This is a genomic window from Sphingomonas sp. PEI4, from assembly GCF_056679955.1.
The window spans coordinates 3157739-3213193 of the sequence record NZ_CM155258.1; the positions used below are offsets into that span (position 1 = coordinate 3157739).

General features: G+C 66.6%; 56 protein-coding genes (2 of these 56 only partly in view). 39 read left to right on the plus strand and 17 right to left on the minus strand.

Annotation, left to right across the window (positions count from 1 at the left end; translation table 11 throughout):
- Positions 1-1159: the 5' portion of an apolipoprotein N-acyltransferase gene (lnt, locus tag AC1MLZ_RS14585; protein ID WP_480959103.1), read on the minus strand. Its footprint begins 374 nt before the window's first position; only the first 1159 of its 1533 coding nucleotides appear in the window; the start codon lies at positions 1157-1159; the stop codon falls past the left edge of the window.
- 339 nt (positions 1160-1498) lie between these two features.
- On the opposite strand from lnt, the gene AC1MLZ_RS14590 reads away from it, so the two are divergent.
- Together AC1MLZ_RS14590 and AC1MLZ_RS14595 are read left to right on the plus strand one after the other, a co-directional pair.
- Positions 1499-1918 carry a VOC family protein gene (locus tag AC1MLZ_RS14590; protein WP_480959104.1) on the plus strand — a complete coding sequence of 140 codons (420 nt, stop codon included), beginning with the start codon at positions 1499-1501 and terminating at the stop codon, positions 1916-1918.
- A 9-nt stretch (positions 1919-1927) separates the two neighbouring features.
- The gene (locus AC1MLZ_RS14595) at positions 1928-2230 is read left to right on the plus strand and encodes a polyhydroxyalkanoic acid system family protein (protein WP_056051730.1); all 303 of its coding nucleotides are present in this window, start codon (positions 1928-1930) and stop codon (positions 2228-2230) included.
- Between the two features lie 15 nt (positions 2231-2245).
- Here the strand turns inward: AC1MLZ_RS14595 and AC1MLZ_RS14600 are convergent, their stop codons facing one another.
- From AC1MLZ_RS14600 to pyk, 4 genes are all read right to left on the minus strand, one after another.
- Positions 2246-2764: a biliverdin-producing heme oxygenase gene (locus tag AC1MLZ_RS14600; RefSeq protein ID WP_480959105.1), complete on the minus strand. Its 519-nt coding sequence runs from the start codon at positions 2762-2764 to the stop codon at positions 2246-2248.
- Entirely contained in the window at positions 2761-2949 is a 189-nt protein-coding gene (locus tag AC1MLZ_RS14605) for a YbdD/YjiX family protein (protein WP_332742081.1), read from the minus strand. The genes AC1MLZ_RS14600 and AC1MLZ_RS14605 overlap by 4 nt, the downstream gene beginning before the upstream one ends.
- Positions 2946-5000, minus strand: coding sequence for a carbon starvation CstA family protein (locus AC1MLZ_RS14610; RefSeq protein WP_480959106.1), 2055 nt, complete (start codon positions 4998-5000; stop codon positions 2946-2948). Before AC1MLZ_RS14610 ends, AC1MLZ_RS14605 begins: the two co-directional genes overlap by 4 nt.
- 699 nt (positions 5001-5699) lie before the next feature.
- Positions 5700-7163 carry a pyruvate kinase gene (gene pyk, locus AC1MLZ_RS14615; RefSeq protein ID WP_480959107.1) on the minus strand — a complete coding sequence of 488 codons (1464 nt, stop codon included), beginning with the start codon at positions 7161-7163 and terminating at the stop codon, positions 5700-5702.
- Positions 7164-7242: 79 nt separating this feature from the next.
- Between pyk and AC1MLZ_RS14620 the strand changes: the two genes are divergently transcribed.
- The 4 genes from AC1MLZ_RS14620 (at position 7243) to AC1MLZ_RS14635 (ending at position 8883) form a co-directional block, all read left to right on the plus strand.
- Complete coding sequence (locus AC1MLZ_RS14620; RefSeq protein WP_480959108.1) at positions 7243-7563, plus strand: DUF1244 domain-containing protein; 321 nt, start codon at positions 7243-7245, stop codon at positions 7561-7563.
- 177 nt (positions 7564-7740) lie between these two features.
- Positions 7741-7983 carry a DUF2312 domain-containing protein gene (locus AC1MLZ_RS14625; RefSeq protein ID WP_197942503.1) on the plus strand — a complete coding sequence of 81 codons (243 nt, stop codon included), beginning with the start codon at positions 7741-7743 and terminating at the stop codon, positions 7981-7983.
- A 92-nt stretch (positions 7984-8075) separates the two neighbouring features.
- Positions 8076-8360 (plus strand): DUF1294 domain-containing protein, encoded by a 285-nt coding sequence (locus tag AC1MLZ_RS14630; RefSeq protein WP_480959109.1) that lies wholly within the window; start codon positions 8076-8078, stop codon positions 8358-8360.
- A 79-nt stretch (positions 8361-8439) separates the two neighbouring features.
- Positions 8440-8883 (plus strand): nuclear transport factor 2 family protein, encoded by a 444-nt coding sequence (locus AC1MLZ_RS14635; protein WP_480959110.1) that lies wholly within the window; start codon positions 8440-8442, stop codon positions 8881-8883.
- Between the two features lie 4 nt (positions 8884-8887).
- Here the strand turns inward: AC1MLZ_RS14635 and AC1MLZ_RS14640 are convergent, their stop codons facing one another.
- Positions 8888-10351, minus strand: a complete 1464-nt coding sequence (locus AC1MLZ_RS14640; protein WP_480959111.1) for a helicase HerA domain-containing protein — start codon at positions 10349-10351, stop codon at positions 8888-8890.
- A 110-nt stretch (positions 10352-10461) separates the two neighbouring features.
- Here AC1MLZ_RS14640 and AC1MLZ_RS14645 point away from each other — a divergent pair, with 110 nt between their 5' ends.
- The 5 genes from AC1MLZ_RS14645 to ruvA all read left to right on the plus strand — a co-directional run bounded on the left by AC1MLZ_RS14645 (position 10462) and on the right by ruvA (position 14486).
- Positions 10462-11004: a DUF1003 domain-containing protein gene (locus AC1MLZ_RS14645; RefSeq protein WP_480959112.1), complete on the plus strand. Its 543-nt coding sequence runs from the start codon at positions 10462-10464 to the stop codon at positions 11002-11004.
- Positions 11005-11033: 29 nt separating this feature from the next.
- The gene (locus AC1MLZ_RS14650) at positions 11034-11777 is read left to right on the plus strand and encodes a YebC/PmpR family DNA-binding transcriptional regulator (RefSeq protein WP_093399717.1); all 744 of its coding nucleotides are present in this window, start codon (positions 11034-11036) and stop codon (positions 11775-11777) included.
- A 195-nt stretch (positions 11778-11972) separates the two neighbouring features.
- Positions 11973-12479: a crossover junction endodeoxyribonuclease RuvC gene (ruvC, locus tag AC1MLZ_RS14655; RefSeq protein ID WP_056061275.1), complete on the plus strand. Its 507-nt coding sequence runs from the start codon at positions 11973-11975 to the stop codon at positions 12477-12479.
- Between the two features lie 346 nt (positions 12480-12825).
- Positions 12826-13815 (plus strand): hypothetical protein, encoded by a 990-nt coding sequence (locus AC1MLZ_RS14660; RefSeq protein WP_480959113.1) that lies wholly within the window; start codon positions 12826-12828, stop codon positions 13813-13815.
- Positions 13816-13886: 71 nt separating this feature from the next.
- Positions 13887-14486 carry a Holliday junction branch migration protein RuvA gene (ruvA, locus tag AC1MLZ_RS14665; RefSeq protein WP_093399715.1) on the plus strand — a complete coding sequence of 200 codons (600 nt, stop codon included), beginning with the start codon at positions 13887-13889 and terminating at the stop codon, positions 14484-14486.
- A 179-nt stretch (positions 14487-14665) separates the two neighbouring features.
- Here the strand turns inward: ruvA and AC1MLZ_RS14670 are convergent, their stop codons facing one another.
- Positions 14666-15574 carry a 2-hydroxyacid dehydrogenase gene (locus tag AC1MLZ_RS14670; protein ID WP_480959114.1) on the minus strand — a complete coding sequence of 303 codons (909 nt, stop codon included), beginning with the start codon at positions 15572-15574 and terminating at the stop codon, positions 14666-14668.
- 54 nt (positions 15575-15628) lie between these two features.
- Between AC1MLZ_RS14670 and ruvB the strand changes: the two genes are divergently transcribed.
- The 7 genes from ruvB to AC1MLZ_RS14705 all read left to right on the plus strand — a co-directional run bounded on the left by ruvB (position 15629) and on the right by AC1MLZ_RS14705 (position 24861).
- The gene (ruvB, locus tag AC1MLZ_RS14675; protein ID WP_480959115.1) at positions 15629-16654 is read left to right on the plus strand and encodes a Holliday junction branch migration DNA helicase RuvB; all 1026 of its coding nucleotides are present in this window, start codon (positions 15629-15631) and stop codon (positions 16652-16654) included.
- Between the two features lie 216 nt (positions 16655-16870).
- Positions 16871-19144, plus strand: a complete 2274-nt coding sequence (ptsP, locus tag AC1MLZ_RS14680) for a phosphoenolpyruvate--protein phosphotransferase (RefSeq protein ID WP_480959116.1) — start codon at positions 16871-16873, stop codon at positions 19142-19144.
- 108 nt (positions 19145-19252) lie between these two features.
- On the plus strand, positions 19253-20218 hold the full coding sequence (locus tag AC1MLZ_RS14685; RefSeq protein WP_480959117.1) for a helix-turn-helix domain-containing protein: 966 nt from the start codon (positions 19253-19255) through the stop codon (positions 20216-20218).
- Between the two features lie 96 nt (positions 20219-20314).
- A complete protein-coding gene (locus AC1MLZ_RS14690; RefSeq protein WP_480959118.1) occupies positions 20315-21226 on the plus strand; it encodes a tetratricopeptide repeat protein in 912 nt (303 codons plus the stop codon).
- A 129-nt stretch (positions 21227-21355) separates the two neighbouring features.
- Positions 21356-22321 carry a tRNA lysidine(34) synthetase TilS gene (tilS, locus tag AC1MLZ_RS14695; protein ID WP_480959119.1) on the plus strand — a complete coding sequence of 322 codons (966 nt, stop codon included), beginning with the start codon at positions 21356-21358 and terminating at the stop codon, positions 22319-22321.
- 191 nt (positions 22322-22512) lie between these two features.
- The gene (gene ftsH / locus AC1MLZ_RS14700; RefSeq protein WP_480961570.1) at positions 22513-24420 is read left to right on the plus strand and encodes an ATP-dependent zinc metalloprotease FtsH; all 1908 of its coding nucleotides are present in this window, start codon (positions 22513-22515) and stop codon (positions 24418-24420) included.
- Positions 24421-24483: 63 nt separating this feature from the next.
- The gene (locus AC1MLZ_RS14705; protein ID WP_480959120.1) at positions 24484-24861 is read left to right on the plus strand and encodes a hypothetical protein; all 378 of its coding nucleotides are present in this window, start codon (positions 24484-24486) and stop codon (positions 24859-24861) included.
- A 471-nt stretch (positions 24862-25332) separates the two neighbouring features.
- On the opposite strand, the gene AC1MLZ_RS14710 is transcribed toward AC1MLZ_RS14705, so the two are convergent.
- Positions 25333-26439: a DUF3667 domain-containing protein gene (locus AC1MLZ_RS14710; protein WP_480959121.1), complete on the minus strand. Its 1107-nt coding sequence runs from the start codon at positions 26437-26439 to the stop codon at positions 25333-25335.
- 78 nt (positions 26440-26517) lie between these two features.
- Here AC1MLZ_RS14710 and AC1MLZ_RS14715 point away from each other — a divergent pair, with 78 nt between their 5' ends.
- The 12 genes from AC1MLZ_RS14715 to AC1MLZ_RS14770 all read left to right on the plus strand — a co-directional run bounded on the left by AC1MLZ_RS14715 (position 26518) and on the right by AC1MLZ_RS14770 (position 35536).
- Positions 26518-27780: a glutamate-5-semialdehyde dehydrogenase gene (locus AC1MLZ_RS14715; protein WP_480959122.1), complete on the plus strand. Its 1263-nt coding sequence runs from the start codon at positions 26518-26520 to the stop codon at positions 27778-27780.
- 31 nt (positions 27781-27811) lie between these two features.
- A complete protein-coding gene (locus AC1MLZ_RS14720; RefSeq protein ID WP_480959123.1) occupies positions 27812-28066 on the plus strand; it encodes a hypothetical protein in 255 nt (84 codons plus the stop codon).
- Positions 28063-28347 (plus strand): type II toxin-antitoxin system RelE/ParE family toxin, encoded by a 285-nt coding sequence (locus AC1MLZ_RS14725; protein WP_480959124.1) that lies wholly within the window; start codon positions 28063-28065, stop codon positions 28345-28347. Before AC1MLZ_RS14720 ends, AC1MLZ_RS14725 begins: the two co-directional genes overlap by 4 nt.
- Positions 28344-28967: a nicotinate-nucleotide adenylyltransferase gene (locus tag AC1MLZ_RS14730; RefSeq protein ID WP_480959125.1), complete on the plus strand. Its 624-nt coding sequence runs from the start codon at positions 28344-28346 to the stop codon at positions 28965-28967. Before AC1MLZ_RS14725 ends, AC1MLZ_RS14730 begins: the two co-directional genes overlap by 4 nt.
- Positions 28968-28988: 21 nt before the next feature.
- Positions 28989-29396, plus strand: a complete 408-nt coding sequence (rsfS, locus tag AC1MLZ_RS14735; protein WP_332799233.1) for a ribosome silencing factor — start codon at positions 28989-28991, stop codon at positions 29394-29396.
- A gap of 18 nt (positions 29397-29414) precedes the next feature.
- A complete protein-coding gene (locus AC1MLZ_RS14740) occupies positions 29415-29837 on the plus strand; it encodes a 23S rRNA (pseudouridine(1915)-N(3))-methyltransferase RlmH (RefSeq protein ID WP_480959126.1) in 423 nt (140 codons plus the stop codon).
- A gap of 3 nt (positions 29838-29840) precedes the next feature.
- On the plus strand, positions 29841-31013 hold the full coding sequence (locus AC1MLZ_RS14745) for a murein hydrolase activator EnvC family protein (protein ID WP_480959127.1): 1173 nt from the start codon (positions 29841-29843) through the stop codon (positions 31011-31013).
- A 328-nt stretch (positions 31014-31341) separates the two neighbouring features.
- A complete protein-coding gene (locus AC1MLZ_RS14750; protein WP_480959128.1) occupies positions 31342-32712 on the plus strand; it encodes a S41 family peptidase in 1371 nt (456 codons plus the stop codon).
- Positions 32713-32732: 20 nt separating this feature from the next.
- Positions 32733-33215: a disulfide bond formation protein B gene (locus AC1MLZ_RS14755; protein WP_120299750.1), complete on the plus strand. Its 483-nt coding sequence runs from the start codon at positions 32733-32735 to the stop codon at positions 33213-33215.
- Positions 33212-33748, plus strand: a complete 537-nt coding sequence (locus tag AC1MLZ_RS14760) for a demethoxyubiquinone hydroxylase family protein (RefSeq protein ID WP_480959129.1) — start codon at positions 33212-33214, stop codon at positions 33746-33748. The genes AC1MLZ_RS14755 and AC1MLZ_RS14760 overlap by 4 nt, the downstream gene beginning before the upstream one ends.
- A 43-nt stretch (positions 33749-33791) precedes the next feature.
- The gene (locus AC1MLZ_RS14765; RefSeq protein ID WP_480959130.1) at positions 33792-34307 is read left to right on the plus strand and encodes a hypothetical protein; all 516 of its coding nucleotides are present in this window, start codon (positions 33792-33794) and stop codon (positions 34305-34307) included.
- Positions 34308-34834: 527 nt separating this feature from the next.
- The gene (locus AC1MLZ_RS14770) at positions 34835-35536 is read left to right on the plus strand and encodes a DJ-1/PfpI family protein (RefSeq protein WP_480959131.1); all 702 of its coding nucleotides are present in this window, start codon (positions 34835-34837) and stop codon (positions 35534-35536) included.
- On the opposite strand, the gene AC1MLZ_RS14775 is transcribed toward AC1MLZ_RS14770, so the two are convergent.
- Positions 35533-36165 carry a DedA family protein gene (locus tag AC1MLZ_RS14775; RefSeq protein WP_480959132.1) on the minus strand — a complete coding sequence of 211 codons (633 nt, stop codon included), beginning with the start codon at positions 36163-36165 and terminating at the stop codon, positions 35533-35535. The two genes, AC1MLZ_RS14770 and AC1MLZ_RS14775, sit on opposite strands and share 4 nt — an antisense overlap.
- Positions 36166-36245: 80 nt before the next feature.
- Here AC1MLZ_RS14775 and AC1MLZ_RS14780 point away from each other — a divergent pair, with 80 nt between their 5' ends.
- Positions 36246-37043, plus strand: a complete 798-nt coding sequence (locus AC1MLZ_RS14780) for an aldo/keto reductase (RefSeq protein WP_480959133.1) — start codon at positions 36246-36248, stop codon at positions 37041-37043.
- A gap of 144 nt (positions 37044-37187) precedes the next feature.
- On the opposite strand, the gene AC1MLZ_RS14785 is transcribed toward AC1MLZ_RS14780, so the two are convergent.
- From AC1MLZ_RS14785 to AC1MLZ_RS14815, 7 genes are all read right to left on the minus strand, one after another.
- A complete protein-coding gene (locus AC1MLZ_RS14785) occupies positions 37188-38573 on the minus strand; it encodes a UdgX family uracil-DNA binding protein (protein WP_480959134.1) in 1386 nt (461 codons plus the stop codon).
- Positions 38574-38690: 117 nt separating this feature from the next.
- Positions 38691-39935: a putative DNA modification/repair radical SAM protein gene (locus tag AC1MLZ_RS14790; RefSeq protein WP_480959135.1), complete on the minus strand. Its 1245-nt coding sequence runs from the start codon at positions 39933-39935 to the stop codon at positions 38691-38693.
- Positions 39936-39987: 52 nt separating this feature from the next.
- A complete protein-coding gene (locus AC1MLZ_RS14795) occupies positions 39988-40164 on the minus strand; it encodes a hypothetical protein (RefSeq protein ID WP_480959136.1) in 177 nt (58 codons plus the stop codon).
- Positions 40165-40197: 33 nt separating this feature from the next.
- Positions 40198-43584 (minus strand): chromosome segregation SMC family protein, encoded by a 3387-nt coding sequence (locus tag AC1MLZ_RS14800; protein ID WP_480959137.1) that lies wholly within the window; start codon positions 43582-43584, stop codon positions 40198-40200.
- Between the two features lie 260 nt (positions 43585-43844).
- Complete coding sequence (locus tag AC1MLZ_RS14805) at positions 43845-44585, minus strand: thioredoxin domain-containing protein (protein ID WP_480959138.1); 741 nt, start codon at positions 44583-44585, stop codon at positions 43845-43847.
- Positions 44586-44602: 17 nt separating this feature from the next.
- Positions 44603-45268, minus strand: a complete 666-nt coding sequence (locus tag AC1MLZ_RS14810; RefSeq protein WP_480959139.1) for a thioredoxin domain-containing protein — start codon at positions 45266-45268, stop codon at positions 44603-44605.
- Complete coding sequence (locus tag AC1MLZ_RS14815) at positions 45268-45819, minus strand: DUF721 domain-containing protein (protein ID WP_480959140.1); 552 nt, start codon at positions 45817-45819, stop codon at positions 45268-45270. The genes AC1MLZ_RS14810 and AC1MLZ_RS14815 overlap by 1 nt, the downstream gene beginning before the upstream one ends.
- A 26-nt stretch (positions 45820-45845) precedes the next feature.
- Between AC1MLZ_RS14815 and AC1MLZ_RS14820 the strand changes: the two genes are divergently transcribed.
- The 3 genes from AC1MLZ_RS14820 to nudC are packed head-to-tail and all read left to right on the plus strand — an operon-like array spanning position 45846 to position 49152.
- Positions 45846-46910: an A/G-specific adenine glycosylase gene (locus AC1MLZ_RS14820; RefSeq protein ID WP_480959141.1), complete on the plus strand. Its 1065-nt coding sequence runs from the start codon at positions 45846-45848 to the stop codon at positions 46908-46910.
- Positions 46907-48268, plus strand: a complete 1362-nt coding sequence (locus AC1MLZ_RS14825; RefSeq protein ID WP_480959142.1) for a serine hydrolase domain-containing protein — start codon at positions 46907-46909, stop codon at positions 48266-48268. The genes AC1MLZ_RS14820 and AC1MLZ_RS14825 overlap by 4 nt, the downstream gene beginning before the upstream one ends.
- Before the next feature lie 5 nt (positions 48269-48273).
- Positions 48274-49152, plus strand: coding sequence for an NAD(+) diphosphatase (nudC, locus tag AC1MLZ_RS14830; protein ID WP_480961571.1), 879 nt, complete (start codon positions 48274-48276; stop codon positions 49150-49152).
- 151 nt (positions 49153-49303) lie between these two features.
- Here nudC and AC1MLZ_RS14835 read toward each other — a convergent pair whose 3' ends face one another.
- Positions 49304-50302, minus strand: coding sequence for an LLM class flavin-dependent oxidoreductase (locus tag AC1MLZ_RS14835; RefSeq protein WP_480959143.1), 999 nt, complete (start codon positions 50300-50302; stop codon positions 49304-49306).
- 125 nt (positions 50303-50427) lie between these two features.
- Between AC1MLZ_RS14835 and AC1MLZ_RS14840 the strand changes: the two genes are divergently transcribed.
- The 5 genes from AC1MLZ_RS14840 to AC1MLZ_RS14860 form a co-directional block, all read left to right on the plus strand.
- A complete protein-coding gene (locus AC1MLZ_RS14840) occupies positions 50428-51105 on the plus strand; it encodes a pyrimidine 5'-nucleotidase (RefSeq protein ID WP_480959144.1) in 678 nt (225 codons plus the stop codon).
- Entirely contained in the window at positions 51102-51920 is an 819-nt protein-coding gene (gene dapD / locus AC1MLZ_RS14845) for a 2,3,4,5-tetrahydropyridine-2,6-dicarboxylate N-succinyltransferase (protein ID WP_480959145.1), read from the plus strand. Before AC1MLZ_RS14840 ends, dapD begins: the two co-directional genes overlap by 4 nt.
- Before the next feature lie 61 nt (positions 51921-51981).
- Positions 51982-52953: a class II fructose-bisphosphatase gene (gene glpX / locus AC1MLZ_RS14850; RefSeq protein WP_107963207.1), complete on the plus strand. Its 972-nt coding sequence runs from the start codon at positions 51982-51984 to the stop codon at positions 52951-52953.
- Between the two features lie 263 nt (positions 52954-53216).
- Complete coding sequence (locus tag AC1MLZ_RS14855) at positions 53217-53948, plus strand: CPBP family intramembrane glutamic endopeptidase (RefSeq protein WP_480959146.1); 732 nt, start codon at positions 53217-53219, stop codon at positions 53946-53948.
- A gap of 53 nt (positions 53949-54001) precedes the next feature.
- Positions 54002-55455: the 5' portion of a CocE/NonD family hydrolase gene (locus AC1MLZ_RS14860; RefSeq protein WP_480959147.1), read on the plus strand. 397 nt of this gene lie beyond the right edge of the window; 1454 of the gene's 1851 nt are visible here — the first part of the coding sequence; it begins with the start codon at positions 54002-54004; its stop codon lies off the right edge, out of view.

Here is a 55455-nt window from a genome sequence, read left to right on the forward strand (position 1 = left end):
GCATGCCGATCGAACCAAAGCCGGGGAAGGTCAGGTTGGCCGGCCCCTTGCCCGAGGTAAAGTCGATGTCGCCGGGCACCAGGCGCGCGAAGCCGAGGGGTTTGAGCAGCCACGGCAACGGCAGATATTCACCGAACGGCACCAGATGCGCCTTGTCGTAACGGCCGCGCAACCGGGCCTGCGAATCCAGCGCGAACACGGAATTCGCGGCGCCCGATATGCGGTCCTGGCCGTCGAATTCGAGCGCGGTACCGCCGGTCAGAAGCATGTCGTCCGGGCCGAGCAGGCGTGCGATGCGGCGGCGAAGATAGAGCGGGCTCGACCAGCCATAGGCGTAGAACGGATAGCCATCCTCGACGTAATCGCGGACGACGCCCTCGGGCCAGACGACAAGGCGGGGGGTGGCGCCGGCTTGGCCGGAGAGCTTTTCGAGCGCGGAGAGCACGCGTTCGCCGTCGGTTTCGCTACGGTCTTCCTGGCCGATGTCGGGCTGGACCACGCGGACCAGCGGTGTGCCGGGCGCGGGCGGCGGCGCGTCGGTCCAGAGCGCGGAGACGGCGGCCAGCGCGAGCGCCGGGATCGCGATCGCTGGCAGGGTCCAGCGGCGCACGGCCAGCATGAGGAGCGCGCCGGCGGCGAGGATCGTGACGCCCGACAGCGCGTAGGTGCCGATCCAGGCGGACAGCCGTGCGACGCCGATCGCGGGCAGCCAGACGACGCTCAGCGGATCCCAGGCATAGCCGGTGAACAGCGTCGCGCGCAGCCACTCGGTCGCGATCCAGGCGGCGGCGAACACCAGCACGAACGTCGCGTCGGGCGTGCCGGGGCGCCGTGCCATCCGCCAGGCCAGCCCTGCGGCCAGCATCGGGAACAGCGCGAGATACAGCGCCAGGCCGACCGCGGCGAAATAGCCGAGCACCGGCGGCATCGCATCCTGGAAGTCGAACGCGTGCTTGAACCAGTTGTTGTTGACGGTGAAATGGCCGAGCCCGAACAGCCAGCCGCGCCAGACCGCGCCGCGCAAGGTCGGTGCGTCGTGGACGAGCTTCATCCACACCGCGAACGCGATCAGCGTCAGCGGCCAGAGGTCGAGCGGGGCGAAGCCGGTGGCGGCGAGTGCGCCGAGGACGAGGCAGGCGAGGGCGGGGAAGCGGGTCACGGTCGCGATATGGCGTGGCGGCGGAGGTGGGGCAATGTCTTAGCCGGGATCGCACCATTGCACTTTCTGCCTCCACCCCGGCGAAGGCCGGGGCCCAATTGGAAAGGTCGCAGTAAAGAAGCGCCGCCCTCTGTCAGCAAGGTCCCCCCAATTGGGCCCCGGCCTTCGCCGGGGTGGGGGAGTTGCACCCGCGGTAAAGATTGTTCTCCCGCGAAGGCGGGAGCCCAGTCTGGACTCCCGCCTTCGCGGGAGAACAAGGAGAGGACGGGCTGACGGCGTTGCGGTGGTGGAATGGCGCCGGGTCGACGAACCCGCCACTACGACCTATTCTTCCCGCGCATGACCCTACGCCCGTTCCACCTCGCCTTCCCGGTCCACGACCTCGCCGCCGCCCGCGCCTTCTACGGCAGCACGCTTGGCTGTCCCGAAGGGCGCTCCAGCGACCATTGGATCGATTTCGACCTGTTCGGCCACCAAATCGTCGCGCATCTCGACCCTGCCGCCAAACCCGTCGCGGTCGAGAATGCGGTCGATGGCCATGCCGTCCCCGTGCCGCATTTCGGGGTCGTCCTGACGATGGACGACTGGACCACGCTGTCCGAACGCGTCACCGCCGCCGGCATCAAGTTCGGGATCGCGCCTTATGTGCGCTTCAAGGGCGAGCCCGGCGAGCAGGCGACGATGTTCTTTCTCGATCCCAGCGGCAACGCACTCGAGTTCAAGGCGTTCGCCAACGACGACATGATTTTCGCGACTTAAGGAATTGACATGGGCACTCCCATCACCGTCGACGTCCCCCATCAGCTCGGCAAGGCGGCGGTCCGCGCGCGGCTCGATGGCAGCATCGACAAGATCGGCGCGAACATCCCCGGCGGCTCGGTGACCGATCATCGCTGGGACGGCGATACGCTGCACTTCACCGTCAAGGCGATGGGCCAGACGATCGCCAGCGCCGTCACGGTGTTCGAGACCAACGTCCACGCAGTCGTCGACCTCCCCGGCATCCTCGGCCTGTTCGCGAGCAAGGTGCAGGACATGATCCGCAAGGAAGCGCCGAAACTCCTGCGCTGAGATCAGGCCGGGAGATCAGGACGGCGCGCGCCGATACAGGTCGAACGCCGCCTTCGCGCCGACGATGGCCTGCTCGACCCAGGCCTCGTCGGCGGTCTCACCGTCGATCGCGGCGAGCAACGCGCGCCACTCGCCCGACAGGTGTTTCGCGCCGAGATACGCCGACGGCATCCCTTCGGGCACCAACCTCGACAGCATGATGCCGCCAAGCCGCGAACCCTCGATCACATACATCGCGCCCCACCCTGCGGCAGTGCTCGGCGGGACGTCGAATATCATCGGCGCGGGCATGGGTTCACCCAGTGCAGCAAGATCAGCGGCAAGCGCGTCGCGCCTGGACCGGAACGCAGCTAGTCCGGGAATTGCGGCCAGCCAAGCCTCGACCGCCGGCAGCGCCTTGGCGTGCGCGATCAGGAACGCGCGATAATCGTCCGCATTGCTCAGATCATAGCGTCCGAACCCGGCATCGACCGCGTCGTGATCGCTCGCCGTCGCCGCACGAAGGCGAGCGACGGTCGAAAGCTCCTCCGTCAACAGCAACGTCCTCCGCCCTTGCTGCCGTACCGGGCCTCCTGCCGATCGCGGAAGAATGCACGTTCGTCCATCGGCACGTGGTCGGGATGCCGCTCGGCCATGTGCTGGCGGTAGGCGGCGTAGGAAGGCACGCCGACCATCAGCAGCGCGGTTTCGCGCGCCTTCGCATAGAGCGCGCGGATCATTCTGCGGCCACCAGTTGCGGGGGGACTTCGGTCACCGTCGGCCGGTCGATCTTCAACGCGGCGAAGCACGTGCGGATGCCGAAGAACACGATCGACAGCACCACTGCGAGGAACAGCGCGCACAGCCCGGCGTCGATCCGGTCGTTGAGCACGATCCGCTGCATCTCCGCCATCGTCTTGGCGGGCGCGAGCAGCTCACCACGCGCGGCCGAGTCGGCGAACTTCGAGGCATGCGCGAGGAAGCCGACCTTGGGGTCGCTCGCAAACAGCTTCATCAGCCCGGCGGTGATCGTGCACAGGCACAGCCACGCGGCGGGCAGGATCGTCACCCACGCATAACGCTGGCGTTTCATCCGGAACAGCACGACGGTGGCCAGCACCAGCGCGACCGCGGCGAGCATCTGGTTTGAGATGCCGAACAGCGGCCACAGCGTGTTTACCCCGCCGAGCGGATCGGTGACGCCTTGGTACAGGAAGAAGCCCCAGGCGGTCACGCAGAGCGCGGTCGCAATCAGGCCGGGCACGATGGCGGACGCGTTGCGGAACGACGGTACCGCGAGCCCGATCAGGTCCTGCAGCATGAACCGCCCGGCGCGGGTGCCTGCGTCGACCGCCGTGAGGATGAACAGCGCCTCGAACAGGATGGCGAAATGGTACCAGAAGGCCTTCATCGCCTGCCCGCCGACGAGGTGGCTGAAGATCTCCGACATCGCGACCGCCAGTGTCGGCGCGCCGCCTGTCCGCGAGACGATCGTGGTCTCGCCGACGTCCTTTGCCGTCTGCGCGAGCAGTTCGGGCGTGATCGGGAAGCCCATCGCCGTCACCGCGGTCGCGGCGGACGCGAAGTCGGTGCCGACCACTGCCGCCGGGCTGTTCATCGCGAAATATACGCCGGGATCGAGGATCGACGCGCCGACCAGCGCCATGATCGCGACGAAGCTCTCCATCAGCATGGCGCCATAGCCGATGAACTGCGCGTCGCCTTCGCTGGCGATCAGCTTCGGCGTGGTGCCGCTCGCGATCAGCGCGTGGAAGCCCGAGACCGCGCCGCACGCGATCGTGATGAACAGGAACGGGAAGAGCCCGCCCGACCACACCGGACCGCTACCGTCGATGAACGGGGTGAGCGCAGGCATCCGCAGCGGCGGCGCGACGACGGCGATACCGATTGCGAGCGCTATGATCGCGCCGATCTTGAGGAAGGTGGAGAGGTAGTCGCGCGGCGCGAGCAGCAGCCACACCGGCAGGACGGAGGCGACTGCGCCATAGCCGACCATGAGCACGCAGAGCTGCACCGGGGTCAGCGTGAACAGCGGCGCGAGTGTCGGCGAGGCGGCGACGGTGCCGCCATAGACGATCGCCGCCAGCAGCCCGATGACGCCGAGAACGGAGACTTCGCCGACTTTTCCGGGGCGAATCCAGCGGGTGTAGATGCCCATCAGGAACGCGAGCGGGATCGTCGCGGCGACGGTGAAGAGGCCCCAGGGGCTGCCGGCGAGCGCGCGGACGACGATCAGCGCGAGGACGGCGAGGATGATGACCATGATCGCGAACGCGCCGATCAGCGCGATCACGCCGGGGATCGCGCCCATCTCCATGCGGATCAGTTCGCCGAGCGACCGCCCGTCGCGGCGCATCGAGATGAACAGGATCATGAAGTCCTGCACCGCACCCGCAAGCACGACGCCGGCAAGGATCCAGAGCGTGCCGGGGAGGTAGCCCATCTGCGCGGCGAGCACCGGGCCGACGAGCGGGCCGGCACCGGCGATGGCGGCGAAATGGTGGCCGAACAGGACGTTACGGTCGGTCGCGACGTAGTCGAGGCCGTCGGCTCTGCGGAGCGCCGGGGTTGGTCTCGATGGGTCGAGCTGCATTACGTGCCGCGCGATGTAGCGGGCGTAGAAGCGGTACGCGATCAGTTGGACGGAGACGGCGGCGGTGACGATCCACAGCGCGTTGACATGCTCGCCGCGCTCGAACGCGACGACTGCCAGCGCGCAGGCTGCGAGCAGGGCAAGCGCGCCCCAACCGATCTTCTCGCGTAATGTCATGTGCGCGCCCTCCCGTACGGTCCGTACCGGCGACATCGCGTATTCGGGAGGCGAGCGCTAGTCCCAGTAGGCACCTAGTTGGAGGCTCCACCCCGGCGAAGGCCGGGCCGCCAATTGGAAAGGTCTGTGAAACGTAGCGGAAAGCGCCGCCACTGCCGTCCCCCAGTTGGGCCCCGGCCTTCGCCGGGGTGGAGTCAATGGTGGGGAACGATACGATCCCGCCGACGTGGCTGGACAGCGTGTTCGGTTGGCATGCTGCGACTTCGGGGGCACCCCGCCCCAACCAGGCACTAACCCCTCTTCCGTCACCCCGGCGGAGGCCGGGGCCCACCGTCCCGCATGACCCACGGACGGCGAATGTGCGGCACGGTGGATGACGGAACAAGCCCGGCATGACGGGGAAGGGGGCACGCTTGTTGGTGACCCAATTTCGATGCTCGGTCTTGGAGGTCGTAGAGATGCGGACCGCTCCGGAGCCGTTCCCCCGCGGACGCGGGGGCCCAGCTAAATACCGTTGCGCATCGGTACCCTGGACCCCCGCGTTCGCGAGGGAACAGGTTTTGTGGGCTCGGCTTGTCCCCACTGCTCGGAAGGTTTTGGAGGGGAGCTCGAGCGACCACGGTTTGAACCTCGTGGAAGCCGACCCACCCCAGCACCTTCCGGCAAGGAGAGCGCTAATCGGGCGGCGGTCTCTGAAACTTAAACCTGCGAGTGATGGCCCTTGAGCTCATCCCCGACGATCCGCACCACGTGCAGCACGTTCGTCGACCCAGGCGTCCGGAACGGCACGCCCGCCAGCACGATCACCCGGTCGCCAGCCTTGGCGATGCCGTGCCGCAACGCCATCCGCTTCGACTTCGCCACCATGTCCTCGAACGACTCGACGTCGCGCGTGTGCACCGCATGCGTGCCCCACAACAGCCCGAGCCGCCGCGCAGTCTCCTGGCTCGGGGTCAGCACCAGCAACGGCACCGACGGCCGCTCGCGCGCGATCCGGCGGGCGGTCGAGCCCGAGGTCGTGAAGCAGATGATCGCCACCGCCGACACGGTCGCGGCGATGTTCTTTGCCGCCTCGGCCAGCGCATCGGCGGTCGTCGGGTCGGGCTTCATCACGGTGAAGTGCATGCGGTCGCCGTGTTCCGGGTCCGCCTCGACCGACACGCCGATCGCATCCATCATCGCCACCGATTCGACCGGCCACGCACCCGCTGCGCTCTCTGCCGACAGCATGATCGCATCCGCGCCGTCATACACCGCGGTCGCGACGTCCGACACTTCCGCTCGCGTAGGGGAGGGCGACGTGATCATCGATTCGAGCATCTGCGTCGCGACTACCACCGGGCGACCCATCCGGCGCGAAACCTCGACGATGCGCTTCTGAAGCGGCGGCACCTGCTGCGGCGGCAGTTCGACGCCGAGATCGCCGCGCGCGACCATCACGCCGTCGCAGGCCTCGACGATCTCCTCCAGCCGCTCGATCGCCGCGGGCTTCTCGATCTTGGCCATCAGTGCCGCCTTGCCGCCGATGAGCTTACGCGCTTCCCAGAGATCTTCCGGCCGCTGGACGAACGACAGCGCGATCCAGTCGACGCCCTGGTCGACCGCGAAGTCGAGATCGCTGCGATCCTTGGCCGTCAATGCTGCCATCGGCAGCACGACGTCGGGGACGTTCAGCCCCTTGCTGTTCGACAGCGCGCCGCCGACCTCGACCCGAGTCGTGATTTCGCGTGGGCTGTGCGACACCACGCGCAGCACGAGCTTGCCGTCGTCGAGCAGCAGGCGCGCGCCCGGCTCGATCGCCGCGAAAATCTCGTCGTGCGGCAGTTCGACGCGCGTCGCATCGCCTGGTGTCGGGTCGCGGTCGAGCACGAAGTTCGACCCGGTTTCGAGCACGGTGCGGCCGCCTTCGAACTTGCCGACGCGCAGCTTAGGCCCCTGGAGATCGGCGAGGATCGTCGAGGGACGCCCGAACTCCTTCTCCAGCGCGCGAATCGCCTGGATCACCGCAATCTTCGACTGCTGGTCGCCGTGACTCATGTTAATGCGGAACGCGTCTGCGCCGGTACGGAATAGAGTTGCGATCATCTCGGGGGTGCTGCTGGCAGGGCCTAGCGTCGCGAGGATGCGGACTTTGCGCGAACGGGGTGCGATGGCCATGGTCATGCGTGCGTTTCCTGGGGGAGGTCTTTGCCGCGACGGGCCTTAAACCCTATCTCGGCGGGATCAACCACGGAGCATATGAATGAATCCCGAAATCGACGCGCTCGATACACTCGACGATGCCGTAGCGGCGACGGCCTTTCGCCGCCTGATCCGCCACCTCCGCCACCGCGAGGATGCGCAGAACGTCGATTTAATGGGCTTGGCTGGTTTTTGTCGCAACTGCCTGTCCGACTGGGTCGAGGAAGCGGGTGGCCTGTCGAAGGATGCCGCGCGGGAGACGGTGTACGGGATGCCGTATGCGCAGTGGAAGGCGCATCACCAGGGCGACGCGACGCCGGAGCAACTCGCGCGGATGAAGGAAAGCGTCGCGAAGAACGCGCCCAAAAACGGGGCTGTTTGATTCAGGCGATTGAGCCGAACACGGTAAACGCCTAGACGCGGCTCCGCACCCGCAGCCGCATGATTCACGACGTCTCCTGACGGCGATTGTCGGCGTGGGTATTTCGATTGGCTTTGGGCCGGCGCCTGGACGTCGGTGAGTGGGGAATTTTCGATGTCTGACGAACGGCAACACGGCATGGGCGGCGGCGCGGTCGCAGCGGACGAACTGCGCCTGCTGATCGAGCGCGCCGAGCGCCTCGAAGAAGAGAAGAAGGGTATCTCGGACGACATCAAGGACGTGATGGCCGAAGCCAAGGGCCGCGGTTACGACCCCAAGGCGATCCGCAAGATCCTGTCGATCCGGAAGAAGAAGAAGGAAGAGTATCAGGAGGAGGAGGCGATCCTCGAAGTGTATCTCCAGGCGTTGGGGATGATCTGAGGATCTGCTGATTTCGCGCGGTGCTTCCTCCCCGATATGACGTCGGGTAGCGATGAGGCACCGCGTTAACCTCCCCGATGTACCGGTAGAGAATGCTTCTCCCGATCCTCGCGGCGTTCGTCCTGCTCCTGATCATCAACGCGATCACCGTCGCCGCGTTCGCGATCGACAAGCGGCGATCATCGACCGGCGCATGGCGCATTCCCGAATCCCGCTTGCTATGGTTCGCAGCGCTCGGCGGTAGCCCCGGTGCGTTCTGGGCGCGCGGTCGCTTCCGTCACAAGACCCGCAAGCAGCCGTTCGTCGGGCGGCTTCATCTCATAGCGATGGTTCAAGTCGGCTTGATCGCAGGGCTCGCCATCGCTTTGGTGATCTAACCCCCGCAGCCTGCAACGACATTGCCGCTTCTACAGCTTAGGTGTATTGCTGTTATGCAACATCGCATCGGGGGCAAGCATGCGGGTATTCTTGGGAATTGCGGCGGCATTGTTGGTCAGTGCTCCCGTCGCGGCGCAATCGGTTGAGATCGACACCCGAAAACTCGGTCAGCGTGCAGAGGCGTTCGTCCGGGTCCGCAACCAGTTCAATCAGGCGGCGATGATCGCGATGATGGCTCCCGAATACCAGGAAGTGTCACCGGTCGGTGAGGTCGATTCCCGCGAGCGTGTGATCGGATTTTACGCGGCCGACAAGAAATCGGCCGCGCCGCCGATGACGATTACCGAGACCGTCGCGCGGCCTGCTGGCACGATCGGTGTCGTCACGATGCGGATCGCCTACACCATGCCCGGCAAGGACGGCCAGATGCAGACGCGCGCGCTCCGGGCCGGCTTCGTCGCGCGACGGATCAAGAGCGACTGGCAGTTCGTGTCGTTGCAGTTCACCCCGATCCGCGGATGACGACCTAAGCCGCTTCCGCCGGAAGCGTCGTCCACCCCAGCCCCGGTATCGTGATCGAGCGTTTGCCGGCGAGATCGGTGCGGCAGACGATCAGTTCCCGGCTCTCGATATAGCCGATCAGTCGCTTCACCCGGCCGATCGAACTCGTTCCGTACGTCGCCGCAATGCGCGCGTCCGAGGGACACGGCTCGCCTTCGCGGGCGGCGCGCGCAACCAGCAGAAACGCCCCCAGCATGTCGTCGGGGAGGCCGCTCGCCACGTCCAGCGCTGCAGTCCACGCCTCGTCGGTCATGTCGAAGATGCCGGCGCGGGCGCAACTCAGCCGGCGGACGAAGCCGGGCAGGTCCAGCGGTGGCTTGGCCAACCCGCCCATGCGGCAACGCACCTGGAAATCCTGGAACAGCACCGACGGTGGGCGCAGCGTCGACTCCGGATCCTCGACGATCGCACGGAAGACGTCGGCGTAGACCGCTTCGACTTCGTCGTCGGTCTTCTCGGGCGGCGGCGGCGCGGCGGTACGTGGCTCGGGCGGGCGGGCGATACCGTCGAGGAGTTCGTCCGCCGGCACGCGACGCGGGCGCGAATCGAACATCAGGCCGAGTTCGGGGGCGTCGACCACCGGCTCGGACAGTAGGTCTTGCAGATCCATCGGCGCAGCGCTCGGCAGGGGAGTGAGCTTGGGGCTGCCACTGCGCGCGGAGGTCGCGACGTCGCCGATCTTCACAGTGATCGGCCTGCGCGACACTGCCGGGCCGAGCGCCATGAACGTGCCGCGCTGGAGATCGCGAATAGCCTCGGCCTGGCGCCGCTCCATGCCGAGCAGGTCGGCCGCGCGCGCCATGTCGATATCGAGGAAGGTGCGGCCCATCAGGAAGTTCGATGCTTCCGCCGCGACGTTCTTCGCCAGTTTGGCCAGACGCTGCGTCGCGATCACGCCAGCAAGGCCGCGTTTACGGCCGCGGCACATCAGGTTGGTCATCGCGGCCAGCGACGCGCGGCGGACCTCTTCCGACACTTCGCCACCTGTCACCGGCGCGAACATCTGCGCTTCGTCGACCACCACCAGCACCGGATACCAATGTTCGCGCGGCGCATCGAACAGCGCGGACAGGAACGACGCGGCACAGCGCATCTGGCCCTCGACCTCCAGCCCTTCGAGGCTGAGCACGGCCGACGTCCGGTGTTCGCGCAGGCGGCTGGCGATGCGCGCGATCTCGCGTTCGCTATAGTCGCCCGCCTCGATCACGACGTGGCCGTGCGGCCCGGCGAGCGTCACGAAATCGCCCTCGGGATCGATCACGATCTGCTGGACATGCCCCGCCGATCGCTCGAGCAGGCGGCGCAGCAGATGCGATTTTCCCGAGCCCGAATTGCCCTGCACCAACAGGCGGGTGGCGAGCAGTTCCTCCAGGTCGACGCCGACGGCAGTACCATTGCCGTCGGTGCCCATATTCACGCTAACCGTCATGCCGCGCGTTTGGCAGGTGCGGGCGTGTGGGAGCAAGGAGTCTTTGTCGCTTCCGTCGCAAGTGGGACTTTGCGCGCTGGAATATCGGCAATCCGCGCTAGGCTTCGAAGATGGCCACACACTCCCCGCTCGCCGACCTCTCGCACCGCCTGCTCGGCAAGGCGCCGGGGGACCTCGACGACGAGGAGCGTCGCGTCCTCGCGGGGATCGAGGCGGGAACCACCGTCAGTCGCGATGCGGCCGACGTGTCGGACGAGCGCTCCAGCTACGGCGACCGGCTTGCCGACAAAGTCGCCGCGGTCGGCGGGTCCTGGGGCTTCATCATCGCCTTTGCGGTGATCCTGTTCGGCTGGATGATCCTCAATTCGGACATCCTCGGCCATTTCGGGCGGGCGTTCGATCCCTATCCGTACATCTTCCTCAACCTGTTGCTGTCGACGCTGGCAGCGATCCAGGCGCCAGTGATCATGATGAGCCAGAACCGGCAATCGGCGAAGGACCGCCTCGCCGCGAGCCTCGACTACGAGACCAACCTGCGTGCCGAACTCGACATCCTGCGCGTCCACCACAAGATCGATCATTTGGTGCTAGACCGGCTCGACGCGATCGAGCGGAAAATCGACGGTCTGGCGAAATCCGCGCCTGACGCCTAAGAGCGGGCGCATCAGCTAAAGAGGCACCGATGGCAGGCCATTCCAAATACAAGAATATCATGTACCGCAAGGGTGCGCAGGACAAGAAGCGCTCGTCGGCGTTCAGCAAGCTCAGCCGAGAGATCACGGTCGCGGCCAAGATGGGCCTGCCTGACGTCGACATGAACCCGCGCCTGCGCGCGGCGGTGAACGCGGCCAAGGCGGCGTCGCTGCCCAAGGAGAACATCCAGCGCTCGATCGACAAGGCTAGCCGCGGCGATGCCGAGAATTACGAAGAGATCCGCTACGAGGGCTTCGGGCCCGGTGGCGTGTCGCTGATCATCGAGGCGCTGACCGACAACCGCAACCGCACCGCGACCAACGTGCGCGTCGCGGTCGGCAAGAACGGCGGCAACCTCGGCGCGGGCGGTTCGGTCAGCCACGCGTTCGACCGCGTCGGGCTGATCTCGTATCCGGCGAGCGCGGGCGATGCCGATACGGTATTCGAAGCGGCACTCGAAGCGGGTGCCGAAGACGTCACGTCGAGCGAGGACGGGCATGAGGTCTGGACCGCGCAGGGCGACCTGCACGAAGTGGCCAAGGCTTTGGAAGCCAAGCTCGGCGAGGCCGAGGGCGCAAAGCTCGCCTGGCGCCCGCAGGTCATGGTCGCGGTCGACGCGGACGATGCGGCGACGCTGTTCAAACTGATCGACGCGCTCGACGAGGACGACGACGTGCAGACGGTGTGGGGCAATTACGAAATCTCCGACGAGATCATGGAGAGCTTAGGTTGAGATGAAGAAGGTTGGTTCGCGCGGAGACGCGGAGACGCGGAGAGCTGTGCCGCATGGCTACGTCCTCCGCGTCAGCGGCCTCATATCTGTCGGCCGGCCCGGAGAACCGAAAGTCCTGCTGACGCGAGACAATAGTCAAAAGCGCACCCCCTCCGCGCCTCCGCGCCTCCGCGCGAACCGACCTTCTCTCTTCTCGTGATCATCCTAGGACTAGACCCCGGCCTTGGCACCACAGGCTGGGGCGTCATCCGCGCGGACGGCAATCGCCTGAGCCACATCGCCAACGGCCAGATCAAGACCGACCCGTCGATGGCGCTCCCCCGCCGCCTCACCGCGCTATATAATGCGCTGATCGACGTCATCCGCACCGAACGTCCGGATGGCGCGGCGGTCGAGGAAGTGCTCGGCAACACCAACGCGCAATCTACGCTGAAGCTGGGGCAAGCGCGCGGAGTCGTGCTGCTCGCCGCCGCCGGCGCGGGGCTCCACATCGGCGAATATCACCCCTCGACCGTCAAGAAAGGTGTCGTCGGCACCGGCGGCGCGGACAAGAAGCAGATCCAGGCGATGATGGCGGTGCTGCTGCCCGGCGCGAAACTTGCCGGGCCGGATGCGGCCGATGCGCTGGCGGTGGCGATCACGCATGCGCATCACGTCGCAAGTGCTGCTGCTCTGGCGCGGCGATCCGGTATCGGGGCCTGATCGTCGCCGGTGCGTCCAGCTTCGTCTTAGAAGCTTTAAAGACCCGTCGACGCGTGATAGTCCTTGCCAGACGTCGATCATGACGCTGAGATCGGACAAAGTCCGACATATGAAACTGGCGGGTAAACTGCCCCCTGCAGAATTTATCGACGGCGTCCATGGACGGCGATCGTAACTGAAACGGAGTCTCCGGCTGAGACTCCGCGTGCTTGAGGCGATTCTAAATTCTGATCCATAATGGACGCAAATTCTGTGAATTACCGGCCATTAAAGTTTGTCTGGCCAGGCGCACGACAGTGTGGCAGTCGCGACGTAGTTAATCTCTAATATAGATCAAGGTAAATCGATGAACCTCGGTCAAGTGAACGGCGGCACAAACAGTCAAAATGTCCCGGCGGCCGCGTTCGCGATGCCACCCGGAATGCGGATGCGGTACGATCTCCCTGATCCCAGCCTATCCGAATATCTGACGGGCTATGCGATCTACGCATCGGATGATCGTACGCCGATGCTCAACTGGTACCTGCCTGCACCAGCGATGATCTCTGTGCTGGTCGATGCGGGCCCGTTGACCGTTTCGATCGGTAATCATCGTTTCGGTCCGCTCGATCGGGCCAGCTTCTACGGGCCTACCAGCCGCGCCTTCCGTACGGAAACGACCGGCGGGATTGCCGTGGGCATCGGCCTGAGTGCGCTGGGCTGGTCCCGATTGACGGCGCGGTCGGCGGGTGACTTCCACAACCGGGTCACGCCGCTGACCGCAGTCCTCGGCGGAGAGCTTTCCGCGCGCCTGATCGAAGGCCTCGATGCCCTTGACGATGATGCGTTCATCAAGCCGCTGCTCGATGCGGTTCTCGGCCCGTTGTTCCAGCGAGCGCACCCGCGCGAAGACCTGATCCGCGCCTTCACCGCGCTGACGGTGACCGATGGGGTGATCGAGATGAAGGACGTCGCCGATCGGCTCGATATCCCGACGCACGAACTGCGGCGCATGGCGACGCGGCATTTCGGCATGCCGCCGAAGCTGCTCCTGCGCCGCGCGCGGTTTCTTCGGTCGTTCATCGGGCTGATCCGGACGGATGGGATGGCCGATTATTCAAAGATCGACAGCAGCTATTTCGATGCCTCGCATTTCCTGCGCGATGCGGGCACGTTTCTCGGCACGACGCCGCGGCGTTTCGTGGCATCCGACACGGTATATCTGAGGGCGAGTCTCCGCGCGCGCGCCGCTGTGATCGGCGCGCCGACCCAGGCCCTTCACGGCGTCGTGAAACCACCTGCGCTGGTGACAGGCCGATCGACGATCGACGGAGATCGGTTGCGGCCAAGCGTGTGACATGCCGCGAATTACGAACGGCCGATTTTGACTGGATGACGACGCTCCTCCTTTGATCTACCGCATGCCGAATGATCGTGCATCTCAAGGGACGTCTGGACTCCACGGGTATAGACCATGCGGTGATCGACGTCGGCGGCGTCGGGTATCTGGTCGGTGCATCGGCGCGCACGCTGTCGGCGCTTGGTCCGATCGGCGAGGCGTGTACCGTCTTTACCGAATTGCTCGTCGGCGAGGATTTCCAGCGGCTCGTCGGATTTTCCAGCGCGGACGAGCGTGACTGGTTCCGGTTGTTGACGGGTGTGCAGGGGGTCGGCGCACGGGTTGCGCTCGCGATCCTGTCGGCGCTGGAGCCGGTCGATCTGAGCCGTGCAATCGCAAGCGGCGACAAGGCGATGGTCGCGCGCGCGAACGGGGTCGGACCAAAGCTCGCACAGCGGATCGTGATGGAATTGAAGGACAAGGTCGGCGGCATCGCGCTCGGGCTTGGACCAGCGGTGGTCAATGCCGCGCCGGGCGCGTCTGCGGATGCGGTGTCGGCGTTGCTCAATCTCGGCTTCCGGCCGAACGAGGCGAGCGTCGCGGTGGCTGCCGCGGACGAGGAACTGGGGCCGGGGGCTTCGCTCGATGCGCTGGTGCGACTGGCGTTGCGGAAGGCGTCTAAGGCGTAGCTTTGCCGCGAGTGCAAGTGGCGAACCTTTCGATCCTCCCCCGCCAGGGGGAGGTGGCTGGCACTTGCCAGACGGAGGGGGAGGTCAGGGAAACCGCTGTTCCGTGTCCTCCCCCTCCGTCACCTTCGGCGCCACCTCCCCCTGGCGGGGGAGGATAGGAAATTATGATCCGGAGTGTTTCAAAGCGGCGTGAGCAGCGCTTTCCCCGCGAAATGCGCGTCGAGATTAGCAACTACCAGCGCCGCCATGGCAGTCCGCCCGTCGACGGTCGCGCTGCCTTGATGCGGTGACAGGACGACCTGATTCATCGTCTTCAGCGCTTCGGGAGCAGATGGTTCGTCGGCGAACACGTCGAGCCCCGCCCCGGCGATCGTCCCGGCCCGAAGCGCCGCCACCAGCGCAGATTCGTCGACCAAGCTACCCCGAGCGATGTTGATGAGAATGCCGTCTTCACCAAGCGCCGCGAGAACACCCTCATCCACGATATGCGACGTCGCCGCGCCCCCAGGCGCGGCAATGATCAGCACGTCGCACGCCGCCGCGAGCGCGGCGATGTCACCATGAAACACGCCCGCGAAATCCGGCTTGGCGGAGCGTGCGGTATAATGGAGTTCGCTCGCGAACGGTGCCGCGCGTTTGGCAATGGCCTTGCCGATCCGGCCCAGTCCGAAGATGCCGATCCGCCGCCCGCTCGCCCGGCGCGCAAGATCGACCTGCCAGCCGCCATCGCGCACCACACGGTCGTTGGCGACGATACGTCGCTGCACCGCCAGCATCAGCCCGATCGCAAGGTCCGCGACATCGTCGGTCAGCACGTCGGGCGTCGTCGTCACCGCGATGCCGCGTGCCCTGGTCGCGGCGAGGTCGATGCCGTCGTAACCGACGCCGTGGATCGCGATGATCTCCAGCGCGGGAAGGCGGTCCAGTAGCGCCGCGTCGACCACGCTGCTCCCGCCGCCGACGATCGCGCGCGTCGTTGCCGGTGGATTCTCGCGGTGCAGCGTGAAGCGCTCGGCGAGCGTCACTTCCAACGCGGGCGAGACTCCGCCCAGCAGATACAGGTCGGGGTGGGAGGTTGCGTCAGTCATCGCGCACCCATAGCCGCCTTGCCCCCTTCACCGCGAGCGCGCTATCGCGGGTAGGTGACCGATACAGACCGCATCCTGACTGCCGCCAAGCGTCCCGAAGACGTCGACGCCGCGCTGCGCCCTAAGACGCTCGACGAATTCGTCGGGCAGAAGGCGGCGCGGGAGAATCTGCGCATCTTCATCCAGGCGGCGAAATCGCGCGGCGATGCGCTGGATCACGTGCTGTTCTTCGGACCACCTGGCCTCGGCAAGACGACGCTCGCGCAGATCGTCGCGCGTGAGATGGGGGTGGGGTTTCGCGCCACGTCGGGGCCGGTGATCGCCAAGTCGGGCGATCTCGCGGCGCTGCTGACCAATCTTGAGGATGGCGACGTGCTGTTCATCGACGAGATCCACCGGTTGCAGCCGGCGGTCGAAGAGGTGCTGTACCCGGCGATGGAGGATCGTGCGCTCGACCTGATGATCGGCGAGGGGCCGTCCGCGCGCTCGGTGCGTATCGATCTGCCGCGGTTCACGCTGATCGGTGCGACGACGCGCCAGGGGTTGCTGACGACGCCTTTGCGCGATCGCTTCGGGATTCCGGTGCGGTTGCAATTCTATACGGTTGAGGAACTGGAGCGGGTGGTGACGCGCGCGGCTGGGCTGCTTGGGCTGGGCATCGCCAAGGACGGCGCGATGGAGATCGCGCGCCGGGCTCGGGGGACGCCGCGTATCGCTGGGCGATTGCTGCGACGGGTGCGCGATTTCGCCAATGTCGCCGGGCACGAGACGGTCGACGCGCGGGCAGCGGACGCGGCGCTGAACCGGCTAGAGGTCGATTCGCTGGGGCTCGACGCGATGGACCGGCGGTATCTGATCATGATCGCGGATATTTATCGCGGGGGGCCGGTCGGGGTGGAGACGCTGGCGGCGGGGCTGAGCGAGCCGCGCGATACGATCGAGGAGGTGATCGAGCCGTATCTGATTCAGCTTGGCTTGATCGCGCGGACCGCGCGTGGTCGATTCCTGAACGCCGGCGGCTGGAAGCACCTCGGCCTGAACCCACCAGCGGGAAGCCAGGACGGCCTGTTCGATACCTGAGGCATCCTCGCACGCTCGGTCACCCAGGACTTGTTCCGGGGTCCATGGTCTCACGAACTCACGTCTCTCGATTTTACGGAACGGTGGATGCCGGAACGAGCCCGGCTGACGGCGTGAGGACGCTGTAGGAAATCACACCCAGAGATAGATCGAACTTGGGCACGACACTGCTTTTGTTGCGTGGCACCCAGGCGCTTCATCTGATAGCCAACTCAAATGCCCCTATCGGCCGCCGCCTCCGCCCGCGAAATCCTCACCAGCCTTCACGACGTGATGGCGTCGCGCACGTCCGCGCAAGCCAAGCTCAACGCCGTCGTAGGCATCATCGCCACCGCGATCGACAGCGAGGTCTGCTCGATCTACCTGCTGCGCGAGGGCGTGCTCGAACTGTTCGCCACGCGTGGCCTCGACCAGGCCGCCGTCCACGTCACCAAGCTCGCGCTCGGCGAGGGCCTTGTCGGCACGATCGCGCAGGACGTCGAGGTGCTGAACCTCGACGAAGCCGCCAGCCACCCCGATTTCGCCTACAAGCCCGAGACGGGCGAGGACCGCTTCCACAGCTTTGCCGGCGTGCCGATCATCCGCCGCGAGCGATCCGTGGGCGTTCTGGCCGTCCAGCACACCGATCGTCGCAAATATGCGGACGTCGAGATCGAGGCGTTGCAGACGGTCGCGATGGTGCTGTCCGAACTGATCGCCAATGCGGGGCTCATCGACACCACCGGCGGCGGCGCGGACCGGCCGCAGTCGACCGCGGCGATGCGGATCCCCGGCCAGAAGCTCGTCGACGGCATGGGCGCCGGGTTTGCGGTGTATCACCAACCGCGCATCCATATCGAACACACCGTCGCCGAGGATACCGACGCCGAGCGCCACCGCGTCTATGCGGCGTTCGACAAGATGCGCGAAGGCATCGACCGGATGACCCGCGAGGCCGAATTCGGCGTCGGCGGCGAGCATGTCGAAGTGCTCCAGACCTACAAGATGTTCGCCTATGACGAGGGTTGGGCGCGGCGGATCAACGAGGCGATCGATTCGGGCCTCACCGCCGAAGCTGCGATCGAACGCGTCCAGCAGCGCACCCGCCAGCGGATGCGCCAGATTGACGATCCGCTGCTCGCCGACCGGATGCACGATCTGGAGGATTTGTCGAACCGCCTGCTCCGCATCGTCTCGGGCCAGATGGGCACAGCCGCGCAGTTGGGCCTGAGGCAGGACACCATCCTCATCGCGCGCAACCTTGGCCCCGCCGAGCTGCTCGAATACGACAAGCGGCGGCTCAAGGGCGTGATCCTCGAGGAAGGTTCGCTGACCGCACACGTCACGATCGTCGCGCGCGCGATGGGCGTGCCGGTGCTCGGCCGTGTCCGCGACATCCGCCGGCTGGTTGCGGAGGGCGACATGCTGCTGCTCGACAGCGCCGAGAGCAACGTCTTCGCGCGGCCCTCGGCGGCAATGGAGGAGGCGTTCGATGCGCGGCTGGCGATGCGCCAGAAGCGCAAGGCTGCGTTCGCAGCGCTGCGCGACGTGCCGCCGATCACCAAGGACGGCCACCGCCTGACGCTCATGGTCAATGCCGGCCTGCGTGACGACGTGGCGGCGCTCGACGTCACCGGTGCCGACGGCATCGGCCTGTTCCGCACGGAGTTCCAGTTTCTGGTCTCCGCCACGCTGCCGCAGCGCGAGCGCCAGCAGCGACTTTACCGCGAAGTCCTCGACGCGGCGGGCGATCGTCCGGTGATCTTCCGCACCGTCGATATCGGCGGCGACAAGGCGCTGCCGTATCTGAACAAGGAAGATTCGGACGAGGAGAACCCGGCGATGGGCTGGCGCGCGCTGCGCCTCGGCCTCGAACGCGACGGGTTGATGAAGGTGCAGGCACGCGCGCTCCTGGAAGCCGCTGCCGGTCGCACGCTCAACGTGATGTTCCCGATGGTCAGCGAGCCGTGGGAGTTCGACGAGGCGCGCGCGCTGTTCGAAGCGCAGCGGACCTGGCTCGAAGGGCGCGGGCGGAAAATGCCGCTCGCGATCCGCTATGGGGCGATGCTGGAGGTGCCGGCGCTCGCCGAGATGCTCGACATCCTCCTGCCGAAGATCGAGTTCCTGTCGATCGGCACCAACGACCTGACGCAGTTCCTGTTCGCGGCCGATCGCGCCAATCCCAAGCTCGCCGAGCGCTACGACTGGCTGAGCCCGTCGATCCTGCGCTTCATCGCGCGGCTGGTCGCACCGGTCCGCGCGGCGGGCGTCGATCTGGCGGTGTGCGGCGAGATGGGTGGGCGACCGCTGGAGGCGATGGCGCTGATCGGGCTCGGCATCGAACGGCTGTCGATCACCCCCGCGGCCGTCGGCCCGATCAAGGCGATGACGCGTTCGCTCGATCGTGCGGCCCTCACCGCGTACATGGCAGGACTGCTGGCTGATCCTCCGCGCGACATGCGCGGTGCGTTGACGACCTGGGCGACCGAAAACGGCGTCGAAATCGTCTGAATGGCGGAAAGCGGCGGTTAAGACGCGCGGTGCGTTGACACGGCTGGGGGCCTCTGAAAGACGGGTGACATGGCGGGCAACGCTACGCGCCCGTGTTCGGAGACAAGAATGGACGAGGTCGAGACCGGCCAGAACGCAGCACCCGCTCAACCAGAGCGTGCTGGCGACATTCTCCGCAAGGCCCGCGAGGCGCAGGGCCTGACCGTCGCGGACATCGCGACGCGTACCCGTGTGCCGTTGCGCCACCTCGAAGCGATCGAGGCGTCCGATTATTCCACGCTGCCGTCATCGACCTATGCGGTCGGTTTCAGCCGCGCCTATGCCAGAGCGATGGGCATCGACGAGGTGCAGGTCGCGAACCTCGTCCGTAGTGACGTTGCGAAACTGGGTCGCAAGACGCGCGAATATGAACCGTACGAGATGACCGATCCGTCGCGCGTGCCCTCGCGCGGGATCGCGATCGTCGCGCTCGGCATCGCGATCGCGGTGCTGGTGCTGGTCGGGCTGTGGTACGGCACCGATATGTTCCGCGGTTCGAGCAATGCCTCCACCACGACGCCGATCGCCGAGACCGCGCCGAACCCTGCTGCCCAGACCGCGCAACCGGTGCCTGCGCCGGCCACGCCTGCCAACGGACAGGTCACGCTGACCGCCTCGGACGAGGTGTGGATGCGCGTCTACGATGCCGACAACAAGGTGCTATACCAGGGCACTATGAAGCCGGGTGAAAAGTTCGACGTGCCTAAGGATGCCAAGGACCCGAAGATCAACGTCGGTCGCGCGGACAAGCTGGCGGTGACTCTTAACGGCGCTGCTGCTCCGGCGCTCGGTACCGGCGAGCGTGCGATCAAGGACGTGCGCGTCGGTGCGCCGGCGATTGCCGCGCGGATCGCCGGCACGCCCGAGCCGCAGGCCACGCCGTCCGACGTTGAAACTACCTCGACGCGCCCGTCGGATCGCTCGCGCTCGATCCGTCCACGTACGCCGCGTTCTCCGATGAGCGAAACGCAGCGCGCCAACCTGGACGCGGGCGCAAACCCGCCGCCTGCCGCTACGGCAACGCCCAATCCGTGATTGCAGCGGACAATTGCCAGGGTCTTAAGGCTGGAGACATGATGGGTAGTGCAGCTATACCCGGGCGATTAACCAATCCACCGGGGGGTGTGGCCCATGCGTAAGTCAATTCTGGTCGGCGTCTGCCTCGCGGCGCTGCTGCCCACTGCCGTACAGGCACAAAATGTCGAGGGCCGCGTCGGCAAGCTTGAAAGCGAAATGCGCGCGGTCCAGCGGAAGGTCTTCCCTGGCGGATCGGGCCAGATGCTCCAGCCCGAAGTGCGCGCGCCGCAGAGCGAGCAGGGTCCCGGCCCGGGCTCGCCTGCGACCAGCGCGCTTGCCGACGTGAACCAGCGCGTCACGTCGCTGGAGCAGCAGATGACCTCGCTCACCGAACAGATCGAGCAGAACCAGAACCGCACGCGCCAGTTGCAGGATGCGTTCGACAATTATCGCCGTTCGAACGACGCGCGGATGAAGGCTTTCGAGACTGGACCTGCGCCGATCGCAGCAGGCGGTCCGATCGAGTCCGATGACCAGTCGAGCGGCCCCTCGCGCCCGACCACGCGTCCAGAAGCAGCTACCAAGCCCGGCGCGGCGACACCGACCAAGGTCTCTGTCGAAAAGCCCTCGACGGGCGATCCGGCTGAGGACGAGTATATGTACGGCTACCGGCTGTGGGCGGCTAAACAGTATCCGCAGGCCGAGGCGCAGTTGAAGAAGGTCGTTGCCGACTATCCGAAGAGCAAGCGCGCCAGTTATGCGCAGAACCTGCTCGGCCGCGCGTATCTCGACGAGGGCAAGCCGAGCCTCGCGTCGATGGCGTTCTACGACAATTACAAGAAGATGCCCGACGGCGAGCGTGCGCCGGATAGCCTGCTGTATCTGGGGCAGGCGCTGACCAAGCTCAACAAGCCCGCCGATGCGTGCAAGGTGTATGACGAGCTGAACGACGTCTACGGCGCGAAGATGGCGTCGGCGATGAAGGGGCAGGTCGCCGCCGGGCGCAGCGCGGCGAAGTGCAAGTAACGAGTCTGATCTGACGATGACGTCTCCCTCTCTTTTTTCCGTCATCCCGGACTTGTTCCGGGATCCACCGTTCCGCATCCTCCCCGGCTTAAGGGGACGGGGCCGGGTGGATGCCGGAACGAGCCCGGCATGACGGAGGAGGGGCGTAGGTTCGCCGCCGACTTCGCGCGCTTGGCAAGCGACATTACCAATCCGCTGTTCGCCGTATCCGGTGGCCCGGACAGCATGGCGATGCTCACCCTCGCGCACGAATCGTTAGCTGCCGGCTTCACGGTCGCCAGCATCGACCACCGCCTCCGCCCCGAGGGAGCCGAAGAATCCGCGATGGTCGCCGCGCACTGCGCAACGCTCGGCGTCCCCCACGCCACGCTCGCCCCTAGCGAACCGATCACCGGCGCCAGCATCCAGGCGCAGGCGCGCACAACGCGCTACGCTCTCCTCGCCGACCACGCCCGCGCGATCGGGGCAGGGGCGCTCGTCACCGGCCATCACGCCGACGACCAGGCCGAAACCTTCCTCATGCGCGCCGCCCGTGGGTCAGGCCTGGCGGGTCTCGCCGGAGTCCGCGCCCGCACCGAAATCCACGGCGTCACGGTCGTCCGCCCGCTGCTCGACTGGCGCCGCGCCGAACTCCGCGCGATCGTCCGCCGTGCCGAAGTGCCGTTCTTCGACGATCCCTCCAACCACGACGACCGCCACGATCGCACCCGCTTCCGCCGGTTGCTGGGCGAGAACGAATGGCTTGGCACGCCCAACCTTGCGCGTGCCGCCGCCGCGCTCGCCGAGACCGACACCGATATCCGTGCGATGGTCGACTGGATATGGACCGACCGTGCCAAGGTGGGCGGCGGCGAGGTGAAGCTTGCAGTCGAGAAGCTGCCCCGCGAACTTCTGCGCCGACTCGCCCGCCGTGCGATCGGCGTGGTTCGCGACGGCGCCGGCATCACCGCGCCCGAATGGACCGAGGCCGCCAACATCGAAAAACTGCTCGACGGGCTGATGGCCGGCAAACGCACGACGCAAGCGGGCATCATTGCCAGCGTCCGCGGCGACGTCTGGCGCTTCCGCGAGGCGCCGCCGCGTCGGGTCTCCTGACCAGCCTGTCACACTGATCGACGCAACCCGCGTCTTGTTCCATTGCCATTAACCCGCGTGCGCTTATCTTGTGTGGTGAAAGGTATCGTGCACCCATGAACGACAACGAGAACCGCGGGCAGAAGCCCCAAGGTCCTGGTAACGGCGGCCCGAATAACGGTGGCCCCGAGAATGGCGGCGGCAATCCCTGGATGAAGAGCCTGTTGATCTGGGTCGGCATCCTGCTCGCGCTGGCGCTGTTCGTGACGATGTTCGACGGCCGTACCGCGGCGTCGGGCGGCAACACGATCGCGTATTCGGCGTTCCTCGACAAGGTTGACGAGGGCACCGTCAAGGACGTCAACATCTCGCGCGATATCATCTCGGGGACGCTGTCCTCGGGCGAGAAGTTCAAGTCGTATCCGATTCCGGATTCGACGCTCGTGCCGAAGCTGCGCGATAAGGGCGTTTCGATCAGCGCGAAGCCCGAAGAGGGTCCGTCGATGCTGGCGCTGCTGCTGTATCAGTCGCTGCCGTTCCTGTTGTTCCTCGGCATCGCGTTCTTCGTGCTGAAGCAGATGCAGAAGAACTCGGGCTCCGGCGCGATGGGCTTCGGCAAGAGCCGCGCGAAGATGCTGACGCAGAAAGAGGGTAAGGTCACCTTCCAGGACGTCGCTGGCATCGACGAGGCGCGCGAAGAGCTTGAAGAAATCGTCGAGTTTCTGAAGGATCCTACAAAGTTCGCCCGCCTTGGCGGCAAGATCCCTAAGGGCGCGTTGCTGGTCGGTTCGCCCGGTACCGGCAAGACGCTGCTCGCGCGTGCGATCGCTGGCGAGGCCGGCGTGCCGTTCTTCACGATCTCCGGTTCCGATTTCGTCGAGATGTTCGTCGGCGTCGGCGCGAGCCGTGTCCGCGATATGTTCGAGCAGGCCAAGAAGTCCGCACCGTGCATCGTCTTCATCGACGAGATCGACGCGGTCGGTCGTCATCGTGGTGCCGGTCTCGGCAACGGAAACGACGAGCGCGAGCAGACGCTGAACCAGTTGCTGGTCGAGATGGATGGCTTCGAGGCGAACGAAGGCATCATCATCATCGCCGCGACCAACCGTCCCGACGTGCTCGACCCCGCGCTGTTGCGTCCGGGCCGTTTTGATCGCCAGGTCACGGTGCCGCGGCCGGATATCGAGGGTCGCATCAAGATCCTCGAAGTCCACATGAAGAAGGTGCCGCTCGCCCCCGACGTCGATGCACGCGTCATTGCACGCGGTACGCCTGGGTTCTCGGGTGCCGATCTCGCCAACCTCGTCAACGAGGCGGCGCTGCATGCGGCACGCAAGGGCAAGCGGCTGGTGGCGATGGCCGAGTTCGAGGAGGCCAAGGACAAGGTCATGATGGGCGCCGAGCGTCGCAGCATGGTCATGACCGATGACGAGAAGCGGATGACCGCGTATCACGAGGCCGGCCATGCCGTCGTCGCGATGCACGAGGCGGCTTCGGATCCGATCCACAAGGCTACGATCATTCCGCGCGGTCGTGCGCTGGGTATGGTCATGCGTCTGCCGGAGCGCGATTCGTACAGCTATCACCGTGACAAGATGTACGCGAACCTGGCCGTGTCGATGGGCGGCCGCGTCGCCGAGGAAGTCATCTTCGGCTATGACAAGGTGTCTTCGGGTGCCTCGGGCGACATTCAGTACGCCACGGGGCTGGCGCGCGACATGGTCACGCGCTGGGGCATGTCCGACAAGGTCGGGCCGCTGGAATATGGCGAGCCTGAGGGCGAGTCATTCTTGGGCTACTCGTCGAGCCGTCCGTCGCGCATGTCGAACCAGACCGCGCAGTTGATCGACGACGAGATCAAGCGGATCGTCGAAGGCGGCCTCGACCGTGCCAAGCAGGTGCTGAGCGATCATGTCGACCAGCTCCACACCGTGGCCGGCGCGCTGCTCGAATTCGAGACGCTGACCGGCGACGAGATCAAGAAGCTGATTGCCGGCGAGGATCTCGATCGTCCGGATCCGGGGGCCAATGCCTCGACCGTGCCACGTGCCGGCACGTCGATCCCGAAGACGCGGCGCCCGTCGGGCCCGTTCGGGACGCCGACTCCGCTGGGGGCGTGATCCGGTTCACCGGGCAGTCACTTAAGTAGCTCTATGGGCGGTCTTTTCTCGGAAAGGCCGCCCATGTCGTATGTTCGCTCAAAGGCACTGATCGCCGCGCTAACGATCGTTGGTCTGGCGATGCCGGCGAGCGCCGCGATGACGGTCGGCACCTTCCTCGCCCGCGCCAACGCGTTGCGCGACCAGGGCCCGATGGCGCTGATGTCGCCAGATTTCCCCGCGCTGAAGGCCGAGGCAAAAGCCGCAACCAATCAGCTGGAAGCCGAACGCGCCGCCCGCGTGGCCGCCGGCAAGCCACCGATCGCGTGCGTTCCCGAGGGCGAATCGGTCGGCATCATGGACATGCTCGATGGTCTCAACGAACTCCCTGCCAGCTACCGGCAACGCCCCCTCAAGGACGGCTACGCCCGGGTATTGGCGAATCTGTACCCCTGCCGCTGAGAGGGCACATGTAAGCGGGCTAAGCGGAGGGGGCTCAGGTCTCACCGCACGCGCGGTCCGCCACTTCGGCCCACTCCTTCACCCAACCAGGATGCCTCTCCAAGTCGTTACCCGCCCCAAGCCCGTCACCCCATCGGAAGCTGGGGTATCCCAGTTGGCTGGCGATGCGACCCGCGCCATGAGATCCCAGCTTTCGCTGGGATGACGGCGAGGGGGAGGGCGCCAGTTTCCGCGGGAATGATGAATTCGGTCACCCGCCCCAAGCCCGTCACCCCAGCGGAGGCTGGGGTATCCCAGCTGGCTGGCGACGCGACCCGCACCATGTGATCCCAGCTTTCGCTGGGATGACGCAATTGGAGAGGTCCCGATTTTCGCTGGGATAATGAATGCGCTTGGATAGCGGATCCGTCAAAATGAGGAATTTGCTCAAATGACGGAACGACAAGCTTCAGCCCCGCCCCAGCTCCCGACCTAATCCGTCAACCCGTGCAGCAACAGCAGCACGATAAACGCCAGCAGCACCGTAAACGCGAACGTCAGCAGCGCCACCGTGCGCCACGCCGCCGATCGCTTCCGCAGCGAATACGCCCCGCGAAGCTGCGCGAACATGTGCACCGGCGGGATCACCACCGCGGCCAGCCTGAGCGTCGCGTCGGGCACGCCTATCAGGTGTCCGACGATCAGCGCGATCGTCAGCAGCATCATGAACGCAAGCGAGTAGGTTACGAAGATCGCGTGGTCGTACAGATGATGCTTGCGGCGCCACAGGAAGAGCAGCGCCAGGAACGGCACCGATAACGGGATCAGGCCCCAGCTGTATTTATACGCGCTGGTCTGCAGCTTGTAGATCATCAGGCCGGGATTTTCATTGGCCTTGGCGATGCCGTGGTCGAGCCGCTCCCAGCCGGTCTTGAAGTCTCCCAGGTCGACGGCCGGTCCGTGACTGCCGCCGCGCTTCATATCCGTCGCGACGCCGAGCGCGCGGATCGTCGTGCGCAGCGCCGCCGCGCGTTGGTCGAGTTCGGCGATCGGTGGCCCGGAATACGCTCTATCGCTTGTCGCGGCGGCCCTTTGCTCGTTGATCGTGGCAAGCGCCGCGCGCGCCTTGCTGGCTTCATGGGCATAGTCGGACGTTGCACCCGGCCGTTCGTCGTTCACGATCGCATCCGCGAGTTCGCCGCCGACCGCGCCGATCGTCGCGAACATCAGGAAGACGGTGAACAGGAACAGCGCGAGCGGAGACACGAACCGCGCCCGCTCGCCATTGACGTAGCGGCGCGTGAGCGTGCCCGGATGCAGGATCAACAGCGGCAACGTCCGCCAGATCTTGCCTTCGAAATGGAAAACGCCGTGCGCGATCTCATGCCCGATCCCGCCCAGCGACCGGTGAACGTGCGCAGATTGCCCGCAGGCGTGGCAGTGTTCGCCTAGCAATCGCGTCCCGCAATTCAGGCAGAGCGCATCGCCCGGACCGGGGCCCGTATGCGCACCTTTGGCATCTCCCGCCCCTGGTTCGATCGCGCGTCCGACAAGGACATCCGTGGCGCTGTCCGCCGCTGCCCCAATATCCCCGGTCATGCTACCCCCCTGTAATATCGGGAGCGTAACGAGTTCGCGGCGTTGGCGCGAGGGGCTTCGCATGCTACCGCGCGGGCCATGGCCGATGCAGAAAATCCGACTGAAATGATCGCTGAAATGGGCCGCCGCGCGCGCTCTGCCGCGCTGGTGCTGGCGGCGATGCCGTCCGAGCGCAAGGCCGCGGCGCTGGTGTTGGCGGCAGAGGCGATCCGGGCGACATCTGCGGAAATCGTTGCGGCGAATGCGGAGGACATGACGCGCGCGACTGCGTCGGGGCTGTCGGGCGCGCTGCTCGATCGGTTGCGATTGGACGAGGCGCGGGTCGCGGCAATGGCCGACGGGGTGGCGGCAGTCGCCACGCTGGCGGATCCGGTTGGGCAGGTGATCGATGCCAGCGAGCGGCCGAACGGCCTGAAGCTCTCGCGCGTCCGCGTGCCGATCGGCGTCATTGGCATCATCTACGAAAGCCGGCCCAACGTCACGGCGGACGCTGCGGTGCTTTGCGTAATGGCTGGCAACGCCGCGATTCTTCGCGGTGGGTCCGAGGCGGTAAACAGCAACCGCACTATCCATGCGGCGCTCGTCGAGGGCCTGAGAGCGGGCGGCGTGCCCGTCGATGCGGTCCAACTCGTACCCACGACCGACCGCGCGGCAGTCGGCGCGATGCTGAAGGCCGACGGGGTGATCGACCTCATCATCCCCCGCGGCGGCAAAAGCCTCGTCGCGCGTGTCCAGGCCGAGGCGCGTGTGCCGGTGCTCGCGCATCTCGACGGCATCAACCACGTCTATGTCGATGCCTCGGCCGATCCTGCGATGGCAGCGGCGGTCGTCGTCGATGCAAAGATGCGCCGCACGGGTGTGTGTGGCTCGATGGAAACGCTGCTGATCGACCGGGATTACGCAGAGGCTCCCGCCTTGATCCGCGGTCTGGCCGCGGCGGGGTGTGAGGTCCGCGGCGACGCAAGTGCGTGCGCGCTCGTTCCCGAGATCGCGGCCGCGTCCGGCACCGACTGGGACACGGAATATCTCGACGCGATCGCTTCGGTCGCCATCGTTGACGGACTGGACGCCGCGGTCGCGCACATCGCCCGCCACGGCTCTCACCATACCGACGCGATCGTCGCCGAGGATGCGGCCGTGGCGGAGCGCTTCTTGAACGCGGTCGACAGCGCGATCGTCCTCTGGAACGCCTCCACCCAGTTCGCCGACGGCGGCGAGTTCGGCCTCGGCGCGGAGATCGGCATCGCCACCGGCCGCCTCCACGCCCGCGGTCCGGTCGCGCTCGAAGGCCTCACCACCTACAAATGGATCGGCCGCGGTACCGGCCAGGTGCGCGGTTGATAATGCGCTGGCAGAGGCATATCCTCGCCGCATGACAGAGCGTGCTTCGCTGACCCTGGATCTCGACGCGGAGTCGCTAGCATCGCTGAAGGCTGCCGCCGCGTGGCGTGATATGACGGTCGATGCGTATGTGAAATCGGTCGTCGAGACTGCGACGCGAATGGATATCGAGCTTGCAGCGTTCGTGCAGGAGGGCATCGACGATATCGATGCTGGCCGTTCTTATACGCAGGAACAGGTCGAAGCGTGGTTCGAGGCGCGTCACCGCGACATAGCGGCCGAGTGAGACGTGCGATCTGGTCCGCCTCGGCGCTCGCGGACCTGGGTGATATAGACCGCTATTTTCAAGGCTATTCGCCGGACTTCGCGCGTAGGGTCGGCGCAAGCGCGATCGGTGCTGCTCGGCTATTGGCCGGCAATCCTTATCTCGGGCCGACCTTCGGGGGCGACATCCGAAAATGGTCTATTCGCGGAACGGAATATTTCATCCTCTATCGTCCCTTTCCCGGCGGCATCGATATCGTTCGCGTGATGCACGCGCGACGTGATGCTCCCCGAGATTTATGACCCACGTCGGCATCCTCGGCGGGTCGTTCAATCCTGCGCACCGCGGCCACCGCGGCATAACGTTGGCTGCGATCGATGCGCTCGCGCTCGACGAGGCGTGGTGGCTGGTATCCCCTGGCAATCCGCTCAAGGACGCCGCCAACGACATGGCGCCGCTCCCCGCGCGCCTCGCCTCCGCGCAAAACATGGCCCGTCGCGCGCCGATCCGCGCGACTGATATCGAAGCGCGGCTTAACACCCGCTACACGCTCGACACGATCCGGAAACTCAAGCGGCGCTACCCGAAAATCCGCTTCATCTGGTTGATGGGGGCGGACAATCTTGCGGACTTCCACCGCTGGAAAAACTGGCGCGCAATCGCCCGCGAGGTTCCGATTGCGGTAATCGCGCGTCCGGGATATGACGGGCGCGCCCTCGCGGCCCCCGCGATGGGTTGGCTGCGGCGCTTCCAACGGCGCACAGACCATGCGAAGAGCTGGACGACGTGGAGATTGCCGGCCCTTGTGCTGTTGCGCTTCCGACCCGACCCGACCTCCGCAACCGGCCTGCGTGCCAAAAATCCCGACTGGTTCCAGCACGTTGCTGGGCCGCCCGACCGTTCCGGCAGGTTGCCGGATTGATAACCTTACCCAGGAGCTGACTTGGCCACTTCCCCTACTGCCCCTCGCGCGACCGACCCCGAAGAGGTTGAGGCGCTGCATCGCCTGATCCTCGCGTCGCTCGACGACGACCAGGCGGTCGAGACCATCTCGATCCCGCTCGCGGGCAAGACCAGCATCGCCGACTACATGGTGATCGCCAGCGGTCGTTCGACCCGCCAGGTCGCCTCGATGGCGCAGAAGCTGGCCGAGCGGATCAAGGCCGAGTTCAAGCGCCCGGTGAAGATCGAGGGGCTTCCCACGGCCGACTGGGTGCTGATCGATGCGACCGACGTCATCGTCCACCTGTTCCGTCCCGAAGTCCGCAGCTTCTACAACCTTGAGCGGATGTGGGCGTTCGGCGACGCACCGACGCCGCCGCCGGTGCCGACCTACACCGACGAAGACTGATACGGCCCAGAGGCGGCGATGCTGCTGCACATCGTCGCCCGCGGACGGATCGGGCGTTCACCTGAAGCCGACCTCGTCGATCGCTATCTGAAGCGGATCGTCTGGCCGACCAAGGTCAGCGAACTCCCCGACACCGGCGGCAAGATCCCGGTGGTCGGCGAGCAGACCAAACGCATCCTGCTCGACGAGAAGGGCGAGACGCTGTCCTCGACCGCCTTTGCCCACAAGCTCGAACGGTGGCGAGACGACGGCGTGCGCGAGGCGCGGTTCATGATCGGGGCTGCCGACGGTTTCGACAACGCAGCGCGCGACGAGGCGGACCTGCTCTTCTCGTTCGGCCGCGCGACGTGGCCGCATCTGCTGGCACGCGCGATGCTGGCCGAGCAACTCTTCCGCGCGACCAGCATCCTTGCCAACCACCCCTATCACCGCGAAGGGTGATGCATGAGAATAGGGGGCGTTCTCGCGATCGCGGCGCTGTTCGCGACGGCGGGCGTAACGGCACAGACTGACGCGCCGGAATTGGCGACCGAACAGCAACGCCTGGTTGCGGCAAAACGCGATGCCGCGATCGCCACCGCCCTTGCCGCCAAGCTCGCCGCAGCCGCCACTCAAGAACGCAACGCCGCCGACAAGGCGCGGCGCGAGGAGCAGGCGTTGGCCGCCCGCGTCACCGCTGCCGAAGCGAATCTAGCCACTGCGAGTGCCCGCGTGACACTCGTCGAGCGGCTGCTGACCGATCAGCGCGCCAAGCTTGGCCGGGCGCAAGCCCCCGTCGCCCGGCTCCTCGCGGCGTTGGAATCGCTCGCCCGCCGCCCGACGATCGTCGCGGTCGCGCAGCCGGGGTCGGTCGACGACCTCGTCCATGTCCGCGCGGTGCTGGGCAGCGCGCTTCCCGTCGTGCGCCAGCGCACCGAGGCAGTCCGCACCGAACTGGTCGAAACCCGCCGCCTGCAAGCCAGCGCCACGCTTGCTGCCAAGGCATTGGCAGACGGCCGCGCGCGGCTGGAGAACGACCGCATCGCGCTGGCCAACCTCGAAGCCCGCCATCGCCAGCGCAGTCAGACGCTCGGCCGCGGTGCGCTCGGCGAGTCCGATCGCGCTCTGGCGCTCGGCGAACGTGCGCGCGACCTCGTCGACGGGATGGCAGCCACGACCAATGCCAAGGCGGCCGCGGCAATCCTGATCGCACTCGCTGGTCCGATCCCGCGCCCGATCGCGCCTGGCACGATACCCCCGGCGCCCCCGCGCGGCGTGTATCGCATGCCGGTAGCGGGCAAGCTCGTCACCGGTTTCGACGAAGTCTCCGACGCCGGCGTCCGATCGCGCGGCCTGACCTTCGCAACCGCCCTCCGCGCGCGCGTCGTCGCACCCGCGGGGGGCGTGGTCCGCTACGCGCGGCGTTTCCGCGATTATGGCGTCATCGTCATCATCGACCACGCCGATGGCTGGACCAGCCTCGTCACCGGCCTCGCCGCAACCACGGCAAAACCCGGCGACCGCGTCGCGATGGGCGCGACCATTGGCACCGTCCCCAGCGAAGATCCGCGCATCACCGTCGAACTCCGACGCCGGGGCCGGCCGGTCGATGCGGCGTCACTGATAGGGCCGCGCTGATCGGCTGAGCCGGTCAACGCCTGACTTCGTGGTCGAAATTCGCCAAAACCACCCTGTCACCCCGGACTGGTTCCGGGGGCCACCGTTCCGCGATCCCAATTCTATCGAGTGTGCGGAACCGCGGATGCCGGAACGACCCGGCATGACGGAGCATAACAGGTACGTGCCGCGCCAAAACGACCCCCGGTCAGCCCCCATTAACCCTCATCAGTCTTCACTCCGCGCGCGCGTTGCCGCCACCACGTCATTACGCTACGCCGTCACGACTGTATGACACGTCACTTCTCAGGTTGCAGGACCATCGATGCCCCGTCCTATTCGTGCTCCTATGCTTACCGCGACAGCGATCGTCGGCGCGTTAACGCTGATCCCGCTCGCCACCTCTGCGATGGCGGCGGTCGACACCGACACGTACCGCGAGTTCGACCAGTTCCTCGACGTCTTCAACCGCGTCAAGGCGGAGTATGTCGACAAGGTCGATGACAAGACGCTGATCAAGGGTGCGATCCAGGGCATGCTCGCCAGCCTCGATCCGCACAGCTCGTATGTCGATGCGCTCGACTACGAGAACCTCCGGATCATGACCGAGGGCAATTACGGCGGCCTCGGTCTGACCGTGCAGATGGAGGACGGCGCGATCAAGGTCGTCTCCCCGCAGGAAGATTCCCCCGCCGCCCGCGCAGGCGTCAAATCCGGCGATTATATCACCCACATCGACGGCAAGCTGATCTACGGCGATTCGCTCGACGAGGCGGTCGGCAAGATGCGCGGCAAGCCCGGCAGCAAGATCACGCTAGGCCTCGTCCGGCCCGGCCGCGACAAGCCGCTCGACGTGACGATGATGCGCGAGATCATCGTCCAGAAGCCGGTGAAGTGGGAAGTCCGCGGCGACGTCGGCTACATCAACATCAACACCTTCAGCGAGAACACCGGCGCCGACACGCGCGCGGCGATCATGGCGATCGACAAGTCGCTCGGCCACCGTCCGCTCGGCTATGTTGTCGACCTCCGCGAAAACGGCGGCGGCCTCCTGACGCAGGCGATCGAAGTCAGCGACGCGTTCCTCGACCACGGCGAGATCGTCTCGCAGCGCGGCCGCGAGAAGACCGACATCGAGCGTTATTATGCGAAGCCCGGCGACGACGCGCACGGCTTGCCGGTCGTCGTCCTGACCGATCCCGGCACCGCCTCCGCGTCCGAGATCGTCGCCGGCGCATTGCAGGATCACCACCGCGCGCTGATCATGGGCGAGCGCAGCTTCGGCAAGGGCTCAGTCCAGACCGTGCTCCAGCTCGGTCCCGAGACCGCGCTCCGCCTGACCACGGCGCGCTATTTCACGCCATCCGGCCGGTCGGTGCAGGAGGGCGGGATCGAGCCCGACATCAAGGTGCCGCAGCTTACCGACCCCGACTACAAGTCGCGCCCCGTGTTCCGCGAGGCGGATCTTCGGAAACACCTGATCAACGAGGTGAAGGCTGACAACGCGGTGCTCGAGGAGGATACCAAGACGGATCCCCGCTTCTCGCAGACCCCCGATCAGCTAAAGAAGCAGGGTATCGACGACTTCCAGCTCTATTACGCGCTGAAGACCGTCGCGCGTCTCGGCGGCCCTGTGCAGGTTGCCGCCGCCACCAAGCCGCGCCCGATCAAGCCTGATCCGACGGCGACCGTCGACGCAACCAAGGCGCCCACCAAGTGAGCGTGCGTCGCGGCCTTGGCATGACCAAGAACGAAGAAATCGCGCGCGCCATCGCGCTCCTGCTGCCGGCGTTCCTGCTGCTCGGCGCGCTCGGTTCGCAATATCTCGGCGGGCTGTACCCGTGCGAGATGTGCCATTGGCAGCGATGGCCGCATTATTCCGCGGTGCTGATCGCGGGCGCGACGTTCTTCGTCCCCGGCCGATCGTTGCGAGCGTCGCTGGTCATCATCGCCGGGCTGCTGATCGGGCTCAGTGGCCTGATCGGCGTCGCGCATGCCGGTGTCGAATATCATTGGTGGAACGGCTTCACCGCCTGCACCACGACCGTCTCGATGGCTGGCACGACCGCGGCGGAGCGTCTCGCCGCGATCATGAACGCGCCGATGGTACGATGCGATTCGCCGCAGTGGAAACTGCTCGGCATTTCGCTTGCCGGCTTCAACGCCATCTTTTCCCTCGTCGGCGCGTTCACCATATTCGCACTTATGAGGAAGACGAGATGAGCGGCTGGAAACCAGGCGACGCCAAGCGGGCGACGGACTCCATGATCCGGGTCGATCAGGCCGGTGAATACGGTGCGATCCGCATCTATGCGGGCCAGTTGGCCGTGCTAGGCGACCGCCACCCTGCCGCGCGCTCGATCCATCACATGGCGCAGCAGGAGGAACGCCACCGCGCGTTCTTCGACCGGATGATCGTCGAGCGCCGCGTCCGCCCGACGGTGTTGCAGCCGATCTGGAAAGTCGCCGGCTTTGCACTCGGCGCCGTGACTGCGGCGATCAGCCCGCGTGCAGCGATGGCGTGCACCGCGGCGGTGGAGACGGAGATCGACAAGCACTATGAGGAACAGATCGTTCAGCTTGGCGCCAGCGATCCCGAGCTATCGGCAGCGATCCTCGATTTCCAGGCTGAGGAAGTCGAGCACAAGGCTACCGCTATTGCAGCGGGCGCGGAGGAAACGCCGGGCTATCCCGTGTTGAGCGCTGCGATCCGGCTTGGCTGCAAGGTCGCCATCGCTACCGCCAAGCGGATCTGAGATACGGCCGGTAATGAGAATACGGATTGTGGGAGTGGTGCGTATGAAGATGCTTTTTGCGGCGGCGTTGATCGTCGCCGGGCCCGCGGTGGCGCAGACGGCTCAGCCTGCGCGCCCTGCACCGCCCACGCTGGCGCAGTTGCCCGCCAAGGCGCCGACGCTGGCCCCCGCCTTGCCCGGCGCTTCAGGCAAGGCGAAGACGATCTCCGTTCCCGGGGAAGTCTCGCGCAGCGCGCCGATCAACGGCGTGCTCACCTTGTTCGGCAACGAACGCTGCCCGACCAACCAGAACGGCGAGGAGATCGTCATCTGCGTCCGCCGCAGCGCGCAGGAGCAATACCGCGTGCCGAAGGAACTCCGCGAATTCGTCGTAACGCCTGAGAATGCAAGCTGGGCGACCAAGGCGCAGGGCACGATGGACGCAGGGTCCGGCGTCAACACGATCGGCAGTTGCTCGGCCGTCGGTGCGGGTGGTGCAACCGGTTGCTTCGGCCAGCGCGTTCGCGAATCCCGCCTGGAGAACAAGACGCGCGCAGCGGAAGTGCCGGTTCTTCCCTGACGCTCTCAAGGGATGGCGCCCCTTCTTTCCCCTTCCTAAAAGGGAGGGGCAGGGGGTGGGTCGGCGCCCCCGAGCGACAACACAGGTAGCAAAAGCCCCACCCTTCCAGGAAGGGTGCCGTCCCGATCATCTGGTGGTCGGCCCGCACCCACAATCTCGCATGCCACCACAGCGTTTTTCGTTGCGTGGTCACGGGCGCGCCGCGGATCGCTGGCGTCTTCACCTTTCCGCTCAGTGCATGCTCGGCACCCGGCTGTTTGCCTGACGGGCCCGTCTCTCTGGCGCGCGCTGTCCTACGAGGGCGTGACATGATGCACGGATGACGTCGGCAGCCTCCCAGGCGCGATCCTTCCTACCGTCTGCCACCGCGCGCCGTCGGTCGGGAAAAATGCTGCGCGAGCGTCTATACTTCCTATACTTCACTCGCGCGCTGCCCTTGGCCGGTACGGGATTGGCCGGGTATTCCCGGAAATCTGGACGAACACGAACCACACTCTCCGCGATTTCCCCTCGCTAGGAACACCGGCATGACCCAACCTTTGCGCATCGCCTTCCTGCTGTTCCCCAACGTGACCCAGCTTGATCTGACCGGCCCCGCGCAGGTCCTGTCGCGGCTGGGCAACGCGCGGCTCGATCTGGTGTGGAAGACGCTCGATCCGGTGCCGACCGATGCTGGCTTCTCGATCCTGCCGACCGCGACGTTTGCCGACGTGCCGCGCGCGGACATCCTCTGCGTGCCCGGCGGTTTCGGCATCAACGGCGTGATCGCCGACGATGAAGCGATAGCGTGGGTCCAGGCAGTAGGCGCCGAAGCGACTTGGGTGACGAGCGTCTGCACCGGCTCGCTGATCCTGGGCGCGGCGGGATTGCTCGATGGCTACCGCGCCGGGTGCCACTGGGCGCAGCGCGACATGCTGACGCTCTTTAACGCAATCCCGGTCAACGCGCGAACCGTGGTCGATCGTAACCGCGTGACCGGCGGCGGTGTCACCGCAGGGATCGACTTCGCCCTGACGCTGACCGCGATGATCCGTGGCGAGGCACACGCGAAGGCTGTCCAGCTAAGCCTGGAATATGATCCAGCGCCACCGTTCGATAGCGGCTCACCCACGAGCGCTGGCCCGGAGATCGTCGCGGCGTATCAGCGCCGCGTGCAGTCGCTCGTCCCTACGCGCGACGACGACCTTCGCGCGCTGGCGAAGAGCCGCGGTTACGCCCGGGACACTTAAGGGTGACGCTTCAGCCCGCGCACCCGGTGCCAGATGTAGAAGGCGACGAGCGCGATCAGGACGATGCCGATCAGCAGGTCGGCGCTATGGAATGCGGCCTTCACGCGCGGATCGCTATCCCATTTGTCGCCGAGCTTCATGCCGAGCCACGCCAGCCCGAAGCACCAAGGCCATGATCCGAGGAAGGTGTAGACGTGGAACGGCACCAGCTTCATCCGCGCGACGCCGGCGGGGAAGGCGATGAACGAGCGGATCACCGGCAGCAGGCGGCCGATCAGCACCGCCATCGAGCCCCAGCGCGCGAAGAACCGGTCGGCTGCATCGAGCTCGCCCGGCCCGATCAGGACGAACCGGCCCCAGCGCTCGGCCATCGGTCGGCCGCCGCGCTTGCCGACCTCGTACGCGACGATCGAGCCGAGATTGCACCCGATCGCGCCTGCGGTTGCGGCCAGATACAGATCGAACCGCCCGGTCGAGACCAGGTAGCCGGCGAACGGCATGATGATCTCGGACGGCAGCGGAATGCATGCGCTTTCGATCGCCATGAGCAGGGCGATGCCGACATAGCCACCGGACGAGATGACGCCGATCGTGAAGGTGGCCAGGACGGCCAGGATCTTTTCGAACATGGAACGGTCGATTGCGCGAACCGGGCGACGAAGGGAAGAGACATTCGGAACCGCGCGGCGAGTCGTGCGCTGGTTGCCACATGACAGATCTTACACTCAACGACGGACGCACGATGCCCCAGCTCGGCATGGGCACGTGGCAGATTCCCGATAGCCAGGTTGCGGCGATCGTCCGCTCCGGGCTCGATATCGGCTTCCGGCTGGTCGATACGGCCGCGATCTATGACAATGAACGCGGCGTGGGTGATGGCTATAAGGGTTCGGATGCGTTCCTGACGACGAAGCTTTGGAACGACCGGCAGGGCGACGCCGAAGCGGCGATGGACGAGAGTCTTGCGCTACTGGGTGTCGAATCCGTCGATTTGTACCTTATGCATTGGCCAGTGCCGAGCGAAGGTAAATTCGTCGACGCGTGGAAGGCGATGATCGCGTTGCGCGAATCTGGAAAGGCCAAGTCGATCGGCGTGTCGAACTTCCTGCCCGAGCATATCGACGCGATCGTCGCGGCGACCGGCGTGACGCCTGCGGTCAACCAGATCGAGCTTCACCCGAATTTCCAGCAGCGCGAGCAGCGGAAGTATCACGAGGCGCTCGGCATCGTGACGCAGAGCTGGAGCCCGTTGGGACAGGGCAAGACTCTGTTGCAGGACGAGGCCATCGTTTGGATTGCGGACAAGCATGGGCGGAGTCCGGCGCAGGTCGTCCTGGCCTGGCACCTGGCGAACGGCTTTTCGGTGATCCCGAAAGCGTCCGATGCAGAACATCTCGCGGACAATTTCTCGGCGCTGGACCTGACGCTGGATGACGAGGACATGGCCGCGATCGAAGCGCTCGACGATCCGGCGGGTCGTTTGGGACCGGAGCCGAACAGCATGTAACGGGGTGGGGAGGCGACTCCAACCTCCTCCGTCATCCTGACGAAAGTCAGGATCCAGGGTTACAGGGGATAGCGGTCGTGGCTCTGGGTCCCTTCGTCAGGATGACGGAGGAGGCGGATTCGTTGGAAACCACGACGCCGACCTTTATCCGATCCGGCCGCCGACCGTCCGCAAGTCCTCGACGAACCGCGCATATTCTTCTGCCGCCTGGGCCGGGTCTGGCAACCGCAGCAGATAGCTCGGATGCACCGTGATCCAGGCCTCGCCGCCATCCGGAAGTTGCAGTGCCCGCCCACGTTCGCGTCCGATCCTCATCACCTTGCCGAACAGCGACCGTGCCGCCGTTGCGCCAAGCGCCACCGTGACCTTGGGCTTGATGAGCATCTGTTCCTGTTCGATCCACCAGCGGCAGGCGTCGATTTCGCCTGCGCCAGGCTTGGCGTGGATGCGTCGTTTGCCGCGTTGTTCGAACTTGAAGTGCTTGACCGCGTTGGTGACGTAGGCGCGGGAGCGGTCGACGCCGGCTTCGGCCATCGCCTTGTCGAACATCTGGCCGGCTGGGCCGACGAAGGGACGGCCGGCGATGTCCTCCTGGTCGCCCGGTTGCTCGCCGACGAACATCAGCGGTGCATCGACCGGGCCTTCGCCGAACACGGTCTGCGTTGCCGGCTTGTAGAGCGGACAGCGGGTGCAGCCGGCGGCTTCGTCGCGCAGGGCCTCCCAGGCGATCAGGCTATTGCCGCCGATCGTGTTTCTCGCCTTCGCGATCATCCCGCTCTCCCTTGCCTGTGCCGCGGCCAGCAAGCCCGGCACCAGCGCGGCTTCGGGCATGTTCTTCCAGTATTTCTTCGGCATCTCCTTCAGCATCGCGCCAATCTTCACGCGGGCCGGGTTGAAGATGCTGGCGTAATAGGTCTTCCAGACTTCCTCGGTCGGATCGTCGTCTGGGGCGTCGGCCTTGCTCGCGCCGGGGCCTTCGGTGAGCGCCTTGCCGTCCCAATGGATCGAGACTTCGGGGGTCAGGATCGACCAGCGCATGCTGGCGAAGCGGGTGACGAAGAAGGCGGCGTTGGCGCGGACGATGTGGTTGTCGGGTTCGAACCAGGCGACGAAGCGGGTGCCGCCATCCTCCTCGACTTCGCGGAAGCGGAGGAAGGCGCGCATCTTGTGGATGTCGCGGCGGACGTCCTTGGCGATGCGGTCGAGCCGACGGACCAGGGGATCGGCGCGGTCTTCGATCAGTTTCGGTTCGTGGCGGAGGCGCGTTAGCAGCGTGTAGAGCAGGGCGAAGCGCTCTGGGTCTGTGCCGAGGATGGCGCTGCGGGCGAGGTCGAGGAACGCGCGGGGGACGGAGACGCCGCCGGGTGCCGGGGCCGGGGCGGGGTCTGCGGCGGTGGCGAACAGGTCGGTGGGTTCGTTGCCGACTTGCCAGACGACGTCGTCGGGGGGGACGTTTTCCGCGAGGAGACCGCGGGCTGCGTCGCGCCAGCCGTCGAAGTCGTCGGGTTCGGATAGGGTTACGACGCGCATGGCGGTCCTACGCCGTCATGCCGGGCTTGTTCCGGCATCCACCGTTCCGCGTACTCCTCGACCCGCGAGCGTGCGGGCCGGTGGACCCCGGAACAGGTCCGGGGTAGCGGACGAAGATCAAGCGAACATTTCCATTTGCTTGGGTTTCGGCGCGACGATCGGGCGGAGTTCGGCGCGGTCCGCCAAGGCCACCGGGCGCCAGTCTTCGGCGATGATGAACGGGCGGAGCTTCGCGACGGAGACCGTCAGGCGGGCGATATCGGCCAAGTGGAGGCGGCGCCAGCGGCGGCTGGTAAGGATGCCGTTGACCGCTTTTACGCCGAGACCTGGGACGCGGAGGAGCATTTCCCGGGGGGCGCGGTTGACGTCGATGGGGAACGATCCGCGGAATTTAAGCGCCCAGGCGAGCTTGGGGTCGATATCGAGAGGCAGCATCCCCGTCGCGTCGTCGGCGGCGGCCACCACCTCGTGCGGCTGGAACTCGTAAAAGCGCATCAGCCAATCCGACTGATACAGCCGGTGCTCGCGCATCAGCGGCGGGCGTTGCAGCGGGAGGACCGCGCTTGCGTCGGGGATCGGGCTGAACGCGGAATAATAGACGCGGCGGAGGCCGAACCGGTCGTACAGGGTCGAGGCTTTTCGGACGATGTCGCCGTCCGTCGCGGCGTCTGCGCCGACGATCATCTGCGTCGACTGGCCGGCGGGGGCGTAGCTGGGCGCGGACTTGTACTTGGCCTTGGCGTCCTTGCCGTCGATGATCGAGGCCTTCACCTCGGCCATTGCGGTTTCAATGCGGACTCCGTCCTTCTCGGGGGCGAGCCGCTTGAGGCCGTTCGCGGTCGGGAGTTCGACGTTGATCGAGACGCGATCGGCGTAGAGCCCGGCCTGGTGGACGAGTTCGGGATCGGCGTCGGGGATCGTCTTGAGATGGATATAGCCGCGGAAATGATGGTCTTCGCGCAACGAGCGCGCGACCTCGACCATCTGCTCCATCGTGTAGTTCGATGAGGCGATGATGCCCGACGAGAGGAACAGGCCCTCGATATAATTGCGCTTGTAGAAGGCGATGGTGAGATCGACGACTTCCTTCGCGGTGAAGCGCGCGCGGCGGACGTTCGAGCTTTTGCGGTTGATGCAGTAATGGCAGTCGAAGATGCAACTGTTGGTCAGCAGGATCTTGAGCAGCGAAATGCAGCGGCCGTCGGGGGCGTAGGCGTGGCAGATCCCCATGCCTTCGGTCGAGCCGAGCCCCTTGCCGTCCTTCGAATTGCGCTTGGTCGTGCCGGACGACGCGCAGGACGCATCATATTTGGCCGCATCGGCGAGAATCTCGAGCTTTTCACGGGTGTCGAGTTGAGCCATTTGTTCGTCTTACGTTCCGCCGTCAGGGGTGTCGAGTGATCGAGATCATCATTCAGTCGAACACATAGCGGATCAGGTCGACCATGCCGCCGAGGCTGACCGGCAGGAGTAACAGCAGGAAAAGGTAGACGAAAACGACGCGGGTCAGTGCTTTCTCGTGCCGGTACACGGGCTTGCGGGGAGGCGGCTCCTCCTTGCGCGGCCAGATGCTGGATTCGTCGAGGAACATCGGGGTTCAACGTCGTGAACGGGGATTGTCTCCCTACTCTGCTGCAATGAGTCCGGTTGCTGCCTGAAGGTCGACCGAGACGAGCCGGCTGACACCGCGTTCGATCATCGTGACGCCGAACAGGCGGTGCATGCGGCTCATCGTGACGGCGTTGTGCGTGACGACGAGGTAGCGGGTGTCAGTGTCGCGGGCCATCCGATCGAGCAGGTCGCAGAAGCGTTCGATGTTTGCATCGTCGAGCGGCGCGTCGACCTCGTCGAGGACGCAGATCGGCGCGGGGTTGGTGAGGAACAGGCCGAAGATCAGCGCGACGGCTGTCAGCGCCTGTTCGCCGCCCGACAGCAGGGTGAGCGACTGGAGGCGCTTGCCGGGCGGTTGCGCCATGATCTCGAGGCCGGCTTCGAGCGGGTCGTCGGAGTCTATCAGTTCGAGGTGCGCGGCGCCGCCGTCGAAGAGGGTGGTGAAGAGGCGTTGGAAATGGCCGTTCACCGCGTCGAATGCGGCGACCAGGCGTTGGCGGCCCTCGCGGTTGAGCGTGCCGATCGAGCCGCGCAGGCGGTTGACCGCCTGGCCGAGTTCGTCGCGCTCGACCGCGTTGCCGCGCGAGGCGTCTTCGAGTTCGGCGAGTTCGGTTTCGGCGACGAGGTTGACCGGGCCGATGCGTTCGCGGTCGGTGGTGAGGCGGTCGTGGGTGGCGGACTCCTCCGCGGGCGTGCGAACGTCGGCGGTTGAGAAGCCGAGGCGTTCGGGGAGTACGGGGGCGGGGCATTGGAACCGTTCGCCGGAAAGTTTGCCTAGGTCGAGGCGGCGGGCTTCGTGGTTTTCGACGCGGGCGATCGCGCCGGCGCGGGCTTCGCGGGATTGCGACAGGGCTTCGGTGGCGGCGTGGTGGGCATCGGCGGCGGTTCGAGCGGCGGCTTCTGCGGTGCGTTCGGTGGCTAGCAGAGTGTCAGCGATGATGCGGGCGTCTTGGTGTTCGCTGTCGAGCGTTGCGATTTCCGCTTCGAGCGCAGTGGGGCGATCGGCGATGGCCGTGAGGTCGACGCCGAGGGTTGTCTCGCGCGCGTCCATGGCGGCAATGCGCTTGGCGGCTTCACCGGCTCGGGCGCGCCAGCTTCGCGTGTCGGCGTGCGCTGCGGCCAGGCGTTCGCGGTGGGTGGCGATGCTGCGGTCGAGCGTGGTGCGATCGGCGCGAGCCTGCGCAACGGCGGCGCGGCTGCGTTCGGCGTCGTATTGGAGCGCGGCGACCTGGCGCGCGTTGGCGGTGCCGTCGGGGACGGCGGCCATTGCGGCTTCGGCGCGGGTGCGGTCGGCGTGCGCGTCGGCGACATCGTGGGCGATCCGGTGCGCGCGGACGTCGAGGTCGGTGCGTTGGGTTGCGAGGCGTTCGAGCGCGGCGGCGGCGCGGTCTTCCTGGCGGGTTGCGTCGCGCGCGGCGGTCTCGACGCGTTGCAGGGCTGCGCGGGCGGTCTGCGACTCGCGGCGGGCTTCGGCGATCTGGTGGTCGATCGCGGCGCGGGTTTGTTCGGCGTCGTCTAGCGCGCTGACTGCAGCGGGGCGTTCGGCCTGGAGCGCGGCGAGACGGTTGCGCCGGACGAGGCGTTCGGCGGCTGCCGCGCCGGTGCCGGTTGCGGTGAAGCCGTCCCAGCGGCGGAGTTGGCCGTCTCGGGTCACGATCCGCTGGCCGACTGCGAGGTGTTGCTGGCCATCGGCATCGACGACGAAGACCTGCGCGAGCCTGCGGGCGAGGGCGGGGGGCGCGTCGACATACTCTGCTAGCGGTTCGGCGTCTGCGGGCGCTTCGGGGTCTTCGGCGCGGGGGACGGCGCCGGCCCAGGCGTCGAGGCTGGTGTCGAGGTCGTCACCGAGCGCCGCCGCTAGCGCACGTTCATAGCCGGTGCTGGCCGAGACGTGGTCGAGTAATCGATTGCGGCCGGAGCTTTGCGTGGCTTTGGTGAGCGCGGCCGCTTCGCTGTCGATCGTGGCAAGGTCGGCGCCGGCGGCGGCGCGGGCGTTCTCGGCGGCGTCGCGTGCTGCGACTGCGGCGGTTTCGTCGGTGTCCGCGCGGGCGATGGCTTGGCGGGCGGACTCTGCGGCGGCGGTCGCGGCGCGTCGGGCTTCGGCGGCGGCTTCGCGCTCGGCCGTCAGCGGGGCGGGGTCGCCGAGGGCGCGGAGGGCAGCGGCGATCTGCGCGGCGTCGCGATCGGCTCGGTCTGCGCGGGTGCGGGCGGCGGCGAGGGCTGCGCTGGCAACGCGGACTTCGGCGGCGTCGCGGGCTTGGGTGGCGAGCGCCTGGGCCAGGGAGACTTCGGCGTCTCGGGCTTTGCGTTCGGTGTCGACGAGCGCGGCGTCGAGCTCGGGAATCGCTGCGGTGGCTTCGGCGATCGCGGTGTCGAGTGCCTTGGCCTCGTCTGCGAGGCGGGTGAGCGCGGCGGCGGCGTCGCTGGCGAGCGATCCTTCGCGGGCGCGGTCGTCGGCGATGCGGGCACGCGCTTCGGTGAGGTCGGCGATCCGGCGCTCGATGCTGGCTTTCTCGGTCTTGAGGGCGGTGACGCGGTGGGCGAGGTCGGCGACGCGGTCGCGAGCGGAGAGGGCTGCGGTTCGTGCAGTGGATACGGCTTCGACGGCGCGGTGCTGGTCGGACGCGGCCGCGCGTTCGGCTTCGTTACCCGAGCGGACGCGGGCTTCGGCGGCGGCGGCTTCGGACTTCGCGGTATCGGATGCGGTGGCGGCTTCGCGCCAGCGGGCGAACAATGTGCGGGCTTCGGCGACGCGGATTTGCGCGGAGATGAGGCGGTAGCGTTCGGCGGCGCGGGCCTGGCGTTTCAGCGTGGCGGCGCGGGCGTCCTGGTCGGAGATGATCTCGTCGAGCTTGGCGAGATTGGCTTCGGTGGCGCGGAGCTTGCCCTCGGCGTCCTTGCGGCGGACGTGGAGGCCGGCGATCCCGGCGGCTTCCTCCAGCATCGCACGGCGGTCGGCGGGCTTGGCGGCGATAACCGCGCCGATCTTGCCTTGGCTGACGAGCGCGGGCGAGTGCGCGCCGGTGGCGGCGTCGGCGAAGAGCAGGCCGACGTCCTTCGCGCGGACATCGCGGCCGTCGATCCGGTAGGCGGAGCCGGCGCCGCGTTCGATCCGGCGGACGATCTCTCGCTCGTCGCCTGCTATTTCGGCGAGGATCGAGACTTCGGCGAAGTCGCGCGGCGGGCGGGTCGCGGTGCCGGCGAAGATGACGTCTTCCATGCCGGCGCCGCGCAGGGACTTGGCGCTGGCCTCGCCCATCGTCCAGCGGAGCGCTTCGAGGAGGTTCGATTTTCCGCAGCCGTTCGGGCCGACGACGCCGGTGAGGCCGGGCTCGATGCGGAGGTCGGCCGGATCGACAAAGCTCTTGAAGCCGGTGATGCGGAGGCGCTTGATCTGCATTCTTGCGCCCCCCGACGACTGGTTTTGATCGTGTGTCGAACCGCCGAGCTTGTGTCCCCGCGAAGGCGGGGACCCAGACTGGGCTCCCGCCTTCGCGGGAGAACAAGGAAGGGGCTGCCGTTCGTACAAACCTCCACCTCCCCGGCGGAGGCCGGGGCCCAGTTGGAAAGGTGGCAATAACGGAACGCAGCGCTGATCAGCAACGTCCCCCAACTGGGCCCCGGCCTCCGCCGGGGTGGCGTGTATTCAGCGGGGTTAGCTTACGCCCCAGCCGCCTTCAGCGCCTTCTCCATCTGGTCCCAGCTCACGACCTGGTCGAGCTTCTTGTCGTTCAGCAGGAACGTCGGCGTGCCCGTAACCGTGCCAGCCTGCATCGCGTCTTCGGTCGGCTTGGCCATCACCTCGAGCTGCTTCTGGTCCGCCAGGCAGGCGCGCGCCTTCGCCTCAGGAATCCCACGCTGCTTGACGAAATCGATCGCGCCCATCTGTTCGGCGAGCTTGGTCGCGACGACGGTCGGCGGCTGGTTGGCGAGCGCCTTCTGCTGGTCGGGCGTCATCGTCTGGAGCTTGTCGAGGAAGGCGATCTGGTTGCCGTACATCTGCTCGAGGAGCGGGAAGAACGGCGCGACGCCGCCGCACTGGCCGAGCAGCGTCAGCGCCACGTCGGGTGCGCCATGGACGAGGAAGTCGCGGAATTCGAAGCTGACTTTCCCGGTCGCGACGTATTTCTCGGTCAGCGGCTTGTACGCCTCGCGGGCGAACGCGCCGCAGGTCGGGCATGAGCGCGCGCCGTATTCGACGAGCTTGATGGCCGCGTTCGGATTGCCCATCAGGTAGCCCTCGGGGGTCTTCACGACCGTCTCCGTCCAGTTCTGGCCGGCGGGCGCGGCGGCGGCAGCGACCGGGGCAGCGGCGGGCGCGTCGACGTTGCCGGTCGAATCGTTCTTCGAGCAGGCGGCGAGCGCGAGCGGCAGGGCGGCGAGGGCGAATACGAACTTCATGCTGTTACTCCAGTGGATCATTTGGCGCCGGCCTTGCGGAGCGCGGGTTCGAGCTGTTCCCAGCCGGCATGGGGCACGATCTTGCCGTTGAGGTAGAAGGTCGGGGTGGAATCGATCTCCTTCGGCGCGTCGGCGGTCAGTTTGACGATGCGGTCGATCTCGGGTTGGTTGGCGAAGCACGCGTCGATCGCCGCATCCGAGAGCCCGCGGGCCTTGACCATCGCGGTCAGGCCGGAGCCGTCGGCGTTGGCGCGGATCTGGGCAGCCGCCGGGTACATGTTCAGGCGCGCGGCGTTGCCCTGCTGGTACTCGATCCCGCGCTGGAGCCATTGCGGCTGCGCGGCGAAGATCGCGGACGAGGTGGTTGAGAAGCCTTTCGGGCCGGTGCAGCGCGCGAGGATCGCGGCCGACAGGTCGAGGCGGTCGCGGATGAAGTGGCGGAATTCCAGGCTGGTCGAGCCAGACGCGATCATCTGGCGCTTCAGCACGGGTTCGGATTTCACCGAGAAATCGGCGCAGTGCGAACAGGTGTAGCTGGCGTATTCGACGAGCTTCACGCGCGCGGCGGGGTTGCCGATCAGATAGGCGCCCGAGGGGAGGATGCGCGCGGTTTGCGACCAGTCGCGCTTGGGCGCGGCGCCGGTGAGCAGGATGAGGGCGAAGACGGCAAGGAGGACGCGCATCAGGTGATCCTGGGAAGGCCGTGCGTCGAGGCGACGCCGGCGGCGAGGGATTCGAGGACAGCACGCAGTTCCGGATCGGCGATGCCCTTCAGGCTCGCACCGAGATCGACCGGAACCGGGCGGATCGATGGCGGCGCCTTCCGGGGTACCGGGGCGGCGACCTCGCCCTGGCGGATCGCGACCTTCACGATCGCTGCGTAGCCGAAGAAGCGGTTCACGCGCTCGATGATCTCGGGCGCGATGTGCTGCATCATCGGGGCGTGCGCGCCGCGGACGGTGAGCGTGAGGACGCCATCCTGCTTCTTGCCGAGCGGGAAGCGGATCGATTCGGGGATGCTTGCGCCCGCCAGTTTCGCGCCGACGATCTCGGGCCAGCGGCTGACGATCGACGACTGGACGAAGCCGAATCGCCGGAATGCCGCGCCGCCGATCGCGGGCAACAACTCGGCGACCGCGCGCGAGCGATTCTCGCGCGGCGCGTCGGGATCGGTCTTGCCTTTCGTCCGGCGTGTCGCGGGCGGTTTGGGGGAAGGGCCAGGCGGCTTGCTCATCCGCGAACCCATGCCATAGGCGACGCGTGAACGCCAAGCGCTCTTCGGTCTCCGGGGCCCTGCTCGACTGGTATGACGCGCATCGTCGCGAGCTGCCGTGGCGTGCGAAGCCGGGCGAGGCGGTCGATCCGTACAGGGTGTGGCTGTCCGAGGTGATGTTGCAGCAGACTACGGTGGCCGCGGTGACTCCGCGGTTTCTGACGTGGACGGCGCGGTGGCCGGATTTCGCAAGCCTCGCGGCGGCGGACGATGTCGATGTGATGGCGGCTTGGGCGGGGCTTGGATATTATGCTCGGGCGCGCAATCTGGTGAAGGCGGCTAAGGCTGTGGTCGCGGAGCATGGCGGCGTGTTTCCGCGGACCGAGGTGGAGCTGCGGGCTTTGCCGGGGTTAGGCGCTTATACTGCGGCGGCGGTGGCGGCGATCGCGTTCGGGGAGCGCGCGGTGGTGGTTGATGCGAATGTCGAGCGGGTGGTGGCGCGGGTGTTCGCGATCCAGACGCCTTTGCCGGCGGCGCGGCTTGCGATTCGAGTGGCGGCGGATTCGATCACGCCGGATGCTCGGGCGGGAGATTTCGCGCAGGCGATGATGGATCTGGGGTCGGGGATTTGTACGACGCGTGCGCCGAAGTGCCTGTTGTGTCCGATCCGCGAGCATTGCGAGGGGTTTGCTCAGGGCGCGCCCGAGCGGTTGCCGGTGAAGGCAAAGAAGGCGGCAAAGCCTCAGCGGTATGGGACGATCTTCTGGTTGGAGCGCGACCGTCAGGTGTTGCTGGTGCGGCGGCCGGATACCGGTTTGCTGGGCGGGATGCGCGCGTTGCCGACCGGGGCCTGGGGCGAGGCCGCGCCCGGTTTCGAGGACGCGCCGGCGCAGGCGGATTGGCGGATGCTGGACATTACCGTCGCACATGGATTTACGCATTTCGATCTGCAACTGACGCTTGCGGTGGCGGCGGTCGAGGCGCATCAACCCCGCGTTCCAACGGCAAGCGAATGGTGGCCGATCGACGACCTGGATACCGCCGGGCTGCCGACCGTTTTCGCCAAGGCCGGCAAAGCCATACGCAACTGGGCCATACGGAGAGACGCATGAAGCTGGTGCACTGGATTACGGGCGGCCTCGCCGCATTGGCCGCCGCTACGGCTTATGCCCAGCAGGCTCAGCCGCGCCCGCAAGTTGGCCCGCAGCCTTCGCCTCAGGTTCGTCCGACGCCGCGGATGACCATACCGGTGCGCGCGCTCCTGCCCGCGACGACGGCGCTGTTCGACGGCTATGTCGCGCAGGACAGGATGCCGGGGATCGTCGGCGCGTTCGGGGTTGGCGACGGTCCGACGCTCTTCCCCTCGGGTGGCAAGATCAGTGACGACCCGAATGCTCCGGCGGCGGGCCCTGACTCGCTGTGGCGCGTCTATTCGATGAGCAAGCCCATCACCGGCATGTCGGCGATGATGCTGGTCGAGGACGGCAAGCTCAACCTCGACGATCCGGTCAGCAAATATATCCCGGCGTTCAAGGACATGAAGGTGGCGACCAGCCCCGACACGTCGCTCGCCACGCGGCCGGCGACGCGGCCGATCACGATTCGCAATTTGCTGACGCACACCGCCGGGCTCGGCTACACGATCGTCACCAAGGGGCCACTGCTCAAGGAGTATGAGCGGCTCGGGATCCTGCCGTTATCGGTCAGTGCGGCGATGGAAGAGAAGATGAAGGTCGTACGGCCGAAGTCTCTCGAGGAGTTCGCGAACCGCGTCGCGACGCTGCCGCTGATCGCGGAGCCGGGGACCAAGTGGAGCTATTCGATCGGGCTCGACGTGATGGGGCGGGTGATCGAGGTCGCCAGCGGCATGAGCTTCGAGCGGTTCGTGCAGACGCGGCTGTTCGATCCGCTGAAGATGCGGTCGAGCTTCTGGCAGGTGCCGCAGAGCAAGGTCGGACGGCTCGCGACCAACTACGCGTTTGTCGGCGACACGCGGACCCCGCTCGATCCGGCGGCGAACTCCGTGTTCCTGCAGAAGCCGAGCTTTCCGTACGGTGGCGCGGGGCTCGTGATGTCGGCGCGCGATTACGACCGGTTCCTGCACATGATCCAGGACGGCGGGACGCTCGACGGCGCCCGCGTGATGAAGCCCGAGACGATCGCGCTGGCGACGTCGAACCTGCTGCCGCCGGGCGTGGCCTATGGTGGCGTGAGCGGTGGGACCGGCGGCACGAAGGGCAGCAACATGGGCTTCGGCGCGGGCGGATCGGTGGTGCTGGCCACGACGCCGAACGGTCCGGGCAAGGGCACCTATGCATGGGGCGGCGCGGCGGGGACGATCGCCTGGGTCGATCCGCTGAAGCATTCGCGCGGCACCGTAATGGTCAATTACTTTCCGGCGGACCGCATTCCGCTGCGCGAGCAAGTGGTCGCGGCGCTGATGCAGGACGCGGCGAGGTTGCGCCGATGAGCGTGATGGAAGCACCGGGTTTCACCGGCGGGACGCTCGACCGGTCCGACGCGCTGCGCCACGATCCGGAGGGGCTGGCGGCGGCGCAACGCGACTGGCGCGCTCGGTTGCTGGTGCTCGACGGGTTGCTGCCGAGCACGACCGACGACGGGCATCTGGCTTGGACGTCGATGGCGGACATGCCCGACGATGCCGATCCGATCCTGCTCGGGCTCGACGAGAGCGGACGGCCTCACTTCGCGGCGTTGCTGAATGGGATGCGCGTCGACAATGCGCCGGCGATGCGGTCGCCTGCGCTGATGGCGGTGCTGGCCGCGCTCGCGCCCGGTGAGGCGGCGACCTATGCCGGCGCGCGCAGCGTCATCGACTGGCATGTGCGGCATGGGTTCTGCGCAAAATGCGGTTCGCCGACCGAGATGTTCCGCGCCGGGTGGGCGCGGAAGTGTCCGACTTGCGGCACCGAGCATTTCCCGCGGGTCGATCCGGTGGTGATCATGATCGCAGAGCATGACGGTCGCGCGCTGCTCGGGCGCGGCAAGGGGTGGCCGCCGGGTCGCTATTCGGCGCTGGCGGGGTTCCTGGAGCCGGGCGAGTCGATCGAGGAAGCGGTCGCGCGCGAGATCCTCGAAGAGTCGGGCGTGCGGGTCGGCAAGGTGCGGTATATCGCGAGCCAGCCCTGGCCGTTTCCCTCTTCGTTGATGATCGCGTGCGTTGCCGAGGCCCAGGATGATGCGATCACGCTCGACGTGAACGAGCTTGAAGACGCGATGTGGGTGCCTCGGGAGATGTTGCGCGCCGTGTTGCGGGGAGAGGAGGGGCCGTTCGTGGCGCCCCCGCCCTATGCGATCGCGTATACGTTGTTGAGGGAATGGGCGGGGGAGTAGGGCACCCGTACCCCTGTACCACCCCGGCGGAGGCCGGGGCCCAATCGGGGGACAGTCGTAAACTGAGGACCGCGCTTCGTTACCGCGACCTTGCCAATTGGGCCCCGGCCTTCGCCGGGGTGGTGGCTCTCAGGAGAAGCGCCGGCCGGACCTACGCCGCGACCTTCAAATCCTGCATCACGTCTGCGGTGATCGACAGGCTCCGCTTGCGGGCTTCGTGATCGTAGATCGCGCTGGTCACCATCACCTCGTCCACCCCGGTCCGCTCGATGAACGCCGCGATCCCACGGGCGACCTTGGCCGGGCTTCCCACCGCCGAGCATTGCAGCACGTGGTCTAGGATCTGGTTGCCCTGCGCGCCGAGCGACTCGCGATAGCCCGCGACCGGTGGCTGCATCCGGCCGGGGTTGCCGGTGCGTAGAGCCACGAACGACTGTTGCTGCGAACTGGCGAGCAGTTCCGCTTCGGCATCGGTCTCGGCTGCGAAGACGTTGAAGCCAGCCATGACGTGCGGCTTGGCAAGCCGTGCCGACGGACGGAAATCACGACGGTAGATCGCCAGTGCGCTGTCGAGCACGTCGGGGGCGAAGTGCGAGGCGAAGGCGTAGGGCAGGCCGAGCGCCGCCGCCAGTTGCGCGCCGAACGTGCTGGAGCCCAGAATCCACATCTCGACGTCAGCGCCGGCACCCGGCGTTGCGACGATGCCGGTCTGGCCATCGTTCGCGAAGTAGCTCTGGAGCTCCATCACGTCCTGCGGGAAGGCGTTGGCGTCGGTCTCCAGCGTGCGGCGCATTGCGCGGGCGACGCGCTGGTCGGAACCGGGTGCACGGCCGAGGCCCAGGTCGATTCGCCCGGGGAACAGCGCGTCGAGCGTGCCGAACTGTTCGGCGATCGTCAGCGGCGCGTGGTTGGGCAGCATGATGCCGCCCGATCCGACGCGAATGGTGCTGGTAGCGGCGGCGATGTGCGCGATCACGACCGCCGTTGCGGCGGAGGCGATGCCGGTCATGCCGTGATGTTCGGCGACCCAATAGCGCTGGAACCCGACGCTCTCGGCGTGGCGCGCGAGATCGGCCGCGTTGGCGAGCGATTGGGAAACGGTGCCGCCTTCGACGACGGGCACCAGATCGAGCAGGGAATAGCGTGTCATGCATCAGAGATAGGTACCGAGCGGTAGCTTATCCACCCTTCATCTGAATTGCGGTGCTTTCGTCCGCCTGAGCAAACGTCAGCCGACTTGTCGCCACGCCTCGCGCTCCTTAGAGGTTCCGGCCGATGCTTGCCCGCCTTGACCCCCGCCTCGACCATGTCCGCAACTGGATCTTCGATCTCGACAACACGCTGTACCCGGCGAGCGCGGACCTGTTCGCGCAGGTCGATGCGCGGATGACCGGGTTCATCCAGGATCTGCTGGGGCTCGAGCATGACGAGGCGCGGCGCGTGCAGAAGGGATATTTCCACAATCACGGCACGACGCTGTCGGGGTTGATGACCGAGCATCACGTCGATCCGCACGCGTTCCTGGCGCATGTCCACGACATCGAGATGGACGTGCTCGAGCACGACGCGCCGCTGGTGGCTGCGATCGCCAAGCTGCCGGGGCGCAAGCTCGTCTTCACCAATGGCGACACGCCGTATGCGACACGGATTCTCGACCGGCTCGGGCTGAGCGAGAGCTTCGAGGCGATCCATGACATTCACGCGATGAACCTGATGCCGAAGCCGCATGCGTCGGCCTATGCGGGCTTCTGCGCGGCGTTCGATATCGACCCGCGGGAGTCGCTGTTCGTCGACGACATGACGCGTAATCTCGCGCCGGCCAAGGCGATCGGGATGACGACCGTGTGGGTCGACAACGGCTCCGAGCAATCCCCCGGCGGCGCGCGCGATCATATCGATTTCACCGTGCCCGTGCTTGCGCCGTGGCTAGAAACCATCCTGGAGACATCATGACCTTGCAGACCATCATCGACGCCGCCTGGGACGATCGCGCGAACCTGGGTCTGGATACCAAGGGCGAAGTGCGTGACGCCGTGGAGTCCGCGCTGGCGATGTTGGACGCTGGCACCGCGCGCGTTGCCGAGCCCACAGCGGATGGCTGGCAGGTCAACCAGTGGCTGAAGAAGGCGGTTTTGCTCTCGTTCCGGCTCAACGACAATGTCGTGATCGACGGCGGTTCGGCGGGCGCCCCTGCGTTCGACAAGGTGCCGTCTAAGTTCGCAGGCTGGGGCGAGGCTGAATTCCGCGCGGCGGGCATCCGGGTCGTTCCCGGTGCGGTCGCGCGGCGCGGGAGCTTCATCGCGAAGGGGGCGATCCTGATGCCGAGCTTCGTCAATATCGGCGCGTATGTCGGTGAAGGCACGATGGTCGACGCCTGGGCGACGGTCGGCTCGTGCGCGCAGATCGGCAAGAACGTCCACCTTTCGGGGGGTGCCGGCATTGGCGGCGTGCTCGAGCCGTTGCAGGCCGATCCCGTCATCATCGGCGACGGCGCGTTTATCGGTGCGCGCGCCGAAGTGGCCGAGGGCGTCCGCGTCGGTGAGGGCGCGGTACTGTCGATGGGCGTGTACCTGGGCGCCTCGACCAAGATCATCGACCGCGACACCGGCGAAGTGTTCAAGGGCGAAGTGCCGCCCTATGCGGTGGTCGTGCCGGGCTCGATCGGCGGCGGGGACGGCAAGCCCGCTTTGTATTGCGCCGTGATTGTCAAACGGGTCGACGCACAAACCCGCTCCAAGACCAGCATCAACGACCTTCTCAGGGACTGATCGGGTCGACAACATGCCAAGCGCTGCCTATCCGGGGCGGATAATTCCGAGGAGAAATATTTTGACCGCTGCCGCCAGCCAGGTTCTCGACCGCGTCCTCGTCCTCGAAATGGTCCGCGTGACCGAGGCCGCAGCGATCGCCGCCTCCACGCTCGTCGGTCGCGGCGACGAGAAGGCGGCGGATGCGGCCGCGGTCGAGGCGATGCGCGAGGCGCTCAACTCGCTCTACATGGACGGCACCGTCGTGATCGGCGAGGGCGAGCGCGACGAGGCACCGATGCTGTTCATCGGCGAGAAGGTGGGCTCGGCGATCGGCAAGGGCCCGAAGATCGACATCGCGCTCGACCCGCTCGAAGGCACGACGATCTGCGCGACGGCGGGGCCGAACAGCCTCGCCGTTCTCGCGATCGCCGAAGAGGGCGGGCTGCTCAACGCGCCCGACGTCTACATGGACAAGATCGCGGTCGGCCCGGGCTATCCCGAGGGCATCATCGACCTCGACAAGACGCCGACCGAGAACATCAACGCCGTCGCCGCTGCCAAGGGCGTGCCGGCGCGTGACTTGATCGTGTGCGTGCTGGATCGCCCGCGTCACGAGGCGTTGATCGCTGAGCTGCGTAAGGTCGGCTGCGGGATCATGCTGATCGGTGACGGCGACGTCGCCGGCGTGATCGCGACGTCCGATCCCGAGACCACGGTCGACGTATACATGGGTTCGGGTGGTGCACCTGAAGGCGTGCTCGCGTGCGCGGCGCTGCGCTGCGTCGGGGGGCAGTTCAAGGGCCGGCTGCTGTTCCGCAACGACGACGAGCGCGGCCGTGCGGCGAAGTGGGGGATTACGGACCTCGACAAGCAGTATGACCTGTCCGAACTGGCGAAGGGCGACTGCATCTTTGCGGCGACGGGCGTGACGGACGGGTCGTTGCTGGCGGGCGTAAAGCGGAAGAAGGGCAAGATGACCACCGAGAGCGTGGTTATGCGCGCGTCTTCGGGGACGGTGCGGTGGGTCAAGGGCGAGCATCGTACTGATTGATTTGGTGATGCTCTGACCGACAGCTAGGCACCTCCCCGGCGGAGGCCGGGGCCCAGGTGGAAAGGTCGGAGTAACGGAACGTTGCCGGTCGTCAGCAACGTTCACCAACTGGGCCCCGGCCTTCGCCGGGGTGGGGGCTACGGTGAAACGTCGATCCAGTGCACCCTGTTTCCCCGCGAAGGCGGGGACCCAGACTGGGCTCCCGCCTTCGCGGGAGAACAAGTAGGACGAGCGGTGAAGGCGTGGGCGGTGGAAGTGTCGGCATGATCCTTCCCAATGCCCTCCTCCTCGTCACAATCATGAGCCTGGTCTGGTTCCTCAAGGGCGACCTCCTCGGCTATCGCCGCATCAGGCGCCTCCCCGACACCGACTCGCGCCAGAAGACCTACCGCCTGTGGATCGCCAAGGCGGCGATCGCCTTCGTCCTTCCGGCGGTGATCGGCCTCGCGCTGCTCGGCCGCCTCGACGCGCTCGTCACCGTCCCGCTCGAGTTCGACGACCTTCGCATCCTGCTTCCGAGCTTCGAAGGCGACAGTCGTGCGTTCGTGGTCGGCATGATCGGTGGTGGCGCGCTCGGGGGGCTGGTCATTGGCGCACTCCTTGCCACCCGGCGGAACTGGCGCGTGCTCAAGCCGATCGGTAATGTCGGGTCGCTTCTCCCGCGCAACCGCCGGGAGATCGCGCATGCCGCCGCCATGTCGATCGCTGCCGGCGTGTCTGAGGAACTCGCCTTCCGCCTGTTCCTGCCGTTGCTGGTCGCGCTCGTCACCGGCAACGCCTTCGTTGCGTTCGGCGTCGCGATCGCGGTGTTCGGCGCGATGCATCGCTATCAGGGGCGGGCGGGTGTGATCGCGACCACGCTCGTCGGTGCGCTGATGGCGGCAGTCTACCTGATGACCGGCGAGCTGTGGCTGGCGATGGTCCTGCACGCGCTGATCGATCTCAATTCGCTGACGTTGCGACCTGCGTTGACCGGAGCGTGGCGCGCGGCTTGACTTCGCCTTCGTGGGTTCGTCCAATCGCGGCACGGTTCACGAAGGGAAAATCCATGTCGCGCCACGCCTTCCTGCTCGCGCTTGCGGTTACCGCAGCGATCCCCGTCGCTTCGCTCGCGCAGACGGCGCCGCAAACCGCGGTGCAGTCCCCCTTCACGTTCGAAGAGGTGATGGTGCCGATGCGCGACGGCGCGAAGTTGCAGACCGTCATCATGCGGCCGCGCGGGATGACCGGACCGCTGCCCATCCTGCTCCAGCGGACCCCCTACGGCGTGCCCGATGCGCCGTTCGCCAACGCCAACCGGTTCGCGGCGCTGATGAAAGACGGGTACGTGTTCGTATTCCAGTCTATGCGGGGGCGGTTCAAGTCGGACGGCGTTTTCACCCTCTCGACCGCGGTTCATTCGAACGATCCAAAAGCGGTCGACGAGGCGACGGACGCGTACGACACGGTCGGCTGGCTGGTGAAGAACGTCCCCGCCAACAACGGCAAGGTCGGCATGTGGGGCGTGTCCTACCCCGGTTTCGCCGCCGCGGTGGCGTTGGCGAACCCGCATCCGGCGCTGAAGGCCGTCTCCCCGCAAGCCGCGTGGATCGATTACTGGCAGTCGGACGACCTGCACCGCAACGGCGCGCTGCGGCTGAGCTACGCGACGGACTGGGTGTCGTCGCTGCAACTCGATAAGACCAAGAATTCCGACTTTGCGTATCCGAGCGATACCTACGACTATTTCCTGAAGGCGGGCTCGGCGGAGGCGATCGATCGGAACGTCTTCAAAGGCCGCGTGCCGATGTTCACGGCGCTGCTCGATCATCCCAATCACGACAGCTTTTATACCGCGCAGCGCTGGACGGACTCGCTCGGCAAGACGACCGTGCCGACGCTGAACGTGGCGGGGTTCTGGGATCAGGAGGATCCGTGGGGCTCATGGCAGATCTACGCCAGGCAGAAGCGCAACGATCCGAACCATCTCGCCCAGATGGTGGCGGGGCCGTGGCGGCATGGCGGGTGGCAGGGGGCGGCGGATCACCTGGGCCCGATCCCGCTGGGTACGGCCAGCGGCACGCAATTCCAGGAGCAGATCCAGGCGCCGTTCTTCGCATACTGGCTACACGGCAAGGGACCGCGGCCGGACTTTGCAGCGAAGATGTTCCAGTCGGGGTCGAACTTGTGGAAGACCTACGCGGTTTGGCCTCCGACGGGGGCGAAGGCGACCGAGCTGTATCTGCACGAAGACGGCAGCCTGTCGTTCACTGCGCCGGCCGCGGGCGAGTTGTGTCGCGATTACGTGTCCGATCCGGCGAATCCGGTGCCGTTCCGCAGGCGGCCGATGTCGGCGACCTATGCGAGTCCCGATTGGGCGTGGTGGGAGGCGGACGACCAGCGCTTCGTCGATCACCGGCCGGATGTGCTTGGCTATGTATCGGAGCCTCTCGCCGCGGACCTGACGGTGACGGGGGCGCTGTCGGCTACGTTGCAGGCGTCGACTACGGGCACGGACAGTGA

Excerpts from the sequence above, each read along its gene's own strand:
- AC1MLZ_RS14625 (WP_197942503.1), top strand. The coding sequence starts at position 7,741 with ATGGGCGGCGGCGCGGTCGCAGCGGACGAACTGCGCCTGCTGATCGAG.
- AC1MLZ_RS14800 (WP_480959137.1), bottom strand. The coding sequence starts at position 43,584 with ATGCAGATCAAGCGCCTCCGCATCACCGGCTTCAAGAGCTTTGTCGAT.
- AC1MLZ_RS14650 (WP_093399717.1), top strand. The coding sequence starts at position 11,034 with ATGGCAGGCCATTCCAAATACAAGAATATCATGTACCGCAAGGGTGCG.
- AC1MLZ_RS14805 (WP_480959138.1), bottom strand. The coding sequence starts at position 44,585 with ATGAAGTTCGTATTCGCCCTCGCCGCCCTGCCGCTCGCGCTCGCCGCC.
- AC1MLZ_RS14760 (WP_480959129.1), top strand. The coding sequence starts at position 33,212 with ATGAGCGGCTGGAAACCAGGCGACGCCAAGCGGGCGACGGACTCCATG.
- AC1MLZ_RS14770 (WP_480959131.1), top strand. The coding sequence starts at position 34,835 with ATGACCCAACCTTTGCGCATCGCCTTCCTGCTGTTCCCCAACGTGACC.
- AC1MLZ_RS14745 (WP_480959127.1), top strand. The coding sequence starts at position 29,841 with ATGAGAATAGGGGGCGTTCTCGCGATCGCGGCGCTGTTCGCGACGGCG.
- AC1MLZ_RS14840 (WP_480959144.1), top strand. The coding sequence starts at position 50,428 with ATGCTTGCCCGCCTTGACCCCCGCCTCGACCATGTCCGCAACTGGATC.
- AC1MLZ_RS14765 (WP_480959130.1), top strand. The coding sequence starts at position 33,792 with ATGAAGATGCTTTTTGCGGCGGCGTTGATCGTCGCCGGGCCCGCGGTG.
- AC1MLZ_RS14750 (WP_480959128.1), top strand. The coding sequence starts at position 31,342 with ATGCTTACCGCGACAGCGATCGTCGGCGCGTTAACGCTGATCCCGCTC.
- dapD (WP_480959145.1), top strand. The coding sequence starts at position 51,102 with ATGACCTTGCAGACCATCATCGACGCCGCCTGGGACGATCGCGCGAAC.
- tilS (WP_480959119.1), top strand. The coding sequence starts at position 21,356 with ATGACGGAGGAGGGGCGTAGGTTCGCCGCCGACTTCGCGCGCTTGGCA.
- AC1MLZ_RS14775 (WP_480959132.1), bottom strand. The coding sequence starts at position 36,165 with ATGTTCGAAAAGATCCTGGCCGTCCTGGCCACCTTCACGATCGGCGTC.
- AC1MLZ_RS14780 (WP_480959133.1), top strand. The coding sequence starts at position 36,246 with ATGACAGATCTTACACTCAACGACGGACGCACGATGCCCCAGCTCGGC.
- nudC (WP_480961571.1), top strand. The coding sequence starts at position 48,274 with ATGGAAGCACCGGGTTTCACCGGCGGGACGCTCGACCGGTCCGACGCG.
- AC1MLZ_RS14730 (WP_480959125.1), top strand. The coding sequence starts at position 28,344 with ATGACCCACGTCGGCATCCTCGGCGGGTCGTTCAATCCTGCGCACCGC.
- AC1MLZ_RS14810 (WP_480959139.1), bottom strand. The coding sequence starts at position 45,268 with ATGCGCGTCCTCCTTGCCGTCTTCGCCCTCATCCTGCTCACCGGCGCC.
- AC1MLZ_RS14595 (WP_056051730.1), top strand. The coding sequence starts at position 1,928 with ATGGGCACTCCCATCACCGTCGACGTCCCCCATCAGCTCGGCAAGGCG.
- AC1MLZ_RS14720 (WP_480959123.1), top strand. The coding sequence starts at position 27,812 with ATGACAGAGCGTGCTTCGCTGACCCTGGATCTCGACGCGGAGTCGCTA.
- AC1MLZ_RS14660 (WP_480959113.1), top strand. The coding sequence starts at position 12,826 with ATGAACCTCGGTCAAGTGAACGGCGGCACAAACAGTCAAAATGTCCCG.
- AC1MLZ_RS14740 (WP_480959126.1), top strand. The coding sequence starts at position 29,415 with ATGCTGCTGCACATCGTCGCCCGCGGACGGATCGGGCGTTCACCTGAA.
- AC1MLZ_RS14835 (WP_480959143.1), bottom strand. The coding sequence starts at position 50,302 with ATGACACGCTATTCCCTGCTCGATCTGGTGCCCGTCGTCGAAGGCGGC.
- AC1MLZ_RS14635 (WP_480959110.1), top strand. The coding sequence starts at position 8,440 with ATGCGGGTATTCTTGGGAATTGCGGCGGCATTGTTGGTCAGTGCTCCC.
- AC1MLZ_RS14755 (WP_120299750.1), top strand. The coding sequence starts at position 32,733 with ATGACCAAGAACGAAGAAATCGCGCGCGCCATCGCGCTCCTGCTGCCG.
- pyk (WP_480959107.1), bottom strand. The coding sequence starts at position 7,163 with ATGACCATGGCCATCGCACCCCGTTCGCGCAAAGTCCGCATCCTCGCG.
- AC1MLZ_RS14670 (WP_480959114.1), bottom strand. The coding sequence starts at position 15,574 with ATGACTGACGCAACCTCCCACCCCGACCTGTATCTGCTGGGCGGAGTC.
- AC1MLZ_RS14705 (WP_480959120.1), top strand. The coding sequence starts at position 24,484 with ATGTCGTATGTTCGCTCAAAGGCACTGATCGCCGCGCTAACGATCGTT.
- AC1MLZ_RS14630 (WP_480959109.1), top strand. The coding sequence starts at position 8,076 with ATGCTTCTCCCGATCCTCGCGGCGTTCGTCCTGCTCCTGATCATCAAC.
- ptsP (WP_480959116.1), top strand. The coding sequence starts at position 16,871 with ATGCCCCTATCGGCCGCCGCCTCCGCCCGCGAAATCCTCACCAGCCTT.
- ftsH (WP_480961570.1), top strand. The coding sequence starts at position 22,513 with ATGAAGAGCCTGTTGATCTGGGTCGGCATCCTGCTCGCGCTGGCGCTG.
- AC1MLZ_RS14795 (WP_480959136.1), bottom strand. The coding sequence starts at position 40,164 with ATGTTCCTCGACGAATCCAGCATCTGGCCGCGCAAGGAGGAGCCGCCT.
- AC1MLZ_RS14640 (WP_480959111.1), bottom strand. The coding sequence starts at position 10,351 with ATGACGGTTAGCGTGAATATGGGCACCGACGGCAATGGTACTGCCGTC.
- AC1MLZ_RS14815 (WP_480959140.1), bottom strand. The coding sequence starts at position 45,819 with ATGAGCAAGCCGCCTGGCCCTTCCCCCAAACCGCCCGCGACACGCCGG.
- AC1MLZ_RS14610 (WP_480959106.1), bottom strand. The coding sequence starts at position 5,000 with ATGACATTACGCGAGAAGATCGGTTGGGGCGCGCTTGCCCTGCTCGCA.
- AC1MLZ_RS14715 (WP_480959122.1), top strand. The coding sequence starts at position 26,518 with ATGGCCGATGCAGAAAATCCGACTGAAATGATCGCTGAAATGGGCCGC.
- AC1MLZ_RS14855 (WP_480959146.1), top strand. The coding sequence starts at position 53,217 with ATGATCCTTCCCAATGCCCTCCTCCTCGTCACAATCATGAGCCTGGTC.
- AC1MLZ_RS14785 (WP_480959134.1), bottom strand. The coding sequence starts at position 38,573 with ATGCGCGTCGTAACCCTATCCGAACCCGACGACTTCGACGGCTGGCGC.
- AC1MLZ_RS14620 (WP_480959108.1), top strand. The coding sequence starts at position 7,243 with ATGAATCCCGAAATCGACGCGCTCGATACACTCGACGATGCCGTAGCG.
- ruvA (WP_093399715.1), top strand. The coding sequence starts at position 13,887 with ATGATCGTGCATCTCAAGGGACGTCTGGACTCCACGGGTATAGACCAT.
- AC1MLZ_RS14710 (WP_480959121.1), bottom strand. The coding sequence starts at position 26,439 with ATGACCGGGGATATTGGGGCAGCGGCGGACAGCGCCACGGATGTCCTT.
- AC1MLZ_RS14790 (WP_480959135.1), bottom strand. The coding sequence starts at position 39,935 with ATGGCTCAACTCGACACCCGTGAAAAGCTCGAGATTCTCGCCGATGCG.
- AC1MLZ_RS14645 (WP_480959112.1), top strand. The coding sequence starts at position 10,462 with ATGGCCACACACTCCCCGCTCGCCGACCTCTCGCACCGCCTGCTCGGC.
- AC1MLZ_RS14690 (WP_480959118.1), top strand. The coding sequence starts at position 20,315 with ATGCGTAAGTCAATTCTGGTCGGCGTCTGCCTCGCGGCGCTGCTGCCC.
- AC1MLZ_RS14825 (WP_480959142.1), top strand. The coding sequence starts at position 46,907 with ATGAAGCTGGTGCACTGGATTACGGGCGGCCTCGCCGCATTGGCCGCC.
- AC1MLZ_RS14605 (WP_332742081.1), bottom strand. The coding sequence starts at position 2,949 with ATGATCCGCGCGCTCTATGCGAAGGCGCGCGAAACCGCGCTGCTGATG.
- AC1MLZ_RS14590 (WP_480959104.1), top strand. The coding sequence starts at position 1,499 with ATGACCCTACGCCCGTTCCACCTCGCCTTCCCGGTCCACGACCTCGCC.
- AC1MLZ_RS14685 (WP_480959117.1), top strand. The coding sequence starts at position 19,253 with ATGGACGAGGTCGAGACCGGCCAGAACGCAGCACCCGCTCAACCAGAG.